This is a genomic window from Paenibacillus sp. J23TS9 (assembly GCF_018403225.1).
Lineage (GTDB): Bacteria > Bacillota > Bacilli > Paenibacillales > Paenibacillaceae > Paenibacillus_AQ.
Window position 1 is genome coordinate 1 of the sequence record NZ_BOSG01000010.1, and the last position, 53,646, is coordinate 53,646.

Annotated in this window: 46 protein-coding genes, 9 tRNA genes, 1 other RNA gene and 2 pseudogenes; 52 read left to right on the forward strand and 6 right to left on the reverse strand. The window is 48.8% G+C overall.

Going from position 1 to position 53,646, the window contains the following annotated elements:
- Positions 1–170 precede the first annotated feature (170 nt).
- The 27 genes from KJS65_RS28820 to trxB all read left to right on the forward strand — a co-directional run bounded on the left by KJS65_RS28820 (position 171) and on the right by trxB (position 20,026).
- Positions 171–262: transfer RNA gene (locus KJS65_RS28820), tRNA-Ser, on the forward strand.
- Positions 263–294: 32 nt separating this feature from the next.
- Positions 295–371: transfer RNA gene (locus KJS65_RS28825), tRNA-Met, on the forward strand.
- A 10-nt stretch (positions 372–381) separates the two neighbouring features.
- Positions 382–457 (forward strand) — tRNA-Val (locus tag KJS65_RS28830).
- 6 nt (positions 458–463) lie between these two features.
- Positions 464–539, forward strand: a tRNA-Thr gene (locus tag KJS65_RS28835).
- A 12-nt stretch (positions 540–551) separates the two neighbouring features.
- Positions 552–628 (forward strand) — tRNA-Asp (locus tag KJS65_RS28840).
- Between the two features lie 70 nt (positions 629–698).
- A tRNA-Phe gene (locus KJS65_RS28845) sits at positions 699–771 on the forward strand.
- A gap of 8 nt (positions 772–779) precedes the next feature.
- A tRNA-Tyr gene (locus KJS65_RS28850) sits at positions 780–861 on the forward strand.
- A 10-nt stretch (positions 862–871) separates the two neighbouring features.
- Positions 872–944: transfer RNA gene (locus tag KJS65_RS28855), tRNA-Lys, on the forward strand.
- Positions 945–1,109: 165 nt separating this feature from the next.
- The gene (locus KJS65_RS28860) at positions 1,110–2,270 is read left to right on the forward strand and encodes a PucR family transcriptional regulator (RefSeq protein ID WP_213653212.1); all 1,161 of its coding nucleotides are present in this window, start codon (positions 1,110–1,112) and stop codon (positions 2,268–2,270) included.
- Between the two features lie 104 nt (positions 2,271–2,374).
- Positions 2,375–3,499: an ABC transporter ATP-binding protein gene (locus KJS65_RS28865; protein WP_213653213.1), complete on the forward strand. Its 1,125-nt coding sequence runs from the start codon at positions 2,375–2,377 to the stop codon at positions 3,497–3,499.
- A gap of 201 nt (positions 3,500–3,700) precedes the next feature.
- Positions 3,701–4,639, forward strand: a complete 939-nt coding sequence (gene hprK, locus KJS65_RS28870; protein ID WP_136607637.1) for an HPr(Ser) kinase/phosphatase — start codon at positions 3,701–3,703, stop codon at positions 4,637–4,639.
- Between the two features lie 12 nt (positions 4,640–4,651).
- Complete coding sequence (lgt, locus tag KJS65_RS28875; RefSeq protein WP_213653214.1) at positions 4,652–5,692, forward strand: prolipoprotein diacylglyceryl transferase; 1,041 nt, start codon at positions 4,652–4,654, stop codon at positions 5,690–5,692.
- 7 nt (positions 5,693–5,699) lie between these two features.
- Positions 5,700–6,341 (forward strand): pyrophosphatase PpaX, encoded by a 642-nt coding sequence (ppaX, locus tag KJS65_RS28880; protein ID WP_213653215.1) that lies wholly within the window; start codon positions 5,700–5,702, stop codon positions 6,339–6,341.
- A 2-nt stretch (positions 6,342–6,343) separates the two neighbouring features.
- Positions 6,344–6,859 (forward strand): acyltransferase, encoded by a 516-nt coding sequence (locus KJS65_RS28885; protein WP_374706230.1) that lies wholly within the window; start codon positions 6,344–6,346, stop codon positions 6,857–6,859.
- Positions 6,860–6,933: 74 nt separating this feature from the next.
- Positions 6,934–8,118 carry an acyltransferase gene (locus KJS65_RS28890; protein WP_213653216.1) on the forward strand — a complete coding sequence of 395 codons (1,185 nt, stop codon included), beginning with the start codon at positions 6,934–6,936 and terminating at the stop codon, positions 8,116–8,118.
- A gap of 287 nt (positions 8,119–8,405) precedes the next feature.
- Positions 8,406–9,572 carry an ATP phosphoribosyltransferase regulatory subunit gene (locus tag KJS65_RS28895; protein ID WP_213653217.1) on the forward strand — a complete coding sequence of 389 codons (1,167 nt, stop codon included), beginning with the start codon at positions 8,406–8,408 and terminating at the stop codon, positions 9,570–9,572.
- A gap of 87 nt (positions 9,573–9,659) precedes the next feature.
- The gene (gene hisG, locus KJS65_RS28900; protein ID WP_213653218.1) at positions 9,660–10,292 is read left to right on the forward strand and encodes an ATP phosphoribosyltransferase; all 633 of its coding nucleotides are present in this window, start codon (positions 9,660–9,662) and stop codon (positions 10,290–10,292) included.
- Between the two features lie 59 nt (positions 10,293–10,351).
- On the forward strand, positions 10,352–11,659 hold the full coding sequence (gene hisD / locus KJS65_RS28905) for a histidinol dehydrogenase (RefSeq protein WP_213653219.1): 1,308 nt from the start codon (positions 10,352–10,354) through the stop codon (positions 11,657–11,659).
- A complete protein-coding gene (gene hisB / locus KJS65_RS28910; protein ID WP_213653220.1) occupies positions 11,649–12,257 on the forward strand; it encodes an imidazoleglycerol-phosphate dehydratase HisB in 609 nt (202 codons plus the stop codon). The genes hisD and hisB overlap by 11 nt, the downstream gene beginning before the upstream one ends.
- Positions 12,258–12,887, forward strand: coding sequence for an imidazole glycerol phosphate synthase subunit HisH (hisH, locus tag KJS65_RS28915; RefSeq protein ID WP_213653221.1), 630 nt, complete (start codon positions 12,258–12,260; stop codon positions 12,885–12,887).
- A gap of 83 nt (positions 12,888–12,970) precedes the next feature.
- Positions 12,971–13,702, forward strand: coding sequence for a 1-(5-phosphoribosyl)-5-[(5-phosphoribosylamino)methylideneamino]imidazole-4-carboxamide isomerase (gene hisA, locus KJS65_RS28920; RefSeq protein ID WP_213653222.1), 732 nt, complete (start codon positions 12,971–12,973; stop codon positions 13,700–13,702).
- A 99-nt stretch (positions 13,703–13,801) separates the two neighbouring features.
- The gene (gene hisF, locus KJS65_RS28925) at positions 13,802–14,560 is read left to right on the forward strand and encodes an imidazole glycerol phosphate synthase subunit HisF (RefSeq protein ID WP_213653223.1); all 759 of its coding nucleotides are present in this window, start codon (positions 13,802–13,804) and stop codon (positions 14,558–14,560) included.
- Positions 14,557–15,255 carry a bifunctional phosphoribosyl-AMP cyclohydrolase/phosphoribosyl-ATP diphosphatase HisIE gene (gene hisIE, locus KJS65_RS28930; protein WP_213653224.1) on the forward strand — a complete coding sequence of 233 codons (699 nt, stop codon included), beginning with the start codon at positions 14,557–14,559 and terminating at the stop codon, positions 15,253–15,255. Before hisF ends, hisIE begins: the two co-directional genes overlap by 4 nt.
- Before the next feature lie 14 nt (positions 15,256–15,269).
- Positions 15,270–16,094 carry a histidinol-phosphatase HisJ gene (gene hisJ / locus KJS65_RS28935; RefSeq protein ID WP_213653225.1) on the forward strand — a complete coding sequence of 275 codons (825 nt, stop codon included), beginning with the start codon at positions 15,270–15,272 and terminating at the stop codon, positions 16,092–16,094.
- A gap of 25 nt (positions 16,095–16,119) precedes the next feature.
- Entirely contained in the window at positions 16,120–17,067 is a 948-nt protein-coding gene (locus KJS65_RS28940) for a ribose-phosphate diphosphokinase (protein WP_213653226.1), read from the forward strand.
- Positions 17,068–17,292: 225 nt separating this feature from the next.
- Entirely contained in the window at positions 17,293–19,041 is a 1,749-nt protein-coding gene (locus KJS65_RS28945; protein ID WP_213653227.1) for a tetratricopeptide repeat protein, read from the forward strand.
- 37 nt (positions 19,042–19,078) lie between these two features.
- The gene (trxB, locus tag KJS65_RS28950) at positions 19,079–20,026 is read left to right on the forward strand and encodes a thioredoxin-disulfide reductase (RefSeq protein ID WP_213653228.1); all 948 of its coding nucleotides are present in this window, start codon (positions 19,079–19,081) and stop codon (positions 20,024–20,026) included.
- Positions 20,027–20,405: 379 nt separating this feature from the next.
- Here trxB and KJS65_RS28955 read toward each other — a convergent pair whose 3' ends face one another.
- From KJS65_RS28955 to KJS65_RS28970, 4 genes are read right to left on the reverse strand one after another with little or no spacing between them, the layout of a single operon-like run.
- Positions 20,406–21,008, reverse strand: coding sequence for a response regulator transcription factor (locus tag KJS65_RS28955; protein WP_213653229.1), 603 nt, complete (start codon positions 21,006–21,008; stop codon positions 20,406–20,408).
- A complete protein-coding gene (locus KJS65_RS28960) occupies positions 21,005–22,147 on the reverse strand; it encodes a sensor histidine kinase (protein ID WP_483874585.1) in 1,143 nt (380 codons plus the stop codon). The genes KJS65_RS28955 and KJS65_RS28960 overlap by 4 nt, the downstream gene beginning before the upstream one ends.
- Positions 22,148–22,150: 3 nt before the next feature.
- A complete protein-coding gene (locus tag KJS65_RS28965) occupies positions 22,151–22,888 on the reverse strand; it encodes an ABC transporter permease (protein WP_213653231.1) in 738 nt (245 codons plus the stop codon).
- Positions 22,888–23,823, reverse strand: a complete 936-nt coding sequence (locus KJS65_RS28970; RefSeq protein ID WP_213653232.1) for an ABC transporter ATP-binding protein — start codon at positions 23,821–23,823, stop codon at positions 22,888–22,890. The genes KJS65_RS28965 and KJS65_RS28970 overlap by 1 nt, the downstream gene beginning before the upstream one ends.
- Before the next feature lie 305 nt (positions 23,824–24,128).
- Between KJS65_RS28970 and KJS65_RS28975 the strand changes: the two genes are divergently transcribed.
- The 14 genes and pseudogenes from KJS65_RS28975 (at position 24,129) to KJS65_RS29040 (ending at position 39,185) form a co-directional block, all read left to right on the forward strand.
- On the forward strand, positions 24,129–25,079 hold the full coding sequence (locus KJS65_RS28975) for an ROK family glucokinase (protein ID WP_213653233.1): 951 nt from the start codon (positions 24,129–24,131) through the stop codon (positions 25,077–25,079).
- A gap of 128 nt (positions 25,080–25,207) precedes the next feature.
- Positions 25,208–26,107 carry an RNase adapter RapZ gene (gene rapZ / locus KJS65_RS28980; protein WP_136607659.1) on the forward strand — a complete coding sequence of 300 codons (900 nt, stop codon included), beginning with the start codon at positions 25,208–25,210 and terminating at the stop codon, positions 26,105–26,107.
- Positions 26,108–26,121: 14 nt separating this feature from the next.
- Entirely contained in the window at positions 26,122–27,108 is a 987-nt protein-coding gene (locus tag KJS65_RS28985; RefSeq protein WP_213653247.1) for a gluconeogenesis factor YvcK family protein, read from the forward strand.
- A gap of 7 nt (positions 27,109–27,115) precedes the next feature.
- On the forward strand, positions 27,116–28,045 hold the full coding sequence (whiA, locus tag KJS65_RS28990) for a DNA-binding protein WhiA (RefSeq protein ID WP_136607660.1): 930 nt from the start codon (positions 27,116–27,118) through the stop codon (positions 28,043–28,045).
- A gap of 97 nt (positions 28,046–28,142) precedes the next feature.
- Positions 28,143–28,412 (forward strand): HPr family phosphocarrier protein, encoded by a 270-nt coding sequence (locus KJS65_RS28995; RefSeq protein ID WP_127604616.1) that lies wholly within the window; start codon positions 28,143–28,145, stop codon positions 28,410–28,412.
- Between the two features lie 233 nt (positions 28,413–28,645).
- Entirely contained in the window at positions 28,646–30,160 is a 1,515-nt protein-coding gene (locus KJS65_RS29000) for a methyl-accepting chemotaxis protein (protein WP_213653234.1), read from the forward strand.
- A 164-nt stretch (positions 30,161–30,324) separates the two neighbouring features.
- Positions 30,325–31,077 carry an SIMPL domain-containing protein gene (locus KJS65_RS29005; protein ID WP_213653235.1) on the forward strand — a complete coding sequence of 251 codons (753 nt, stop codon included), beginning with the start codon at positions 30,325–30,327 and terminating at the stop codon, positions 31,075–31,077.
- Between the two features lie 396 nt (positions 31,078–31,473).
- Complete coding sequence (locus KJS65_RS29010; protein WP_213653236.1) at positions 31,474–32,448, forward strand: ABC transporter ATP-binding protein; 975 nt, start codon at positions 31,474–31,476, stop codon at positions 32,446–32,448.
- Positions 32,445–33,296, forward strand: coding sequence for an ABC transporter permease (locus KJS65_RS29015; RefSeq protein ID WP_136607663.1), 852 nt, complete (start codon positions 32,445–32,447; stop codon positions 33,294–33,296). Before KJS65_RS29010 ends, KJS65_RS29015 begins: the two co-directional genes overlap by 4 nt.
- Positions 33,293–34,099 (forward strand): ABC transporter permease, encoded by an 807-nt coding sequence (locus tag KJS65_RS29020; protein WP_280531368.1) that lies wholly within the window; start codon positions 33,293–33,295, stop codon positions 34,097–34,099. The genes KJS65_RS29015 and KJS65_RS29020 overlap by 4 nt, the downstream gene beginning before the upstream one ends.
- A gap of 102 nt (positions 34,100–34,201) precedes the next feature.
- The gene (locus KJS65_RS29025) at positions 34,202–35,254 is read left to right on the forward strand and encodes a polyamine ABC transporter substrate-binding protein (RefSeq protein ID WP_213653237.1); all 1,053 of its coding nucleotides are present in this window, start codon (positions 34,202–34,204) and stop codon (positions 35,252–35,254) included.
- A gap of 159 nt (positions 35,255–35,413) precedes the next feature.
- Positions 35,414–36,193 (forward strand): annotated as a pseudogene (locus KJS65_RS30030) (DUF2087 domain-containing protein); the annotation flags it as partial.
- Positions 36,194–36,761: 568 nt separating this feature from the next.
- Entirely contained in the window at positions 36,762–37,868 is a 1,107-nt protein-coding gene (locus tag KJS65_RS29035; protein WP_213653239.1) for a PdaC/SigV domain-containing protein, read from the forward strand.
- Between the two features lie 204 nt (positions 37,869–38,072).
- Positions 38,073–39,185: a DUF3298 and DUF4163 domain-containing protein gene (locus KJS65_RS29040; protein ID WP_213653240.1), complete on the forward strand. Its 1,113-nt coding sequence runs from the start codon at positions 38,073–38,075 to the stop codon at positions 39,183–39,185.
- Positions 39,186–39,348: 163 nt separating this feature from the next.
- Here the strand turns inward: KJS65_RS29040 and clpP are convergent, their stop codons facing one another.
- Together clpP and KJS65_RS29050 are read right to left on the reverse strand one after the other, a co-directional pair.
- Complete coding sequence (clpP, locus tag KJS65_RS29045; RefSeq protein ID WP_136607669.1) at positions 39,349–39,945, reverse strand: ATP-dependent Clp endopeptidase proteolytic subunit ClpP; 597 nt, start codon at positions 39,943–39,945, stop codon at positions 39,349–39,351.
- A gap of 186 nt (positions 39,946–40,131) precedes the next feature.
- A tRNA-Arg gene (locus tag KJS65_RS29050) sits at positions 40,132–40,206 on the reverse strand.
- 324 nt (positions 40,207–40,530) lie between these two features.
- Between KJS65_RS29050 and KJS65_RS29055 the strand changes: the two genes are divergently transcribed.
- From KJS65_RS29055 to KJS65_RS30035, 11 genes and pseudogenes are all read left to right on the forward strand, one after another.
- A complete protein-coding gene (locus tag KJS65_RS29055) occupies positions 40,531–41,583 on the forward strand; it encodes a sugar-binding transcriptional regulator (RefSeq protein ID WP_213653241.1) in 1,053 nt (350 codons plus the stop codon).
- Between the two features lie 118 nt (positions 41,584–41,701).
- Positions 41,702–42,712, forward strand: a complete 1,011-nt coding sequence (gene gap, locus KJS65_RS29060) for a type I glyceraldehyde-3-phosphate dehydrogenase (protein WP_136607671.1) — start codon at positions 41,702–41,704, stop codon at positions 42,710–42,712.
- A gap of 289 nt (positions 42,713–43,001) precedes the next feature.
- Positions 43,002–44,183, forward strand: a complete 1,182-nt coding sequence (locus KJS65_RS29065) for a phosphoglycerate kinase (RefSeq protein WP_136607672.1) — start codon at positions 43,002–43,004, stop codon at positions 44,181–44,183.
- A 45-nt stretch (positions 44,184–44,228) separates the two neighbouring features.
- Positions 44,229–44,981 carry a triose-phosphate isomerase gene (gene tpiA / locus KJS65_RS29070; RefSeq protein WP_213653242.1) on the forward strand — a complete coding sequence of 251 codons (753 nt, stop codon included), beginning with the start codon at positions 44,229–44,231 and terminating at the stop codon, positions 44,979–44,981.
- Position 44,982: 1 nt separating this feature from the next.
- Entirely contained in the window at positions 44,983–46,527 is a 1,545-nt protein-coding gene (gene gpmI, locus KJS65_RS29075; RefSeq protein ID WP_213653243.1) for a 2,3-bisphosphoglycerate-independent phosphoglycerate mutase, read from the forward strand.
- A 66-nt stretch (positions 46,528–46,593) separates the two neighbouring features.
- A complete protein-coding gene (gene eno, locus KJS65_RS29080) occupies positions 46,594–47,880 on the forward strand; it encodes a phosphopyruvate hydratase (RefSeq protein ID WP_213653244.1) in 1,287 nt (428 codons plus the stop codon).
- Between the two features lie 215 nt (positions 47,881–48,095).
- A complete protein-coding gene (gene secG, locus KJS65_RS29085) occupies positions 48,096–48,329 on the forward strand; it encodes a preprotein translocase subunit SecG (RefSeq protein ID WP_136607676.1) in 234 nt (77 codons plus the stop codon).
- A 243-nt stretch (positions 48,330–48,572) separates the two neighbouring features.
- The gene (rnr, locus tag KJS65_RS29090) at positions 48,573–51,266 is read left to right on the forward strand and encodes a ribonuclease R (protein WP_213653245.1); all 2,694 of its coding nucleotides are present in this window, start codon (positions 48,573–48,575) and stop codon (positions 51,264–51,266) included.
- A gap of 188 nt (positions 51,267–51,454) precedes the next feature.
- On the forward strand, positions 51,455–51,937 hold the full coding sequence (smpB, locus tag KJS65_RS29095; protein WP_160501109.1) for an SsrA-binding protein SmpB: 483 nt from the start codon (positions 51,455–51,457) through the stop codon (positions 51,935–51,937).
- A gap of 239 nt (positions 51,938–52,176) precedes the next feature.
- Positions 52,177–52,543, forward strand: a transfer-messenger RNA (tmRNA) gene (gene ssrA / locus KJS65_RS29100).
- A 226-nt stretch (positions 52,544–52,769) separates the two neighbouring features.
- Positions 52,770–53,013: pseudogene (locus KJS65_RS30035) on the forward strand (ABC transporter ATP-binding protein); the annotation flags it as partial.
- Positions 53,014–53,646: the final 633 nt, after the last annotated feature.

Genomic DNA, 53,646 nt, shown 5'->3' on the forward strand with positions numbered 1-53,646 from the left:
TTATCCTAAAAAGTTTTCCGTAGGGAAACTTACTTCGGAAGCGTTACGCTTTGCAACGGAGTAAGGGCTACGGAGACCATTTCTAAACACGCAAATTCGTTTCGTATCTAGTTTTCAGGTGATCAAAACACTTGAATATGATATCTTTATGTATATACAGCGATATGCTTGGAGAGATACCCAAGTGGCTATAAGGGGACCCTCTGCTAAGGGGTTAGACTGCGTAAGCGGTGCGAGGGTTCGAATCCCTCTCTCTCCGCCATCTGTATACCATATAAGATATATAATATTTATGGCGGTGTAGCTCAGCTGGCTAGAGCGTACGGTTCATACCCGTGAGGTCGGGGGTTCGATCCCCTCCGCCGCTACCATACATATTTTGGAGGCTTAGCTCAGCTGGGAGAGCATCTGCCTTACAAGCAGAGGGTCGGGGGTTCGAACCCCTCAGCCTCCACCATCATATGCCGGTGTAGCTCAATTGGTAGAGCAACTGACTTGTAATCAGTAGGTTGGGGGTTCAAGTCCTCTCGCCGGCACCACCTGAATATTGCGGAACCGTGGTGTAGAGGCCTAACATGCCTGCCTGTCACGCAGGAGACCGCGGGTTCGAATCCCGTCGGTTCCGCCATTTATTCTAAAATGCATTTCCACAAGAAAAAGTGGGAAGAGTAACATCGACCACTTTATTTTTTTTGTAAGGCTCGGTAGCTCAGTCGGTAGAGCAGAGGACTGAAAATCCTCGTGTCGGCGGTTCGATTCCGTCCCGAGCCACCTTATATGGAGGCTTAGTGAAGTGGCTAAACACGGCAGACTGTAAATCTGCTCTCTACGAGTTCGGTGGTTCGAATCCATCAGCCTCCATCCGTTTTATGAGCCATTAGCTCAGTTGGTAGAGCACCTGACTTTTAATCAGGGTGTCGAAGGTTCGAGTCCTTCATGGCTCATCCAAAAGACCATTAACCTTACGGTTGGTGGTCTTTTTGCTATTTATATATGCTTTTTTAGATGAGGGAATGAATGCTGGATTAAATCATTTTAACGATTTTCGGAATTTGGTGCGTAATATGATAAAATAGGAAACAAAAACGGCAAAGTGGTGGATGTCATCGATGGTGGAGATGGAGACATTACGTAACAAGTTGGAACAGATTGTGGGAACACCCTTACGCATCAAGCAGTTGACCAAACAGCAATCTGAAAGCGTATATAATCGAACCGAGCGTCAAGAGCCGCCCAAAACTTTAAGCAACAGCGGCGGAATTGCTGAACACAAGCCGATACTGAAAAATTCAGTTGTTGTAGAGGATATGATCTGGTATCCCTTGTACTCCAAAAGCGGACACATATACGTGCTGGAGGCCCCCGTCCGGGAGCTAAGCGGGGAAGTGATGCAGCTGATCGAACTTTTGGTAGCGCAGGTCAGACCAGATGCTGATGAGCCTGGACCCGTACACGGCGATGAGGAACGCGAAAGCCTCCGTTTTAGTTCATGGATTGTAGAGCAATTGGACCAAGAACGTGGAGATAGTGAAATTCCAGACGACCTTGAGCTGAAACGTCGTTTGACAGGTGAAATGATACCTTTTCTGCTTACCTGTGAGAGCGTGCATGCGGCAGATGTAAACCGCAGCCAGCTTAAGAAGCTGCTGAAAAGCTATTTTGACGGAGAAGTTATACTTGTGCCTCTACGCAGCCATGAATGGCTGATTTTAGCCAAAAAGGAACTGGTCATCGGAGCAGGGGAAGATAAGGAAGAGGAAAACTCCGATTCTGAAACGGACATGCTGTCAGCCTTTTCGCTGGGGTTATATGAACTGATCGCTAACGAGTGGGTCGGAACCTTCCATTTATCGGTGGGGACTCCCTTTTCACCGGCCAAGTGGCTGGTTTCCATGGTAGCCCTCCTTAAAGAAACCATTTTTCTGGGACGTACCTTCCATGTTGCTGAGCATGTTCATTTTCCGTGGGAACTTTTACTGGAGAGGTTGATCTACAGCATCCCGGTGGATCAACGTAGGCTGTTTTTGGAGCAGGCTGGTGATCATGGAGTGTTATTTTCCGATAATGAAACCCTGTCTACACTTGAAACCTTCTTCCAGCTTGACTGCAACGTGAGCGAGACGGCAAAACGCTTATATATTCACCGTAACACTCTTTTATACCGGCTGGATAAGATCAAACAGGAGACCGGACTGGATGTCAGAAGCTTTGGAGACGCGGTTTTAGTGAAGCTGACGATGTTATTGTATAAAGTAACGAAAAGAAAATAGGTTTTTTGTGCAGTTTGTGTATAGCCAGTCTGCGAGATGTTGGGTAATATAGTATTATAAAAATGTATTCGATTTCATAACATATACTTAAGGGGGCAAATCTCATGGCAGGTGTACGTTTAGAGCATATTTTCAAAAAATATCCGGGTTCCGACAAAGCAACAGTTATTGATATCAGCCTTGATATTCAAGACAAGGAGTTTCTGGTACTGGTAGGTCCTTCCGGTTGCGGTAAATCTACAACTCTTCGTATGATCGCCGGTTTGGAAGAGATTTCCGAAGGCAAACTTTATATCGGTGACCGCGTTGTAAACGACGTTGCTCCTAAAGACCGCGATATCGCGATGGTATTCCAATCTTACGCTTTGTATCCCCACATGAACGTATATCAAAACATGGCATTTGGTCTGAAACTTCGTAAAGTGAAGAAAGACGAAATTGACAAACGTGTACGTGAAGCTGCGAAAATTCTCGATATCGAGCATTTGCTTGAGCGTAAACCAAAAGCACTTTCCGGTGGTCAGCGTCAACGTGTTGCCTTAGGCCGCGCTATCGTGCGTGATCCGCAAGTCTTCCTGATGGACGAACCGCTTTCCAACTTGGATGCTAAACTTCGCGGTCAAATGCGCGCTGAAATCACGAAACTGGTTAAGCGTCTTGAAACCACTTGCATCTACGTAACACATGACCAAACAGAAGCCATGACCATGGGTGATCGTATCGTTGTAATGCAAGACGGTATCATTCAACAGGCTGCTTCTCCAGAGGAGCTGTACAACAGCCCTACGAACCTGTTTGTTGCTGGTTTTATCGGTTCCCCGACGATGAACTTCATCACAGGAACCCTGAGCGAATCCAATGGTGCTGTACGTTTCCGTTCCCAAGGACTTGACGTTGAAGTACCAGGCGGTAAAGCACAAACACTGAAGAGCAAAGGTCTGATTGGTAAAGAAGTTATCATGGGCGTGCGTCCTGAAGATATCCACGAAGAGCCAGTATTCATGGAAGCTTCTCCGAACACCATCTTCACTTCCCACGTAGATGTTACAGAGAACCTTGGCCATGAAATGCTCCTCTACCTGAGCGGCATTGGCAATGACACTGTAATCGCTCGTGTAGACGGACGTTCTAATACTCGTGAAGGCGTTAGTGTTCGCCTCGCCGTTGATATGAACAAAATTCATATCTTCGACAAAGAGTCTGAACTGAATGTATTGTTGACGGACTAATACAGGCGGTATGCCTGAAAACCAAAGCCGCCCCTTAAGGGCGGCTTTTTTATTGGGTGTTAAAGGATTCAGGGGTTCACTTTGCGGAGATTGCATTCATTGGAAATTTCATTTACGATGAGTACATTGGATTCGTTAGAATCGTCTCGGACAGCAATAAGGCTGGATTCTGAGCCAATCGGACAGAAAGGGAGACATGGCATGGCTAAAAAGGTTAGAGTAGCAGAATTGGTACAGCAATTTCAGCTGGAAGTAATATCCGGAGAACAAGGCTTGAAACGTATTATTACAACCGATGATTTGAATCGACCGGGTCTTGAGATGGCCGGTTATTTTGATTATCATCCCCAAGAAAGGGTGCAGCTGCTAGGAAGAACGGAGCTGGCCTTTTTTAGCATGCTTACGGCGGAGGAACGCAAAGAGCGCATGGAGCGTCTATGCAGTGAGGTTACTCCCTGCATCGTTGTGACACGCGGTTTGGAAGTTCCAGAGGAGCTTGTGAAGATCAGCCAGGAAAAACAGCTGCCTGTGCTGCGAAGCAGTATGGCTACAACGATTTTACTCAGCCGTATTACAGGATTTCTGGAAAGAAGATTAGCACCGACAACGACTATTCATGGTGTGTTATGTGATGTGTATGGAGTCGGAATGCTTATTACCGGAAGCAGTGGCATTGGTAAGAGCGAAACTGCACTGGAGCTTGTTAAACGGGGACACCGACTTATTGCCGATGATGCGGTTGAAATCCGTCAAACGTCGGACAGTCAGCTGCATGGCACAGCTCCCGAGCTGATCCGTCACCTGCTGGAGATCCGCGGTGTTGGCATTATCAATGTTATGACACTGTTTGGCGCGGGAGCCATCCGTAACAATAAACGGATAACCCTTGTCGTCAGGCTGGAGGCTTGGCAGCAGGATAAGCAATATGATCGCCTAGGTTTGGATGAAGAGACAACAAGAATTATTGATACGGATATTCCGCTGGTTACGATTCCGGTTCGTCCAGGACGGAACCTTGCAGTCATTATTGAAGTGGCTGCCATGAACTATCGGTTGAAGCAAATGGGCCTTAATGCGGCTCTGCAGTTTACCAACAAGTTGACGGCTACCATTGCGGAAGACATGGAAGATATGGATTAGGAGAGTGAAAAAATGGCCACATTGCTTCTCAATCCGATCGCATTTTCGATTGGATCCCTGTCCGTGCACTGGTACGGCCTCATATTGGGGTTCGGTGCACTGGCAGGACTCATGGTGGCAATTCGTGAAGGCAAGCGATTCGGTATCAATCCCGAGTTCTTCATGGATATGCTTCTGCTCGGGGTGCCTTCAGCCATTATCGGCGCGCGTATCTATTTTGTAGCATTCAAGTGGGACGATTATAAAGATCATCTGGTAGATGTATTTAAAATATGGAACGGCGGGATCGCCATTTATGGCGCATTGATCGGTGCCATTATATGTGCCGTCATCTACTTCCGTTATAGAGGCTACAATTTCTGGAGAATTGCGGATATATGTGCTCCTGGTCTTTTGACTGGGCAAATGATCGGACGCTGGGGCAACTATGTGAACCAGGAAGCTTATGGTGGACCTGTCGCAGAGTCTTTCCTTCGGGACAAGCTTCATCTTCCGAATTTCATTGTGGATCAAATGAATGTCCAAGGTGTTTTTCACCATCCGACATTTCTATATGAATCATTATGGAGCCTCGTGGGCATTATTATTTTGTTCATTCTCCGCCGTCAGCGGTTCTTACGTTCAGCGGAGCTGTTTCTGTCTTACTTTATCTGGTATTCGATTGGACGGTTCTTTATTGAGGGACTCCGTACGGACTCTCTGGCCTTTATCGGCCCGAACTGGCTCGCATCGCTGATGAATGGACTGTGGAAACCGATGGAATGGATGGGATTCGAGCATGGTGAACTTGATTCAGCCTATGGTAATGTACGGATCTCCCAGCTGCTTGCAATCTTAATTATCATCATAGCTATTGTTATGATCATCGTACGCCGCGTAACGGGGAAAGCGGAGGCTCGTTATTTGGATCCGATATATTCCACCAAGACGAGTCCAGACAATGTTCCTGAATCTGACGCTGTACTGGAAGAAAAACCTGCAGTACAGGAAGTAACCCGCACAGAGCCTTTACCTACTCAGGAAACAGAGGATGCGGAGGACAAAAAGGAGTAAATTCAGCATGATTGATACCATATTATTTGATTTGGACGGAACGATCATAGACACCAATGAACTGATTATCACCTCATTTATGCATGTACTGGAGAAACATCAACTGGCGTCATTGACACGGGAACAAATTATTCCGAAAATGGGCGCGACGCTGGAGCAACAGCTGCAGCAATTTTCCGGATTGGGGGATATCACCACACTAATGACGTCATACCGCAGCTATAATGATGTCCATCATGATGACATGGTGAAGCTGTTCCCTCAAGTGGAGGAAGTTGTGCAGCAGCTGCATGCAAGAGGGATTCGCCTCGGTGTGGTAACAACGAAGAACAAACCCGGCACGATCCGGGTATTGGACATGTTCGGCCTTCAAAAATATATGGGAGCTGTCATTACGCTTAATGATGTAGAACATCCCAAGCCCCACGCGGAACCGATACTAAAAGCTGTTGAACTGCTTGGAGCAGATCCTTCCCGGACGTTAATGGTGGGGGACAGCCCTATGGATATTCAGTCGGCGAAAGCCGCCGGTGTCCGGTCTGCGGGAGTGGCTTGGTCATTGAAAGGCGAAAAAGCGCTGCTGGAACATAAACCGGATTACATGCTGCATGATATGAATGATGTATATACGCTGTTAGAACAGGAGTAAGCATGGTGAGAAAAGTGACACGGCATCCGGTGGAAGGGCCAAACGCGCTTTGGCAGATCTACAAGACCGTCAGCCCCTGGAAAGGGGTTAAAAACTTCATTTGTATCCAGGTGGCGCGGTACTGCCCGGTTCTTCCGCTAAAAAACTGGATATACCGTCATCTGATTGGCATGAAGGTCGGTGAGCATACAGCCTTTGGCCTGATGGTGATGGTCGATGTGTTCTTTCCGGAAAAGATTACGATTGGGAATAATTCAATCATTGGATATAATACGACCATTCTGGCGCATGAGTATTTAATTCATGAATACCGGCTTGGTGAGGTCATCATCGGAGATCATGTACTGATTGGCGCAAACACCACCATATTGCCGGGTGTAACGATCGGTGATGGAGCTGTCGTTGCTGCAGGGGCCGTCGTGCATAAAAATGTGGCTGCAGGAGCTTTTGTTGGAGGCAACCCGCTCAGAGAACTAAGTAAGAATAAAGAAGATTCTACGGAAGAAATGGATAACTAGCAAAGTACCTTTTCATCAATGAAAATTGAATAGTTTAACTACTAGAGGATCATATCCAGGAGCGCTCAGACATCATGAGAAAAAAAGAAAGAATATATGAACTCGACGTTTTCCGTTCATTTGCCATTATGGCCGTACTTACGATTCACGCAACTTCACAGACATTGGTCGAGACGAAGGGAACATCGCTGTATATTCCATTTCTGTTTTTGAATACATTCAGCAGCTTTGCGGTGCCTGTCTTTATATTTTTAAGTGGCTTTGTTCTATTCTACAATTATATAGACCGTCCCCTGAATCGAGGGCTCATTAAATCCTTTTATGGTAAAAGGCTGCTCTATATTCTAGTTCCTTATATGGTGTTTACCGTGTTCTATTTTATATTTCAGCTATACAGGCGTGATCAGTTGGATATGCCCTTTACACAAATGCTGCATGAATTCGGACAGGACTTGGCCAAGGGCACAGCATATACCCATCTTTATTATGTCATTATCATGCTGCAGTTATATTTGATTTTCCCCTTGTTGTTGGGATGGTTTAAAAAGCAGCCCGGCATCCGGCCGTGGATTTTTCCTATTGGTTTGATTCTGGAGTGGTTGTATATCTATATCAATAAATACGGTTTTCATTTACCCAGCCAAAGCTACGCCGGTCAGCATTTGCATTTAGGTCTACCGAAAGGCAGCATTATCATTACCTATCTGTCCTATTTATTTTTAGGGGCTGGAATAGGCATGTATTATGATCAGTTTAAAAAATGGATCGAGGTATCTCTCAAGGGATTCAAGTCAGGAAAGGGACCCATTTGGGTTTTTATCTGGATCCTGTGGATTGCAATCGGAGTACTGCATACTGCCGTTTGGTATCGATACAATACGGTAGGAAGCAGCCTGAATACAATGGATTATGAGCTTCTAAGAAACGTGCATGCTTTGTTGTCATGTATCGTTCTTTGGCATATATCCTATGCGATCTATTATTATGGCCCACGCTTCGCGCGGCTTGCTTTGACCTCAATGGGCGCATGCTCTTTCGGCATATTTTTATTGCATCCGTTTCTATTGTATTGGTATCGGTATTTTATCAACGGAGGCTCTACCTTGAAATATGCTATAACGATCGCAGGGGGCTGGGTGGTAGCCCTCGGTCTGTCTTGGATTGTGGTGTACCTCGCTTTTAAGTATGTAAAAGGATCATGGTTGTTCTTTGGGTCAAACCCATTCCAATCTAAAAAGAAAAAAGCCGCCGAGAATTAACATTTCCGGTGGGTTAAAAAAATATGTATGGTTGAATGATTTATAAAACTTCCGTTTTTCATCGGGCGCCGCTTATGATCCACAATGTTGGAATTCATGGGCGGTGTTTTTTAAAATAAACTAAGCTTATCTTCATTGACGGGCACTTCAAGAGCATGTTAAAATATCAAAATATACTTTACTTTATTAGCAAGGTACCACTTTAATAAAATAAAGCATCTCGGAAATTTTAAATGAGTTTATAACAAAAAAACAACTTACTAAACATAAATGAGGTGAGATTGGACGTGTCGAAACCAAAAGGTTTTGAAAAACCGGTCGGTGTCCGGGACTATGTGCCGTATGCCGTCGACAAGCTGCGCGCGATTGAGCGCAATGTACTCGATTGTATGAGCCGCTGGGGCTATCGTCAGATTATGACACCTACGATGGAATTTTACGAAACGGTGGGCGTAGCCAGCTCTACGTCAGACCAAAAGCTGTTCAAGCTGCTGAATAACCGCGGCACCACATTGGTGCTCCGTTCGGATATGACTGCACCGATTGCGCGGGTGGTATCTTCGCTGCTCAAAGAGGAGCCGCTGCCGATCCGTCTTTCGTACCACGCTAACGTATTCCGGGCCTTTGAAGAGGAAGCCGGGCGGGAAGCTGAGTTTTTTCAGACGGGTGTTGAACTGGTTGGCGATGATTCGCCGGAGGCTGACGCCGAGGTGGTGGCGCTTGCCATCGAATCACTGAAAGCGGCAGGGGTTGCTTCTTTTAAAATTGCGATGGGTCATGTCGGATTTCTGAACGGATTGTTTGAGGAAGCGTTATCTGGCCGTGGCAATGAGCAGCAGGCTTTGAAAAAACATCTGCTGGACCGTGACTATGTCGGATTCCGCAAAGCGATCGGAGATCTTGCCGTTAACGACGAGCAGCGGGAAGTACTTGAAGGTATTTTACGGCTACGGGGTAACAAGGAAATTTGCGATCAGGCTTCGGAGCTGAGCAGTCACCCGCTGGCACAAGCTTCGATCAGCCATCTGTGCAAGGTTTGGGAAGTACTTGAGGCGTATGGAGTTTCTGAGCATGTCCTGATTGATCTGACTATGATCGGTGACTTCTCTTATTATACAGGGATGACGTTTGAAGGTTATGCAGCTGAGCTTGGTTTTCCGGTATGCAGCGGCGGAAGGTATAATAATCTGCTGCGTCAGTTTGGCCGGGATGTGCCAGCTACAGGCTTTGCACTAAAAACAAACCGGATTCTTGACGGTGTTAAAGGGGCTGTGGATGAAGAAAAGCATCCCGTCCTGATCAGATATACTTCAGCACAGCGCCGGGAAGGACTTGCGCGGGCAGCTGAGCTAAGAGAACAGGGCAGAGCAGTGGTAACGCTGCTCATTCAACAGGAGAGCGAGAGCCTGAATAAGCCCGATGGAATGTATGACCGAGTAGAGACATTCTCCTAAGGGAGTTCGAGCAGAATCATAGATTTCCTCTAAGCATTAGGGATCAGCATGAACTGAAGACTATAAGAAAAATAAGGAGGGAGTACGTTGACGGAGACATTGAAGGTAGCTATGCCGAAGGGACGGATCTACAAAAAGGCAGCGAATTTATTTCGTGCTGCCGGACTGCCGATTCCGATAGAGGTGGATGAGACACGCAAGCTGGTGATTGCATTACCTGAGCTCGATATGGAGTTTATATTGGCTAAACCCGTGGACGTACCAACTTATGTGGAATACGGGGCAGCAGATATCGGAATTGTCGGCAAAGATGTGCTGATGGAGGAAAACAGGGACGTATACGAGCTGCTCGATCTGGGAATCGCCAAATGCCGAATGTCGGTAATCGGACTTCCGAACTGGCAGCCGGGGATTCAGCAGCGGGTGGCAACCAAATATCCGAATGTGGCATCCCAGTATTTTCGTGAGCAGGGTCAGCAGGTGGAGGTAATCAAGCTGAATGGCTCCATTGAATTGGCACCGTTGATCGGTCTCGCCGACCGCATCGTTGATATGGTGGAAACCGGACAAACGCTGAAGGAAAACGGACTTGTCGAGATGAATCAGATATTTGAGATTACAAGCCGTCTGATTGCCAACCGGGTGAGCTACCGGATGAAGAACGGACAAATTCAATCGCTGTGCGACCGTCTTCAGAAAGCTCTTGCCACCGAGGTGTAAGTCATAGACCAGGCCTATGTCGAACGGAAGACAGATGGAGAGAGCGAGGAGAGAAGCGAATGAAAGTTGTATCTTTACAGGACTTTGATCTGCAGAGAGAAGTGGATTATGGGACTCCGGAGCAAAATGCAGTGGTTAAACAGATAGTAAGTGACATCAGAGCTGAAGGAGATGCAGCTCTGCTTCGTTACACCAAGGAGTTGGACCGTACCGAGCTCTCCGCCGGCATGCTGCGGGTCACGAAAGCCGAGCTGGATGCAGCTTATGACCAAGTGGAGGAATCTTTTATCCAGGCCATCTCGGCTGCAGCTCATAACATCCGTGCTTTTCATATGCGGGAGAAGCGGAATTCATGGATGGATATGCAGCCGGACGGAAGCATTCTGGGCCAGATTATCCGGCCGCTGAAGCGCGTGGGTGTTTATGTTCCCGGTGGCAAGGCTGCATATCCCTCCTCCGTACTAATGAACGTCATCCCGGCTCAAGTGGCGGGTGTACCCGAGATCGTCATGGTTACACCGCCTTCAACCGGCGGAGCGGAAGGGATTAATCCCTATATTCTGGTTGCGGCTGCAGAAGCGGGCGTGCATGAAATATATCGTGTCGGGGGTGCGCAAGCCATTGCTGCACTGGCCTATGGTACGGAAACGATCGCTCCGGTTGATAAAATTTGCGGACCTGGCAACATTTATGTAGCACTTGCCAAACGCGAAGTTTATGGCGCGGTCGACATTGACAGCATCGCTGGACCGAGTGAAATCGTCGTTCTAGCGGATGAGACGGCTGACCCTGAATTTGTCGCTGCAGACCTGCTCTCGCAGGCAGAGCATGACGAAATGGCATCAGCCATTCTGGTCACCCCATCCCGTGAGCTAGCAGAACAAGTATCTTCCGAGGTTCAGCGCCAGCTGGAGCTTCTGCCTAGACGCGAGATTGCTTCTGCTTCCGTTAAGAACTACGGAGCTATTATTGTTACGGAATCGCTGCTTGAGGGAATCTCGGTAGTCAACCGTTTGGCACCGGAGCATCTGGAATTGATGGTCGCCGATCCGATGTCACATGTGGGCCTGATCGAGAATGCAGGCGCAATTTTCCTTGGCGCATACAGTTCGGAGCCTGTAGGAGATTATTTTGCCGGACCGAACCACATTATCCCAACGAATGGCACAGCAAGATTCTCATCGCCGGTGGATGTGGATGATTTTATTAAGAAATCAAGCATGATTTACTATAGTAAGGAAGCCCTGATGAAGAACGGAGCGGCTATTATGGAGCTGGCACGAGGTGAAGGGCTGGAGGCGCATGCACGGGCAATCGAGGTCCGGCTTAAACGGGAAGGGAAGGCAGGAGAAGAAAATGGAATTTAATCAGGAGAACAATACACGAAGTGCAAGTATCAGCCGCAAAACGAATGAGACCGATATCAAGCTGGCCTTTTCCGTAGATGGAACCGGCGTTTCGGATCTGGAGACGGATGTACCGTTTCTGAACCATATGCTTGATCTGTTCACGAAGCATGGACAATTTGATTTGAAGGTGCAGGCTCACGGAGATATTGAGATCGATGATCATCATACGGTTGAAGATATCGGCATTTGCCTTGGTCAGACGCTGCGGGAAGCTCTTGGGGACAAAAAAGGCATCAAGCGCTATGCGAGCGTCTTCGTACCGATGGATGAAGCTCTGGCTCAGGTTGTGATCGATATCAGCAACCGGCCGCATTTTGAATATCGTGCACAGTACCCATCGGCTCAGGTAGGCAGCTTCTCCACGGAGCTTGTACATGAATTTCTCTGGAAGCTTGCGCTCGAAGCACGGATCACGCTTCATGTCATTGTGCATTACGGACAAAATACGCATCATATGATCGAAGCGGTATTCAAAGCGCTTGGCCGTGCGCTTGACGAAGCGACCTGCATCGATCCGCGGGTGACGGGGGTTCCATCGACGAAGGGAGTGCTGTAAGTGGCGATCGCGATTGTAGATTACGGCATGGGCAATCTGCACAGCGTGAGCAAGGCCGTGGAGCGTCTCGGGGTCGAGGCGCTCGTTACGGGCGACCGTGCGGAGATCATGAAGGCTGACGGCATTATTTTGCCCGGCGTAGGTGCCTTTGGCGATGCCATGGAGCATCTGCGGGAGAGCGGGCTGGGCGATGTCATGAAGGAGGCTGCGGCCGCAAAGAGACCACTGCTTGGCATTTGTCTTGGGATGCAGCTCTTGTTTGGGAGCAGCGAAGAGCATGGACAGCATGATGGGCTTGGCATTTTACCGGGCAAGGTCATCCGTTTTAAGGACGGCGATTATAAGGTGCCACATATGGGCTGGAACCGTTTGGAATTCCTTCAGAAAGACAATCCGCTGTTAACGGGACTTGCGGAAGGGCATGTCTATTTCGTGCATTCTTATCATGTTCTTCCGGAAGTGAAGTATGACCTGATCGCGGTAACGGATTACGGACAACCGATTACGGCGATTGTCGGCCGCGGTTCTGTATATGGCATGCAGTTCCATCCGGAAAAAAGCGGGGAGCTCGGCATGGAGCTGCTTGGGCAATTCTTGAAGCTATGCGGCGAACAGAAGAACAATCAATAATTGAAGCAGTCACAACACTAAATATCAGGCTAGATGCAGTTTGTGGCTTAAGCCATGAAATAGGGAAGCGGGGGAGTCATTCGATGTCATCATTCATCATCTATCCGGCCATTGATATCCGCGGGGGCAAATGTGTCCGGCTGATTCAAGGAGATTATAATCAGGAAACAGTTTATAACGACAGCCCTCTGGCGGCTGCCAAAGCATGGGAAGATCAAGGCGGTTCTTATATCCATCTGGTGGATCTGGACGGTGCCAAAGCCGGACATCCAGTGAATGACGAGGTGATTGGGGCTATTGCCTCCGGTGTCAACGTTCCGGTTCAGGTTGGAGGCGGGCTGCGGACCGTTGACGATGTCAAGCGTCTGCTTTCCCTTGGTGTGAATCGCGTCATCATTGGTACAGCAGCTATTGAGGACCGTGCGTTTACAGAAGAGGTGCTCGGCACCTACGGTGACAAAGTGGCAATTGGCATTGATGCCAGAAACGGATATGTGGCGACACGCGGTTGGCTGGAAACCTCCGAGGTAAAGGCTGAGGAGCTTGCCAAAGAGCTGGCTTCCAAGGGTGCAGAAACCTTTATCTTCACGGATATTTCCCGGGATGGCATGATGCAGGGCCCTAATGTGGATGCAATCGTGGCTTTGGCTAAAAGCAGCGGACGAACCGTCATTGCCTCCGGAGGCGTTAGTGTGATGGATGATCTGGTTAGGTTGAACCAGTATCGTCAAGAAGGCGTTGGCGGTGCCATCGTCGGCAAGGCTTTATATACGGGCAGTATTGACCTGGCTGAGGCAGTAAGAACGCTGAAATAAATGATTCTAAAATAAGATCAATATTACAATGCGAGTGTCCCAAAGCGATCGTAAGCGGAACGGACAAATTAAAAGGCTTTTGGAGCAGGAGGAAATGCCATGCTGGCAAAACGCATCATCCCATGTCTGGACGTAAAGGACGGCCGGGTGGTTAAAGGAGTCAATTTCGAGAATTTGCGTGATGCGGGAGATCCGGTCGAACTGGCGGCACTATACGACCGGGAGGGCGCTGACGAGCTGGTGTTTCTGGATATTTCAGCTTCTGTCGAGGGCCGGCAAACGATGGTGGAGGTTGTACGGAAAACAGCCGGTGAAATCGCTATTCCGTTTACGGTTGGCGGAGGAATCTCTCAGGTCGATGATATGAAAAGAATTCTACGCGCCGGTGCCGATAAAATCGGCATCAACACGGCGGCGGTGCTTAATCCGCAGCTGATTGCAGATGGAGCACGCCGTTTCGGCTCGCAGTGCATTGTTGTGGCCGTGGATGCCAAATATAACGAAGCATGGGGCGAATGGGAAGTTTATACACATGGCGGACGCAAGGCATCCGGGATTCATGCGCTCGAATGGGTGCGGAAGGCGGAAGCATTAGGAGCCGGTGAGATTTTACTGACAAGTATGGATGCCGATGGCACCAAAGACGGCTTCGATATTTCGCTGACATCAGCAGTAGCGGATGCAATCCGGATTCCGGTGATCGCTTCGGGCGGAGCGGGAACAAAGGATGACTTTGTCGAAGTATTTACGGAGGGAAAAGCGGATGCGGGGCTTGCAGCCACCATCTTTCACTATAAGGAAATTTCCATACAGGAACTGAAGCTGGACTTAAAGCAAAAAGGGGTTGAAATCAGATGAATGAACAAACGAAGCTAGAATCACTGGAGCAGGCGCAGGAGAAAATCGCCTTTGACGGGGAAGGACTTGTCCCTACAATTGTTCAGGATGCAGCCAGCAAGGAAGTACTGATGATGGCTTATATGAACAAGGAATCCCTTAAGCGCTCGATTGAAACCGGCGAAACCTGGTTCTGGAGCAGATCACGTCAAGAACTGTGGCATAAAGGGGCTACCTCTGGCAACACGCAAAAGATCGTCTCTGCACACTATGATTGCGATGGCGATACTCTACTGTTTCTGGTGAAGCCTGCAGGACCGGCCTGCCATACTGGCGAGCAGACCTGCTTTTATCGCGGAATTACTTCCCCGGCACTGGCAGAAAAAGGGGCTGGAGAGGATACTGGCCTGGAAAGACATCGTTTTGCGGTACTGGAAGAGCTCGAGCAGGTCATTGCCCAGCGCGAAAAGGAACGTCCGGAAGGCGCCTATACCACCTATCTGTTTGATAAAGGCGTTGACAAAATCCTGAAAAAGGTCGGGGAAGAGACGGCTGAAACGATTATTGCCGCCAAGAACAAGGACAATGCCGAGCTGCGACTTGAGGTTAGTGACCTAATCTATCACCTGCTCGTTCTGCTGCAGGAGCGCAAGCTTCCGCTGGATGAGGTTATGGCTGAGCTGGACCGACGCCATGAGCGTCCCCGCAGGGATTAGGAGGCGAGCCAAGTATGCTGATTGATTATCACACGCATCATGTCCGCTGCGGTCATGCGGTTGGAGAGCTTGAAGAGTATGTACGCCGCGGCATAGAGATCGGACTGGGCCAAATTGGCTTGTCTGATCATATGCCGCTGCTTCACGTTGACCCTTCCCGCTACTATCCGGAAATGGCCATGCCGATGGATGAGCTTCCACGCTATGTGGAGGAATGTCTGAAGTTAAAAGAGAAATATAAGGGACAGATTGATATACGATTAGGCCTCGAAGGGGATTATATAGAGGGATGGGAAGAAGCGATAGAGCGGATCGTAAAAGCCTATCCTTGGGATTATGTCATTGGCTCCGTCCACTTCCTTGGAGAATGGGACATTACAGATCACCGGCAGACCCAGGGCTGGGAGGGCCGCGATAAACTCGAGGTCTATCAAACCTATTACGATGCCATTCAAAAAGCGGCTGCGACCGGTTTCTATGATATCATGGGCCATCTGGACGTCATTAAAAGGTTCGGATATCATCCGGGCGTGGAAGCTATGGATGAAGTAGAGGCTCTGGAAAATGCCGCCCTCAACGCCGTAGCCAGAAGCGGTGTTGCGATGGAGCTGAATGCTTCCGGACTGTCCAAGCCATGCGCAGAGATGTTCCCATCGGAACGGATGCTGCGAGAGGCATATCGGCTGGGCATTCCCCTTACGGTCGGATCGGATGCGCATGATCCAAAGAAACTCGGTGGAAACCTGGACCGTGCGCGGGCAGCATTGTGGGAAGTTGGATTCCGCGAACTGGCGGTGTTTGAGAAGCGTCAGAGAACAATGATGCCTCTGGAAGTCTAAATTAAACGGGTATCAGGAGGAGCATATGCAGCATAAGGTGCGTATTTTTTCCGGGTCATCCAATCCCTTGCTGGCTGAGAGCATGTGCGAGAAGCTGGGAGCGGAGCTGGGCAATATTACGTTATCCCGCTTTAAGAGCGGTGAGATTTACGTAAATTATGAAGAGAGCATCCGCAACTGTGATGTGTTCATCGTACAATCCCTTTCACATCCGATTAATGAGATGTTTGTTGAGCTGCTGGTCATGATTGATGCGGCGAAGCGCGCCTCGGCACGTACGATCAACATTGTCGTTCCATACTATGGATACGCCAGGCAGGAGCGGAAATCAGCACCACGTGAGCCGATCTCCGCCAAAATGGTAGCTGATGTCCTGACGACTGCCGGAGCCAACCGGGTTATTACGATTGACCTGCATGCGCCGGCGATCCAGGGTTTTTTCAATATCCCTGTTGATCATCTGACAGCGCTGGACTTGATCAGCCATTACTTGAAGTCCTTAAACCTGGCGAGTCCTGTCATCGTGTCCCCTGATGCAGGACGGGCCAAGACAGCCGAAAAGCTGGCTAATCATTTGGATTCTCCGTTTGCTATCATGTTCAAGAAGCGTCCCGCCCATAACGAATCGGTGATAACACATGTTATTGGGGATGTGGAGGGAAAGACACCGATCATTATCGAGGATATTATCGATACCGGGTCAACGATCGTCAATGTGGTGGAGAGCCTTAAAGAGCGCGGCGCAGCGAAGGCAATCATCTGTGCGACTCACGGGCTGTTCTCAGGAAATGCGCTTGAGCGCTTGAGCCACTCCCATATCAGGGAGATCGTGGTTACTGACTCGATAGCGGTTCAGGAGGGACAGCATGACCGGCTCAAAGTGTTATCTGTGGCCCCAATGCTGTCCGCAGCTGTAAGAATTATCATGGAGGGCGGATCGCTTGCCACCATGTTTAAAGACGCTGGAGTATAGTGCTCCGGCGTCTTTTTTTATGATATTGAATCTACAGACATGAACTTATAGTCCGTAAATAATAGGTTGATGGACAGTATTTATATAATAGATATTGCCTTAGATGCACAATAAAAGTTATGGTATACTATTCTGGATAGAAAAATGATTCATTTTATATAGATGAAACTATGGTTTCGCTTTGATAGAATGTTATATGCAACTTAAGGGAGGTGCCTTGCTTACATGGAGGAAAATCATTTGCAGGCTGAGGACCTACAACATAAAGTAATACCCATTCATATGGATGCCAATTTCTTTTTTGAACGTGCCGTCCGGTCACTGGACCGCCTTCATTATGATAAGGCATTGAAATATTTTCGCAAAGCTGTTGAATATGAACCGGAGAATCCGGTGAATCATTGCAATATGGCGGGTATATTATCAGAGATGGGCGATTATGAAGGTTCAAACGCCGTCCTTGCCGATATTTTGGAGCATGTCGATGCTTCTATGACGGAATGCTATTTCTATATGGCCAATAATTATGCCAATATGGAGAATTTTGAAGAAGCCGAACAGGTGCTGATCAAGTACTTGGAAGAGGATCCCGCAGGCCAGTTTCTGGACGAGGCCGAGGAAATGATGGAGCTGTTCCAATACGAGCTGGAGCGTCCGGTCAAGCTGAACCGGATTCGCAGCCGCGAAGGCATGGTGGAACACGAAGATGCACGGGCGCTGATGGAAGAGGGAAAGTTCTCACAGGCAGCCGAACTGCTGGAACAGATCGTGGAGGAGCATCCGGATTTTCTGGCAGCACGCAATAATCTGGCGCTGGCTTACTATTATATGGGATTGTTCCATAAAGCCAAGACTACGATCGGTGAGGTGCTGGAGCTAGAACAAGGCAATATTCACGGTCTGTGCAATCTGGCGATATTTTACCAGCATGAAGGGGATACTACTTCTTTGAATCCTCTGCTGGAGCTGCTTGAAATCACGGTTCCCTTCCACCAAGAGCATGTATTTAAGCTGGCTACCACAATGGGCATTCTGGGTAGACATGAGTCAGCCTACGGGCATTTCCGCCGGCTTCTGAAGGATGAGGAAGTGAACGGGGATCCAAGCCTTTATCATTATACCGCCGTGGCTGCTTTCAACAGCGGGCGCTACAAAGAAGCAGAGCGGTACTGGCGTCAGGTGAAAAAACTGGATCCCGCATCGGATATTCCCCGCTTTTATCTTGCACAGCTGGAGGAACTTGATTGGTCAGGCACGCAGCGGGTAGAGCTGAGCTACCACTACCATCTGCCGTTCGAGGAGCAGCTGAAACGTTGGGAGCAGGATGAAACCGAGCTTTGCGAGGAGATTAAGACCAATCCGCTGATTCGCTCTTCGTTTTCCTGGGCGCTTCGTTATGGCGACAAAGGAACCAAGCTGCAGGTTATTCGTGCGCTTGGCTGGCTTGCCGACGAAGAGGTGAAGGAGACGCTGGAAGCTTTCCTGAAAGAACCGGATGAGCCGGCAGAGTTGAAGGATGAAGCCCTGCGTGTTTTACAGGAGATGGGGGTAGGCGGCTCTGCTCAAGCCATTTTAGAGGTGAGTGCTTCTTCTGCTTCGATTATTGCAGAAACGCAGGCGGCCTATGAATATCATGGCGACGACTCCGTTCAGGCAGTTGTAGATCAAGCGCTAAAGCATATGGACGCGAAGGCGGACCGCGAGCAGAAGAATCATCTGCAAAATTTATGGGCCCAGTTCCTGGGCAAGCTGCATCCCGATACGCCGATGATCCGTCAGACAGAGGGATGGTCTGCGGCATTGGAGTACCTAACGGCCAAGCAGCACGGCAGCTCTTTGACTTATCAGGAAGTGGCACAGCGCTACGGGGTTTCAGTCTCAACGGTAAGCCGTTATGTGAAACGTATCGACAGTGTATGTTCGCTCAAGGATGAAAAGGATGATATTTTCCGTCCTTTTACAGAAAACATATAATTTTATAAAAGATGACCTGCTTAAGGAGGCTAATGATATGTACAAATCAATCGTAATCGGAACGGGTCCTGCAGGACTTACGGCAGCCATTTATCTGGCTCGGGCGAATATGCAGCCGCTTGTAATTGAAGGCATGCAGCCCGGCGGACAGCTGACCACGACCACGGATATTGAGAACTTTCCTGGTTTTCCCGATGGTATTATGGGTCCTGAACTGATGGATAATATGCGCAAGCAGGCTGAGCGCTTCGGCGCAGAGTTCAAAACCGGCTGGGTGGACAAGGTGGATTTCTCCAAACGCCCATTTAAGCTGACTGTGGAAGGTATGGGCGAGATTGAAGCTGAGTCTGTGATTATTTCGACCGGTGCTTCTGCGAAATATCTTGGAATTCCAGGGGAGCAGGAGAATATTGGACGCGGCGTCAGCACTTGTGCAACCTGCGACGGTTTTTTCTTCCGCGGTAAGAAGATTGTTGTCATCGGTGGCGGCGACTCGGCTATGGAGGAAGCAAACTTCCTTACCCGTTTTGGTTCCAGCGTAACGTTGGTGCACCGCAGAGAAGAGCTGAGAGCTTCGAAAATTATGCAGGAGCGTGCACGCGGCAATGAAAAGATTATCTGGGCGCTGAACAGAGCTCCACTTGAAGTGGTAGCTGGTGAGAACGGTGTGAAGGGTCTGAAGGTATATAATAACGAAAGCAGACAGGAAGAACTGATCGAGGCAGACGGTGTCTTCGTAGCGATCGGGCATACGCCTAATACCAAATTCCTGGACAGCCAGATTACGACGGATGAGGTTGGCTACATTCTCGTGAAGCCGGGAACAACGGAAACCAATATTCCGGGCGTATTCGCTTGCGGCGACGTGCAGGATTTGCGCTATCGCCAAGCCATTTCCGCAGCTGGCACAGGCTGCATGGCTGCGATGGACTGTGAGAAGTTCCTGGAAGGCAGCATGGTGCATGACTGGAGCGAAACGCTGTAAGTACTAATTTAATACAAAAGGGTGTCCCATTAGGCCATTGTATGGCTGAGGGGGCACCCTTTATTTTTTTCGTTAATGCACTTACAGAGAGTAGGAGTAGCGAAGGGGACGAATCATTCTGCAGCAGCAAGCATTCGTCTCTGCCCTCCGAACATAGTTAGATCCCAGAAGAAATGAAAGAAGCTGTCGCCTGGTTGAAAACCAGGAGCAGCTTCTTAGACGCCTCACCGAAGAATAAGGTGAGTAAAGAGTGGCCTTTGCAAGGAGAAGGAGCGGAGGTTTGGGGATAGCCGATCCTTTGAGAGCCAGTTTTCACCTTAGACCAATTCAATCCTAGAACTGGCGAACAACAGAGCGGATAGACCGAAACCGCAGCGCTTTATAGCCAGCCGTTCTCTTCCGCCATGCTGATCGCCTCAATCCGGTTTTTGACCTCGAGCTTGTTCAGGATTTCAGAGATATAATTGCGGACAGTTCCGTGCGAGAGATGGAGGGAGCGTGCGATTTCATTGGCAGTTTTGCCGGCGGCAATCAGCTGTAGAATCTCACATTCTCTCGGGGTGAGCGGATTCTTTTGAGAGACGGAGTCAAAGATCAGCTCAGGTGATATGGCGCGGTGTCCCTGCATGACACGGCGGATCGACTCGGCGAGCCGATCACTTGGCTCGTCCTTCAGCAAATAGCCGCTGATGCCTGCCTTAACGGCCCTCTCAAAGTATCCCGGACGCGCAAAGGTCGTCAGAATGATGACGCGGCATGGTGATGATTCCGTTTTGAGCAGCTCCGCCACCTCGATGCCTGTTTGTACAGGCATCTCGATGTCCAGCAGACACACATCAGGCTTCAGCTTCAAGATCAGGGAAAGCGCCTCCGCCCCGTCGCCGGCTTGGCCTACCACCTGCAGATCATCCTCCAGGTCAAGAAGAGAGGCAAGAGCACCGCGCAAAAGACGCTGGTCCTCGGCAATCACAATTTGGATCATGCGGTTTCACACTCCTTGCCGGGTTCATTTTTTATGACGATTGGAATGCGGATTTGGACTACCATTCCGTTAGATGAAGAGAGCTCTACTGAACCGTCAATCAGGGACAGCCGCTCCTTCATGCCTGTTAGGCCATTACCATCTTTCGGTTCTCCTTCAGAACCGGAATTCCAGCCTATGCCGTTATCGCTGATGGCGAGCCGGATCTCACTCGATGTTTGCTCAATAGCAATCGTACAAGCATCCGCCCGGCTGTGTTTCACGATGTTGGTGACGGCTTCCTTCAAACACATGCTGAGAATGTTTTGCGTCAGTCCTGAAATGCCTTCTACCCGAAAGTCACCCTCAGCCTTATGCTGTATGCCTGCACTCTCCAGCATTCGCTCAGAAGCCCTGAGCTCCTCCATAACTGTCAATGTCCGCATCCCGGTCACTAGCTCCCGTACCTGCCGCAGGGCGGCTCTGGAGGTCTGTTCGATCTCCCGTGCCTCCATCAGCGCTTTCTCCGGGTCGCGGTCGATCAGCCGTGTAACGAGCTGGCTTTTCAAGGTGATCAGTGACAAAGTGTGTCCTAATGTGTCATGCAAGTCCCTCGAAATGCGCATCCGCTCCTCACGCTTTATCAGCTCCTCAATCCGTTCATTCGCCTGCTTCAGATCGCGTTGGAGCTGCTGCTGCTTGAACATGGACCGCATCCCGAAGGGAGACATCATCATGACCACTAAAAAGGGCAGAACGATATACAGGTCCTGCCTTACCATACGGGGGATATTGATAAAGACGGGCAGGATCAGCATGACATAAAAGACAGCCAGCGCAATGGAAAACCGCCGCTGTTCTTTGTAATAGGCAATAAAGCTGGCCGTGTAGAATCCGAGGAATAAATTGTATGGGCTGTATGCGATACAGAGAATAAAGGCAAGGAGCATCTGAAGACCCAGCCAGTAAGTGAATGACTTTTTGGCGAAAAAAAGCTGGCGGTAGGTTAACAGGAAGATGGCGATCATCAAATAGCCCACCACCATCCGTAAACCCTGCTCCTGGCTGATATAGAAAATTGGCATGGATATATATATTAGCCAAACATAAGGGAAAACTCCCAGTTCACTTGGGAAAAATCTTAATCGTGAACGATACAAGGATTACACCGCTTCCTGTTTTTTTCGAATATATATGGATAGTACCATAAACAGGAATAAATATCCGGCCAGAATCAACATTGGTTTCAGATCAGGAGCATTCCCTGCGGCAATGGACCATACACCAGCGCCATAATTGTAGGATGGAAGCCACTTGCCAATGGTTTGAAGCACGGAGGGAAAGCTGTCGATCGGCATCCACATGCCGCCAAGAACGGCCATCAGCATGTATGCAATATTGCTCACACCGCTTGCAGTATCCACTCTTTTCATGGTTCCGAACAGGGTACCCAGAGCAAGAAACGGGATGGAGGCAACCAGAATCCACAATCCGCTGCCAATCCATTGGCCGATAGACATATGGACTCCGTTGATAAGGAAGCCTGCGATAAAAATAACGATGACCGAAAAAGCATGCATGACGGTTTGGCCAAACATTTTGGATATAAAATAGATACTCCCCGGCAGCGGGGTGATCCGCATATAGACGGCCCAACCCAGACTTTGCTCCTGAACCATACGGATGCCGACGGTCATGATCGCCGATCCCATGACGCTGAAGGTGGTCATTGACATCATATAATGTGCCTGCCATGCTTCCACGTTATCAATGCCGGTATTCACGATTTTGGTGAAGATAAAATAAAATACGATAGGCATCAACAGGGACCAAAATACATAATAAGGATTACGGATGATCCGCAGCATTTCTACCCTGCACTGCATAAGCAGCATTTTCATTACGATACCGCCTCCTTGTCGTGATCCGCGCTAACCATGATTTCAAATGCATCATCGAGCCGGCCCTGCCCGGTGCGGATATCCCTCGCGGGTATATTGTATCTGAAGATTGCAGCCAGAACGGTATCCGTATTATCTGCCGTAACGACCCATCTTCCTTCCTGCTCCTTGCAATCGCGTACACCGGGAACGGAACGCATGCGATGAAGCATCTCATCCACAGCGTATGAGTCTTCTCCGGTCATGTCTGCGATGAAAGACACGGAGCGGCTGGTCAGTCTCGACACTATCTCGTCAGGCGTGCCGTCGGCTGCAATTTTTCCTTTATTAAAAAGAAGAATCCGGTCCGCGGTATCCTCAGCCTCCTGCAAATAGTGGGTGGAAAAAAGAATGGTTTTGCCCCGATCGGCCAATTCGTCAGCCTGCTGCCAAAACGCCTTGCGCGCAGGAGCATCGAGACCAACTGTGGGTTCATCGAAGAATAGGAGATCCGGATTTCCTGCAAGAGCGAGTGCAAATCCGAGTCTGCGCTTCTGTCCTCCAGACAGCTTATCCGCGCGTTTATTCAGCTCCTCCGGCGTAAAGCCGGCCAGATGCACCATTTCGGACAGCTTCAGGGGACTCGGATAGTAACTCCGGATCAGGCTCATGACCTCATGCACCTTAAGTCCATCAATGACGCTAACCTCCTGCAGCATGGCGCCAATGCGTCTTTTGACCTGGGCATGCTTAGGGGATTGGCCGAATATTCTGACACTGCCAAGACTAGGCTCCCGTAGTCCTAGCATCATGGAGAGCACGGTTGTTTTACCTGCTCCGTTGGGACCAAGAACTGCGGTGACCGAGCCCCGCGGAATAACGAATGAAACATCATCCACGGCCGTTTTTCCTGAGAATATTTTTGATACATGCTGAAGCTCTGCTATATTTTCCATAATAACCTCCGCCTGGATAGGTTCTGTGACTGCTGAATACCTGATACTTCCATTCTAATCACAGGGAGCGGGTGCGGTTAGTGTATGCTGTCATGAAAAGCATATGACAGTTGTCATTTTATGCGAGGGGAAAATAGGGCGAGCGAACTGTTTCACGAAATCTCCACAAAGCAGTTTCAGCCCGCAGCACGGGCATTGATGGCGGTTTGTGACGGTTCTCACATCTCTTGACCGATAGAATAGCTTCAATTATAGTTGGTACAGTAGGAGCAAACTATTATTGAAGAAAAAAGGTGGCTTGTAACATGTCTGAGCAAATCTACGTTGGTGTCGATTTAGGGGGAACCTCGATCAAGGTCGGCATCTGCAATCAAGCAGGACAGCTTATTCAAACGTATGAAGGACCCACTGAAACGGAAAAAGGCGTTGATGTTGTCGTCAATAATATCGAGAAATATGTTCGACATATTGTTGACCAGTCCCCATACAGCTGGGATCAGCTGGCCGGTGTGGGAGCGGGAGTTGCCGGCTTCACCAATGTCCGTGAGGGAATCATTATTTTCGCACCAAACGTAGGTTTCCGTGATGTGCCGATTCGCGCTATTCTGGAGGAGAAGATCGGCAAGCCTATTAAAATAGACAATGACGCTAACGTTGCTGCACTGGGTGAGGCTTGGAGCGGCGCGGGACGCGGAATCGACAACTGTGTGTGCTATACACTGGGTACGGGTGTAGGCGGCGGAATCATTATGAACGGTAAAATTTATCAGGGCTTTTCTGGCCTTGCAGGAGAGCTGGGACATATCTCGGTTGTTCCTGATCTAGAAGCGATCCAATGCGGCTGCGGTAAAATGGGCTGCCTCGAGACCGTATCCTCGGCTACAGGGATTATTCGTATGGCGAAGGATGCTGTTGAGCGCGGTGACCGCACTTCTCTGGCGCTGGAGTCGAATATCGCAGCGAAGGAAGTTTTCGATGCTGCAAAAGCAGGGGATGAGGTTGCTCAGCGCATCGTGAAGCGTGCAGCGTTCTATCTGGGCAAATCCATGGCAGCTGTAGCGGCTGCGCTCAATCCGGAAGTGTTCATTATCGGCGGCGGCGTATCGAAAGCAGGGGATATCCTGTTTGACGAGGTGCGCGAAGTGTTCGCCAAACTGACACCAGAGCCACTGCAGAAGGGCGTTTCGATCCTGCCTGCACAGCTTGGAAACGATGCCGGTGTTGTCGGCGCTGCCGGACTCCTGCTTCGTTCCTAGGACAGCTGTAGCGGCTGTTTAAACGGAGAAACGGATGTACAGCGGGCGGCTTTGAATAAATAAGAATTTGAAGTATTTGCGGCCCGTTCTTTCGCTTTCTGAATACCAAACCAAGGGAGGGAAAGCTGATGCAAGACGGTGACAATACTGCGTCGGCCATGGCCACCCTGATTATTATTACAGGCATGTCAGGGGCTGGAAAGACGCTAGCAGTACGAAGCCTGGAGGATCTCGGTTTTTTTTGTGTAGATAACCTGCCTCCGGTGCTGATTCCAAAATTCGCAGAACTGATTGAACAGTCGAAGGGTAAAATCGCGAAGGTGGCGCTGGTAATTGATCTGCGCGGACGCGAATTTTTTACGGCATTATCGGAATCCTTAAATTATATCAAGGACCATTTTACGATACATTGTGAAATTCTGTTTCTGGAAGCTACCGACTCGGTGCTGGTGCAGCGCTACAAGGAAAGCCGGCGTCGTCATCCGCTTGCTCCTGAGGGCATGCCGCTTGACGGCATCCGCCTCGAGCGCAAAATGCTGGAGGAGCTGAAAAGCTCCGCAACCGTTGTGCTGGATACCAGCAGCATGAAGCCGGGACAGCTGAAGGATAAAATCATCTCGAGGTTCTCCCAACTGGAGAGCAACACGCTATCCATCAATATTACTTCGTTCGGTTTTAAGTACGGAATTCCGATTGACGCCGACCTTGTATTTGATGTCCGTTTTCTGCCGAATCCCCATTATGTGGAGAATTTGCGGCCGCGGACCGGACAGGACAGCGAAGTATACGACTATGTCATGAAGTGGCCTGAAACCCAATCATTCCTGACCAAACTGCTGGATATGCTGCATTTTCTCATTCCACAGTACCGGAAGGAAGGCAAGAGTCAAGTGATTATCGGCATTGGATGCACAGGCGGGAAGCACCGCTCGGTAGCCATCGCTGAATATCTGGGCAAAATGCTGGGGGCCAGTGAAACAGAATCAGTTTCGGTCAGCCACCGGGATTCTGAACGTGATCGGCATTAATGAGAGTGGAAGTGATGAGAGTGGCTGAGCAAAAAAGAGAGCGTCCGCGGATTGTTGTCATGGGCGGAGGCACAGGCTTGTCGGTCATGCTGCGCGGCTTAAAGGAAATGCCGCTGGACATCACGGCGATCGTAACCGTGGCCGATGACGGAGGCAGCTCAGGCATACTGCGGAGTGAACTGCAGATGCCGCCTCCGGGCGATATCCGCAACGTTCTGACAGCATTGGCCGATGTTGAACCACTGATGTCAGAAATGCTGAGATACCGCTTCAGCAGCGGCTCAGGCCTTGCGGGACACAGTCTGGGTAACTTGATCCTGGCGGCGATAACCGACATTAGCGGTGACTTTGTCACGGCTGTGCGGGAGCTGAGCCGGGTATTCGCAGTCCGGGGCCGTGTGCTGCCTGCTGCTGGCGAAGCCGTTGTGCTTTCTGCGGAAATGGAGGACGGCTCTATTGTGACCGGCGAATCCAAAATCCCCGAAGCAGGCGGACGGATCAAGCGTGTTTTTCTGGAGCCGTCCGAGGTGGAGCCACTGCCTGAGGCTGTTGCCGCCATTGAAGAAGCCGATGCGATCTTGATCGGTCCAGGAAGCTTGTATACCAGTATTCTGCCGAATCTGCTGGTACCAAAGCTGGCTGAAGCCGTGATGGCTTCAGAAGCGATCAAAATATTTGTCTGCAACGTCATGACCCAGCCGGGAGAAACGGACGGATATACCGTCAGTGATCATCTCCAGGCTATTTATGATCATATCGGCAAGCACTTATTTGACTATGTCATCGTGAACAGCGGGGATATTCCTCCGCAGGTTCAGGATAAGTACGCAGAAAAGGGCGCCAAGCCGGTCGAGCTCGACTATGATGAGGTAACCAACCTGGGATACAAGATCATTGCCGACACACTGGTGCTTTTCCGGACTTATCTGCGGCATGATGCCGACAAACTGAGTCATCATATTTACCAGCTGGTTCAAGACTGGATTTCAAGAAAGAGGTGAGAGTCCCGTGTCGTTTGCGGCGCTGACTAAAAAAGAACTGACCATGATCGAAGCTGACAATTGCTGCGAACAGGCCGAATTGTCGGCACTGATCCGCATGAACGGGGCGGTCCAGCTTTCGAACAAGAAGGTCATTTTGGATATATCCACCGAGAATGCAGCGATTGCCAGACGGATCTATACGCTGATCAAAAAATATTTTCAGGCCCATACAGAGCTGCTCGTTCGTAAGAAAATGCGTTTGAAAAAAAATAATGTGTACATCGTCCGTATTCCGGCCCGTGTTCAGGAAATACTGAAAGAGCTGAAGATTGTCTCTGAGGGTTTTTTGTTCCGGGCAGACATCGATCCTGATCTGGTCAAGAAAAACTGCTGTAAGCGCGCATACCTGCGCGGAGCGTTTATGGCCGGAGGCTCGGTGAATAATCCTGAAGGATCTTCCTACCATATGGAGATCTCCTCCATGTATGAGGAGCATTGCCAGGCCCTGGTGGATCTGGCGAACGAATTCCAGCTTAACGCCCGGTTAATCGAGCGAAAGAAGGGGTTCATTCTATACATCAAGGAAGGCGAGAAAATTATCGAATTCCTGAGTCTGATCGGAGCGCATCAAGCGCTGTTCAAGTTTGAGGATGTGCGTATTATGCGTGACATGCGCAATTCGGTAAACCGGATTGTGAACTGCGAAACCGCCAATCTGAACAAGACTATTGGAGCTGCCGTCCGGCAAATCGATAATATCAAGCTGCTGCAGAAGGAAATGGGGCTGCATAACCTGCCCGACAAGCTGCGCGAGGTTGCTGAAATCCGCTTGGCTCACCCGGACATGAACCTCAAGGAGGTAGGCGAGCTCCTCAAAGGATCGGTCAGCAAATCCGGTGTTAACCACCGTTTGCGTAAGATCGACGAGCTGGCTGAGAAGATTCGGAACGGCTAGTTTTTTTCTTCTAGTGTCGTTCATGTTATAATGTTATAATGTTACCAAATATGGTATGAGAGCTATGCAGATTTCTTAAATAGGGGGTAAGGTTTCCATGACAAAACATCCCGTAGTTGTCCGCTTAAAAACGGGTCTTCATGCCAGACCGGCAGCGTTGTTCGTCCAAGAAGCGAATAAGTACTCGTCTGAAATTTTCGTGGAAAAAGATGATAAAAAAGTAAATGCCAAGAGTATCATGGGAATTATGAGCCTTGCAATCAGTTCGGGTACGGAAGTAATCATCAGTGCCGAGGGAGCGGACGCAGATCAGGCTGTAACCGCTTTAGTCAGTTTGGTGGGTAAGGAAGAACTCGAGAACCAATAATACGGTTTGATTCATACTCTGCCGGGGGTCATCCTCACGGCCATTTTCAAAGGCAGCCCTTTCTTCAAGTAGAAGAGAAGGCTGTTTTGCTATGTCTGGAAAACCTCTTTTTTATAAAAAGACCTCTTACCAAAAGTAACCATTTAACCGATATCATACTATAGCTGCCCACTACGAAGGCGGCACGCTCTTATTTTGCGATGGAGAAAATATAAAAAAGGAGTAGTAACGGTATGGGGAAATGGAGCAGTAAGAGAAACTCATCTACTGGGAGAGAAGGAACAGGTTCAGAAAGAATGCTGACGCTTGAAGAAAAGGACATGGGCGGGAGAAACAAAATTTTATTGGCCGCCATCATCATCACAACATTTTTTGCGGCTACCACGGTGGAACCGGATCATTTATTTAGCATAGCCAATTTTTGCTTTTTAATTAATATCATTGCTTTAGTTTCATACGTTTACTTACATATTCGCAAAAAATATATCCGCTATATATCATATATCAGCGTTTTCAGCATGGCTCTGAATATTGGGATCCAGTCCTTTGTTCAGCCTACGATGGCAAGCTTTTTCGCGGTCTACTATTTGATTGTGCTCGCCATCATTACGCTGCAGATCATCATCACCTCCATTACGCTGGTGTATTCACTGATCATTACGCTTTATCTGGCTTTCGGAAATACCGGGATTCCAATGACGCTGAAGGATAAGCAGCAGGCATTACTGATGGTGGTGCTTGTATCCATCATGGTTTTCCTCCTCTTGCTTGTCACGAATACACTGATGAAAAACATGAAAAAGGCACGCGAACAGAGTGAAAGGCTGCTGACCGAGCAGCAGGAGCTGAGGGAACGCCTGTTGAACAGCGTAACGCTTGTCACGGGCAACATTCAGGATATCACCCATGGCGTTGAGGATAATCTGGCCTCCTTTGAGCAGATGAACATCGCATTCCAGGAAATCTCCGGCGGCGCATCGGCACAGGTGGACTCGACGTATGCCATCAACGAGTCTGTAAAACAGATGAACACAATGGTGAAGCAGATGTCGAGCTCGACGGAAACTCTACTGGAACAAACAGATGATACGAGCCAGCTGTCGGAATCGGGCAAGGATAAGGTGGAGCTGCTGAATCAGGCCATTATGGACTTTAAGCTGCAGATTGATGCGATGTCTACAGATATCCAAAGCTTGACCGAGCGGGTAAACCGCACATCGCAATTCAGCCAGACCATACAGGAAATCGCCAATCAAACGAATTTGTTATCTCTGAATGCCAGTATTGAAGCCGCCAGAGCGGGCGAGCATGGACAAGGATTCGCTGTCGTGGCCAAGGAGATTCGCAAGCTGGCAGAAGTAGCTTCAAGCTCAGCAGAGCAGATCTCTTCTGAAATGAGCGGGTTCTCCGGCCTGATGAATGACACAATTAACCGTATGGGACAGGTTGCAGAAGGGATGCAGAAGAGCAGCACGTTAACTCAGGAAACCTCTGAGGCTTTTAATTCGATTAAAAAGTCTATTGCAGGGCTTCTGGAAATTTCGGACGGTTATCTTGCTCATATCCGTAAGATTGCATCGTTTTCCGGTTCCATTGATGATTCGACATCACATCTGGCATCGGTCAATGAGCAGACATCGGCTACGCTTCAGGAACTGTTGGCAACATTGCAGTCCTTGCTCAGCAATAATGAAAACAGTCTGCAAGGCATCAAAAATGCTCAAAGCAATTTGCAGGCCATTACCTAAACCATATTTGGGCAGAAAATATTTCGTATATCTGCAACATTTACCATTCCTCTGCGTCTAGTAGACAAATCAGGTGAAAGTGAAAAAGATAGGTTAGATCCTGCTGACTTTTGCACTTGCGCCTCTTTGGGAAAACTGTTCGATAACTAGAGGAGGGCATAAAAATGAACAAATGGATGAAGCCTGTGGGCTCCGTATTGATCGCGGGAGCTTTGTTAGTCGGAGGAGCGGGCGTAAGCGGAATGGGATTAACTTCCACGGCATATGCGGATCAGGATGTGCAGCGCAATATTGTTAACGTCGTCGGCAAAGGTGAGATTTCCGTGAAGCCGGATATCGCCTACCTGTCCATCGGAGTGGACACACAGGCAGATACAGCGCAAAGCGCGCAAAAGGCCAACGCCGAGAAAATTCAAAAGATTACAGATACCTTGAAAAACACATGGAAAATCGCTGACAAGGACATTCAAAGCGTATCCTTCTATGTGCAGCCGAATTACACTTACAATGATAAAGACGGCCAAAAGGTGAAGGGCTATACAGCTCATCACACGCTTCAGGTCTCCTATCGGGATCTATCCAAAATCGGTAAACTGCTTGACGATGCATCGAACGCAGGAGCGAACAACATCGACAACGTAAGCTTCTCGGTTGAAAATCGCGATCAATATGAAGAGCAGGTCATCCAAAAAGCCATGGCGAATGCGGACCTGAAAGCTGGAGCCATCGCTAAAGCGGCTAAACGCCAGCTTGGATTGGTGCTGGTAGTCAGTCAGGGAGACGTAAGCAACCCAGTGATTTATACGGCAGCTAAAATGGAAGCTATGTCCGCTGCGGACTCGAATAATTCCACGGCAGTGGCGCCTGGTGAAGTGAAAGTGTCGACACAGCTGAGCGTTCAGTATGAATTGAAGTAAGGATCGCAGCTCCATAAGAACCGCCCTTTCCTCTTGAGCATAAACGGCTCATCAGGTCGGGCGGTTTTCTTTTTTTGATACATATGCAGCTTTTTCCTGTCGAATCCTATAGAAAAGAGTTGTACCGAGGGAGAAAAAACGGTATAGTGAATATGCGAATTTTTGTACTTACAAGGGTTACTTCCAGGGAATGATATATGTGTATCTTCTTATAAATGAATAATTTCAAGCCTGGTAAGCCATACCCATGAATATGGCTTTTTTTCTTAAATGCACACCAAACGGCGGTCTGTCTTCTGTGAATTTTAAGTCGATAGACGCTTTTCTTAATGTAAGGGGAAGTTTTTTTCTGAAAATTTGGATTCTAGGAATCCTGAAGTACATGATAGGGGGTTGATGCATATGATTGACCTTGTCCAGATTGAGAAGCATTTCGAGGGACAAGTGGTCGTGCATCCGTTGTCACTGAACATCGAAGAGGGAGAATTCCTGACTCTGCTCGGTCCAAGCGGCTGTGGTAAGACGACTATACTTCGCATGATTGCCGGTTTTGAGACGCCAACTCACGGTGACGTCGTATTGGCAGGCCAGAAAGTGACGGATCTTCCGCCAAATCAGCGGGATTTGAACCTCGTGTTCCAGCACTACGCGCTGTTTCCGCATATGACGGTCGAGGAGAACATTGCTTTCGGACTGAAAATGAAAAAGATGCCAAAGCCAGAGCAAAAGAAGCGGATTGAAGAAGCGGTGGCTATGACGCAGCTTACGGCACTTACTTCGCGTTATCCGCATCAGCTTTCAGGCGGACAGCAGCAGCGTGTGGCTATTGCCCGCGCGATTGCGAATAAACCGAAGGTGCTTTTGCTGGATGAGCCGCTTGGCGCGCTGGATCTGCAGCTCCGCAAAAATCTGCAGTCCGAGCTCAAGCATCTGCAGCGTTCACTGGGAATTACCTTTGTATATGTGACGCATGACCAGGAGGAAGCCATGATGCTGTCCGACCGGATCGTCATTTTGAATAACGGAAAGGTTGAGCAGGTAGGTACGCCGAGAGAAATCTATGCAACGCCAAAAACCTTATTTGCTGCAACCTTTGTGGGTGAGAATAATATTTTCTCTTCTGCCCAAGGGCTTTTTGCCGTTCGTCCGGAGAAGCTTCGCCCGGTGCGTGAATTGGAGCAAGCCCGCGTGACGGGAGTTATCCAGGATGTCCTGTATCTTGGCAACGTGCATAAGCTGACGGTCCATCTCGATTCTGAGCCGATGACCGTTACGATTGCGCTCGACTTTACGGATGAAAGACCGTGGCAAATCGGTGAGAAGATCGGGGTGAACTGGAGTCCGAAGGACGAGGTGGTCATCGGGGCATGAGAAAATCGAAATTTTTGATGATACCCGTGCTGCTGTGGATGGCTCTTTTCCTTCTCATTCCAATGATCATTGTCGTGGTGATCTCTTTTATGAATCGCGACACACTGGGCAATGTTGTCTTTGGATTCAGCCTGACCGGCTACAAGACTTTTTTTGACTCGCTATATCTCGGCATCTACTGGGACACGCTTGTTCTGTCCGTGGTAACAACTGTGATTTGTCTGCTGGTCAGCTACCCGCTGGCTTATTATATTGCTAATGCCGCCCCGAAAATCCAGACTTGGGGCCTTGTACTGATTACGATTCCATTCTGGATCAACTTCCTGATCCGTACCTATGCGTGGGTGCTTCTGCTGCGGACGCAGGGCATCGTGAATTCGCTGCTGCTGCATTTTGGATGGATTCAGGATCCGGTGCAAATGCTGTATACCAAAGGAGCCGTACTGCTTGGCATGGTGTACAACTTCATTCCGTTTATGGTGCTGCCGATTTATGTGGCACTTGAGCAGATGGACAAGCGGCTGCTGGATGCGGCCAGCGACCTCGGCGCTACGCGCTGGAAGGCGTTCCGCCATATTACGCTGCCGCAGAGCAAATCCGGCATCATGACCGGCTGTGTGCTGGTATATGTGTCTACGACGGGGATGTTTGTGGTTACAGATATTCTGGGCGGTGCAAAATCCATGATGATCAGTAACATTATCCAGTCACAGTACCTGGGAGCGCGCAACTGGCCGTTCGGGTCTGCGCTATCCGTCATTTTCGTTATAACGTCACTGATCCTGATTTTGCTGTTTAACCGGGCGATGCAGTCCAAGGCTGATCGTGTAAAGGAGGGGAGCGCGTGAAGAAGAAAAATCATCCCCTCTTGGGAATACATTCTCTGCTGATGATGATCTTTATCTATGTGCCCATCCTGCTCATCATCGTATACTCGTTCAACAACACGAGACTGAGCGGGGACTGGAAGGGCTTTACGTTTGAATGGTATACCTCGCTGCTGAAGGACCGGCATGTCATGGAGGCACTCACCAACAGCTTGACGGTAGCGGTGATTTCCACGATTGCTGCCACGCTGCTGGGGACACTCGCCGCGCTCTCGCTCCGGAATTTAAGCAGGAGATGGAAGGGCGGCATGAACGGCCTGATGTACCTACCTGTCGTCATTCCGGATATTATTATGGGCTTGTCCCTGCTGGTGCTGTTTAACCAAATGCATATTCCGCTGGGTAAAGCGACCGTCATTATCGCCCATATCACATTCAGCATGTCTTATGTCTATGTGGTGGTGACCGCACGTCTGGCCGGTATGGGACGGCAGCTCGAAGAGGCTGCTTCAGATCTGGGTGCCACCGGCTGGAAGACGTTCAGGTACGTGACGCTGCCGCAGATTTCACCGGGGATCATCTCGGGGGCGCTGATTGCTTTTACGATGTCCCTGGATGATTTCATGGTCAGCTTCTTCGTGGCGGGCCCGAGCTCGACCACGCTGCCGATCTATATTTACGGACAGGTGAAGCGTGGAATCTCGCCGGAAATCAATGCACTATGTACGCTGCTGATCTTGGTGAGTGTGACGCTGATTCTGCTGGCGCAGTTCTTCCTGAACCGGGGCAAAGGGCAGAAGAAGCATAAGACACTCCCGATTTAAAGTATATACGGGCGGATGATTGTTCGGGTTATTAAGGTTTCGAAAGGTAAAATTGCATGATCCAATAAAATGGAGTAACGGAAAGAGAGGAGATATGTAACTGTGAAAAGAAAGAGTATCGCCGGCTTGCTGCTGGCAGGGGCTATTGCTGCATTGTCATTAACATCTTTGGGAGGGTGCTCCTCCAAGGAGACGCTTCATATTTATAGTTGGGCGGATAATTTCGACGAGGATGTACTGAAGGATTTTGAGAGCAAGTACAACGTTGATATCACGTACGATAACTATGCAAACAATGAGGACCTGCTGGCCAAGATCAAGGCAGGCGGAGGCGGTTATGATCTGATTCAGCCTTCCGATTATATGGTGGCTACGATGATCAAGAACCAGCTGCTGGAGCCGCTGGATATGAAAAACGTTCCGAATTTCGCCAACGTTCAGGAATCTTTGAAGGATCCGGTCTATGATCCAGGCAATAAATATTCGATCGTGTACATGTCCGGCGTGACCGGGATTGCTTATAACAAGAAGTATGTGAAGGACAAGATCGACAGCTGGGAAGACCTATGGAATCCTGCTTATAAAGGCAAGGTGCTGCTGCTGGATGACAACCGCGAGGTGATTGGCATGGCGCTGAAAAAGCAAGGCCATTCTAACAGCTCCACGAATGAAGGCGAAATCAAATCCGCTGTGGATGATCTGAAAAAGCTGCTGCCAAACGTGCTTGCTTTTGATACAGATACCATTAAGCAAAAAATGATTCAGGAAGAAGGCTGGATCGGAACGGTATGGTCCGGTGATGCTGCCTTTATTGTGAAGGACAATCCAGATATTGAATATGTGGTACCCAAAGAAGGTTCTACGATTTTCTCTGACAACTATGCGATTCCAAAAGGCGCCAAAAACAAGGAGCTGGCTGAAAAGTTCATCAACTACATGCTGGATCCGCAGGTGAGCGCGAAGAACTACGAAACTGTCGGTTACAGCGATCCGAACGCCAAGGCGATGCAATATCACAGTGAAGCATACCGTAACAACCATATGATTAATCTGACTGAAGATGAGATGAAGCGTACCGAATGGCTCGGTGACGTTGGCGCGACGCTTCAGGTATACGACCGTTACTGGACTGAACTCAAGAGCGGACGGGAGTAAATGACCGGAATGCTGTAACAACGTTTATAGAAGTGAGCAAAACCCCTTTCCTTCATGGAGAGGGGTTTTTTGTGTATTTAAATTGCTGCAGTTGAAAAATAATAGACAATAATATAAAATGTCTAATATATAATAAATATTGTTAGGGGTTGTTTGCTAATGGATACTGTTTCCGAAGATCTGCTGCATGCCGATATTCATGATCTTAAACGCGGTTATGTGGAGGATTCCGGTGTGGATACGTATACATGCCTGATTTGCGGGTACCAAACAGAAAAAGGAATTGTCTACCCGGAGAACGGGATTTTATATGAAGCCGAAAAGTCAATGCGTCGCCATATACAGGATGAGCATGATTCCATGCTTGATTACCTGCTGAGCCTCGACAAGAAGCTGACTGGATTGACGGATCTGCAGCGTACGCTTATCGGATTTTTCAACCAGGGATTAAGTGATCAAGACATTATTGCTGAGATTGACGGAGGGAGCACGTCCACCATCCGTAATCACCGCTTTATGCTGCGGGAGAAGATGAAGCAGGCGAAGCTGTTCCTGGCTGTTATGGAACTGATGGAGGAAGGCGGGAAAAGCCCCGGCCGCCAGCCATCGGCTGCATCGTCTAAATCTGCGCAATCCAAGCTGCCAGGCAAGCTGGGCGAGCGTCTTTCGATCACTAATGAAGAGAATGGGCAGATTTTAAGCAAATATTTTGCGGAAGGGCTGTATGGACCACTTACATCTTTTCCTAAACAGGAAAAGCGCAGAGTTGCTGTTCTGCGACATATGGCCGGAGATTTCGAGCAGGGGCGCACATATTCCGAAAAAGAGGTCAACCAAGTCATTGAAGCACGCTACGCAGACTATGTGACGATGAGAAGGTTTTTGATCGAATACGGCTTTATGGACCGTTTGCCGGACGGCAGCGAGTATTGGGTTAAGCAGCCCGAAGAGAAAGGAAAGGTGAAGAAAGACATGAAAAATCAGAGAAGAAAAGAATTGGTAGATGAATATATGAGCACGCCGCGACCTATGGGGGTTATCCAAATCCGCAACCTGGAAAATGGAAAGATATATGTGACAAGCAGCACGAATTTGCCGGGGGCAATTAACGGCCAGAAAGCGAGACTTCATTCCGACTACCATGTCAGCCAAGCGTTGCAAAAAGACTGGAAGGAGCTTGGGGAAAAAGCTTTTGCTTTTGAAATTCTTGAGGAGCTGCAGCCTGACCCACAGGCAGCCAATGATCTGAAGCAGCAAAAGATTTATACGGATAAAGTGGCCAAGATGGAGAAGGAATGGCTTGAGAAGCTCCAACCTTATGATGATAAGGGCTATAACAAACGTCCACGGGCAAATAAATTGTAAAAGGACTAAAAAAGGCTCCCTCATCTGTCATTTTCTTGTTACTTATCTCTCTTTCGCATCGCTTAGGATATACATACCTGCAAGTTTGGGTAATAATCCCTAGCGCATATTTATTGGATTGGAATGGGAGAGAACCGGGAAAATGAATAAATGGATGAAATGGAGTTCCATCATGATGTCAGCAAGTCTGCTGATTGGCGAAGCAAACGCTGTTCAGGCCGCAAAAGCTCCGGCTTCTGTAAAAGCGCCTGCTCTCACAAAGGCTGTACAGATGGTGCAGGTACAGCTCATATTTAATGATAATAAGCTGCAGCAGAAGGGATTGTTGGTAAACGGGCGGACCATGGTTCCGATTACGGTACTTAGGGATGTCATGAGTCTTCCCATTTCCTACGATAACAGCACGTATACGTATAATGTAGGTTCAGGAACCAGCCAGCTGAATTTGGATACATCCGAATACGGCGTTCTGACGAGTGTGAATCATTTTTATATGGGAAGCATCAGTACCGATTACAACGCCGTGAATATTGAAGGAAGGCTTTATGTACCTTTCAAGCTATTGAATGATGTGCTTAATTACAAGGGAGAGTATGATGAGGTAACTCATACGCTGAAACTGGAGAAAAGGGATACCAACGCCATCCAAGTGATGACGGGAACTTTGTCGCAGAAGACCAAAGATCTCGAGACGATGATTCAATATCCTCAGATTACCGGCCTGGCTGATATACAGGTACTGCAGCAGATCAATGAAGAATTCAAGAGAAAAGCGGATGCTTTTGCAGCGGAGGGATTAGAAAGATCTTCACACCGCGATCCTGAACTTGTTCCTTTTCCCTATACCTATAATACGAATTATATGGTGATGTACAATCAAAATGGCATTCTCAGCGTGCTGACTGATCAATCTACGTATACCGGAGGCGAGGATCCTGTTCAGCGAGAAGCAATGACCTTCTCCCTTAAGGATGGTCGCCCCTTAAGCTTGAGTGATCTGCTTCCCCAAGGCAGCGGTGCGGAGGAGAAGCTGTATCAGATTCTGGCGGAGCGCATGAAGAAGGATGGCAACACTATGAGTCTTGAAAATAACCGGAGTTCTCTCCAATTCTACGTATCCGGTGCCGGTCTGAACTTTTACTTCGGAAATACCGGTCCTGAATCCTTTACTAAAGGAATTCGGACGTATACGGTAGGTTTCCGCGAGCTGCTATCAGCAGATGCGGATCCTTTTGCAGCGTTCAAGTAAATCGTTTAGTACCGGACTTATCCAGGCATATGGAAAAATGATGAACAGAATTATACTTTTTTTCGCTTGTATACGACAATACTGTAACCGCGTTTGTCATCAAATGAGGCGAGTCCCTTTGTATAATAAGGGAGTGGATAAATTCTGTAATCATTCATATGACTAGCATATGTAGCAATCTTTGGAGAGAGGGGACTAAAAGCAATGAATAAAACAATGAAATGGAGCGCGGCTGTACTTGCTGCCGGCGTGCTTTTTGGTGGAGCGAATATGACAGGGGGGGCAATGGTACATGCAGCGGCCGTTAAACCGGTAGTAAAGCAGGGCGTGCAGCCGTCCGTTGTCCTCAAATATAACGGTACAACTTTAAAAGAGCAGGGGAAAATCGTGAACGGCATTACAATGATTCCGGTGACGGTTCTGCGTGATTCGCTGGGTCTGCCGCTGAATTATAACCCGGGTACGAAAACCTATAGCGTTGGAAGCGGAACAACCAAGCTGAATCTTGAATTGTCCGAGTATGGCGTAGCCTCGAATCTGAACAGCTATTATATTTATAGCTATGGCGATAACGACATCGATATCTATGAATCCAAAAATATCGGCGGTCATCTGTACGTACCATTTAAGGTACTGAACGATTTTATGGGCTTTAAGGGCGTATGGAATCCTTCCCTAAAGTCGCTTGACATCAGCAAGCAGGAGATGAACAACATCAGTGTTTCCAGTGAGACGCTGACCAAGAGCAATAAAAATGCCAGCATCGTGATTCATTATCCGAAAGTGAGTGGACTCCCTGAGGATGTGCAATCCAAGATCAACAAAGCCTTTAAGGATGATGCCGAAGCCTTCGCTGCAGATAGCGAAGAGCAGGCGAGCCACAGGGATGGTAAGATCGAGCATATGTACGACTTTGTCCAGAGCTTCGTTGTTACCTACAACCGCGAAGGCATCCTCAGCGTGGTTACCGATAAGTATGGATATTCGGGAGGGGCTCATGGCGGCACATACCGCGACGGCAAGACTTTCTCTCTGAAGGACGGCAAGCAGCTGGAGCTGGGCGATGTGCTTAAGGCCGCACCGGATTACAAGCAGAAGCTCGACAAGCTGCTGAAGCAGAAAACGATAAAGGTTACCTTTGACGGCAAGGGAGCAGGCCTCTCGGATCAGCCGAGCTTCTATGTCAAAGAGGGCGGACTTGCTATCTACTATCAACAGTACGAGATTGCGCCTTATGCGGCAGGTCTTCCGACGTATACGTTCAGTTTCGGCGAACTGCTTCCGAAGGGTACCGACCCATTCGCGGATTACAAATAAGTATTGTTCATTATGAAAATAAAGAAGGTGTCGCAGGTTTTAAGCCTGAGGCACCTTCTTTTGTTGCATTCAGAAAATACCATAGAATGTAAGGATGGAACATGATAAAAAGAGAGCCGCCTCCTTAGGTTCAGGAAGCAGCTCTCTTTTAATGCCTAAAAGCTTAGACGCCTTGCACCGGAGGATGCTCCAGTACTTTATCGATCAGGCCGTATTCAGCGGCATCTTTTGCACTCATGAAGTAGTCGCGGTCCGTATCCTTCTCGATCCGTTCCAGCGGCTGACCCGTACGATCAGCGAGGATGCGGTTCAATGTATCACGCATTTTCAGGATGCGGCGGGCGCGGATCTCGATATCCGTTGCCTGACCCTGAGCGCCGCCGAGCGGCTGGTGAATCATGATTTCACTGTTTGGCAGACCGAAACGTTTGCCTTTGGCACCCGCATTCAAGAGGAATGCGCCCATGGAAGCAGCGAGGCCTACGCAGATGGTAGATACATCCGGCTTAATGTACTGCATTGTATCAAAAATCGCCATACCGGCTGTGATGGAGCCGCCCGGGCTGTTGATGTAAAGGTGAATATCCTTTTCAGGGTCTTCGGCAGCCAGGAACAGAAGCTGGGCAATAATCGAATTGGCAACCACGTCGTTGACATCGGAACCCAGGAAAATAATGCGGTCTTTCAAGAGTCTGGAATAAATGTCGTACGCGCGTTCGCCGCGGTTGCTTTGTTCAACGACCATAGGTACATAACTCACGTGGAAAACCTCCCTATTCACATAGATCAAGTATAATCATTCTATACATACTGTTACCGTATTAACCACATGATAAACAATTTCAAACAAAAAGTCAAAGATAGTCAAACTCAGGGTAAAAAAAATAGCCGATGATTGGCTTTTGTCCTGTTGGTTAAACATATGGTAGAAGTTTGGTAAAAATAATGGCGCGCCCGCGAGGAATTGAACCTCGATCTCAGGCTCCGGAGGCCTACGTCATATCCATTGGACCACGGGCGCGTAATGTAATTTCTGTAGAATGAGTGTCGGTAAATCATGTCACCACACGTCCTATACAGCAAAAATTATTATATGATATATGGCTGAAGATTGCAAGAGATCTTTTGGTGAATAGGGACAAGTACGTGTTATTGGCGGTGATGCAGGCCTTTTGCCCGTACACCTGTATAAGAGGAAAGAAGAATGTGAAGGATAGACGTTAGACTACTTGCAACTGACCTGAAAATTGAGTAGAATGTAAGTGGGACTTAAAACGTTAACCCGGGACATTTTAAGGCCAAGGAGTCAGAGTGAAGGAAGTTGAAGTTGCAGGAGTGGAAAGCAATGCGGAAAATAATAGAGATACAAAAGCAGCTTCTGCCTGATCTCATGGACATCCTCAAGACAAGGTACACCATTCTTCATCAGATCATGCTTTCGGAGCTGATAGGCCGGCGTACGCTGGCAGCATCGCTTCATATGACGGAGCGGGTTTTGCGGGCAGAGACAGATTTGTTGAAAGCCCAAGGACTCATTGAAATTGAAAGCTCCGGCATGAAAGTCAGCGAAGCGGGACGAAGCCTGCTGGAACAGATGGGACCGATGGCCAAGGAGCTGTTCGGACTGAACGAGCTCGGTGAGAAAATCCGTCATGCCTACGGCCTGCAGAAGGTTGTGGTCGTGCCGGGGGACTGTGAAAACTCACCGCTGACCAAACGCGATCTCGGACGTGCAGGAGCCAAGGCTCTGCTAGGAGTTATGAATCAAGAAGACACCGTGGCAGTCACCGGTGGTTCCACGCTGGCAGCTGTTGCGGAGGAGCTCAATCCTCAAGTGTCTGTCCCTATGAAGAACAGCTGGTTTGTACCGGCGAGAGGCGGCCTTGGAGAGAGTATGGAATTCCAGGCGAACACCATTGCCTCTACCATGGCGAAGCGTGTAGGCGCACAGTACCGGCTGCTTCATGTACCGGATCTGCTGAGCGATGACGCGTATCAATCGCTTGTACAGGACAGGAATATCCAGGAAATTGTACAGGTGATCCGGCAGTGCCGTATTATTATGCACGGCATTGGGGACGCAATGGAAATGACCCGGCGCAGAAGGCTGGATTTATCTACGGTGCAGGATATTCAGAAGGAAGGCGCGGTGGCCGAATCTTTTGGCTACTACTTTAACGAACAGGGTGAAGTTGTTCATCGGATGCTCACGCTTGGCCTCCGGCTCGAGGATATTATGAGAACGGAGATCGTGATTGGGATCGCTGGCGGGAGAGACAAGGCGGATGCCATTCACTCCGTGCTGAAGTTCGGACACGAGAACATACTCGTTACGGATGAGGCAGCAGCAATCGAAATTTGCAGACGAATTGATGAACAATTACCTGAAAGTCATTAAAACAACAGAGTTATCAATACAGGTGTAATGCCTGTTTTGAATAAATACTGGATTTTGCGACCGTATTAACGGCTTTTGCAGAATCCTCAAAAAAAAGAAATTCTAGGAGGACTATTCAATGAGTGTAAAAGTAGGCATTAACGGTTTCGGACGTATCGGACGACTCGCTTTCCGCCGCATTCAAAATGTGGAAGGCATCGAAGTTGTGGCAATCAACGACTTGACTGATGCTAAAATGTTGGCTCATTTGCTTAAATATGATACAACGCAAGGCAAATTCGGTGGCGATGTTGAAGTTCATGACGGCTTCTTCAAAGTAAACGGCAAAGAAGTTAAGGTTCTTGCGAACCGTAACCCTGAAGAGCTTCCTTGGGGAGATCTCGGCGTTGATATCGTTCTGGAATGTACCGGATTCTTCACTACTAAAGAAGCAGCTGAAAAGCACCTGAAAGGCGGAGCTAAGAAAGTTGTAATCTCTGCTCCAGCTACAGGCGACATGAAAACGATCGTTTACAACGTTAACCATGAAACTCTGGACGGAACTGAAACAGTAATCTCCGGCGCTTCTTGCACAACGAACTGCCTCGCACCAATGGCTAAAACATTGAACGACAAGTTCGGTATCATTGAAGGCCTGATGACTACAATCCATGCTTACACTGGCGACCAAAACACTTTGGATGCTCCACATCCAAAAGGCGACTTCCGCCGCGCTCGTGCAGCTGCTGAAAACATCATTCCTAACACAACAGGTGCTGCTAAAGCCATCGGTCTGGTTATCCCTGATCTTCAAGGCAAACTTGACGGTGCAGCTCAGCGTGTTCCGGTTCCAACTGGTTCCCTGACTGAACTCGTAACTGTTCTGGACAAAAAAGTAACAGCTGACGAAGTTAACGCAGCTATGAAAGCAGCTTCCGATCCAGAAACTTACGGCTACACTGAAGACGAAATCGTATCTTCCGATATCAAAGGTATCACTTTCGGTTCCCTCTTCGACGCTACACAAACAAAAGTGCTGACTGTTGGCGACAAACAACTCGTTAAAACAGTAGCTTGGTATGACAACGAAATGTCTTACACAGCTCAATTGGTTCGCACATTGGAATACTTCGCTAAACTGGCTAAGTAATAACGACGCCGTTTAACGAACATATGGAGCGGAAACAGAACTTTTTGTTTCCGCTCTTTATAAATACATGGTTTTTTTGTTGCATAGAGAAATGATTTGGATAGAGAAACTGGAGAGTTTGGATAGATAGAATCTAAGAGGATTGTAAAAATCCCGATACTTATTATAGATTGAACTAAAGGCTTTGCGGGCAGATAGGTGTTCGGGGCATGACTTCTCTTTAGTTCATTCTATAACTGTTACCCCTGATTCCTGATACAAACAAATAATGGGTACGGAGGAACGAACAATGAATAAAAAGTCTGTACGTGATGTGGAAGTAAACGGAAAACGCGTTTTTGTACGCGTGGATTTCAATGTGCCTTTGGAAGACGGCAAAATTACTGACGATACACGGATCCGCGAAACACTGCCAACGATCAAGTATTTGATCGAAAACGGTGCTAAAGTCATTTTGGCGAGCCATATGGGCCGTCCAAAAGGGCAATTTGTGGACTCCATGCGCTTGACACCTGCTGCAGAGCGTCTGTCCGAGCTGCTCGGCAAACCGGTCGCAAAAGCGGACGAAGCTGTGGGCGAGGCCGTAAAAGCCGAGATTGCGAAAATGCAAAACGGCGACGTGCTTTTGCTTGAAAACGTGCGTTTCTATCCTGGTGAAGAAAAGAATGATCCAGAGCTTGCCAAGCAATTTGCAGAGCTTGCCGATCTGTTCGTTAACGACGCATTTGGCGCCGCTCACCGCGCACATGCTTCGACAGAAGGCATCGCTCATTTCCTGCCGGCTGTATCCGGTCTTTTGATGGAGAAGGAATTGTCTGTACTGGGCAAAGCGCTCTTGAATCCGGAACGTCCTTTCACAGCCATTATCGGCGGATCGAAAGTTAAAGATAAAATCGATGTTATCGACAACCTGCTGAACATTGCAGATAACGTTCTGATCGGCGGCGGACTGTCCTATACCTTCATGAAGGCTCAAGGATATGAAATTGGCTTGTCTTTGTGCGATAATGATAAACTGGATGTAGCGCTCGGATTTATCCAAAAAGCGAAGGACCTCGGCAAGAATTTCTTGCTTCCGGTGGATATCGTTATTGCGGACGACTTCAAAGCGGATGCCAACGTTGAGATTGTAGAAGTAGGCAACATCCCTGAGAAATGGGAAGGCGTGGACATCGGACCGAAAACCCGCGCTAAATATGCCGAAGTGATCAAAAACTCCAAGCTGGTCGTATGGAACGGACCGATGGGCGTATTCGAAATCGACCCATTCTCCAACGGCACGCGTGAAGTGGCTGAAGCTTGTGCGACAACAGAAGGCTACACCATCATCGGCGGTGGTGACTCTGCGGCAGCAACGGAAAAATTCCATTTGGCTGACAAAATGAATCACATCTCCACAGGCGGTGGCGCTTCGCTGGAGTTCATGGAAGGCAAGGCGCTTCCTGGTGTCGTAGCCCTGAACGATAAATAATCCGGGTGGTACAGCTTGTAAGGACTTAAGAAGGAGTTGAAACATGTGAGAACACCAATCATTGCAGGCAACTGGAAAATGTTTAAGACAGTGAAGGAAGCCAAAGCATTCATCGAAGAAGTAAAAGGCAAAGCGGAAGTCGACGGCGTGGAAAGCGTGATTTGTGCGCCATTCACCAATCTTCCAGCTTTGGTCGAAGCAGTTAAGGGAACTTCCCTTAAAATCGGTGCCCAAAACCTGCATTTCGAAGACAACGGCGCGTTTACCGGTGAAATCAGCGGCGAAATGCTGAAGGATCTGGGCGTGGACTATGTTATCATCGGACACTCCGAACGCCGTGCTTATTTTGCGGAAACGGACGAGACCGTCAACAAGAAAATGCATGCAGCATTCCGTCATGGACTGACTCCAATCGTATGTGTGGGTGAAAAGCTCGAAGAGCGTGAAGCCGGCCAAACGAAGGATGTTTGCAGAGTGCAAACGGAAGCAGCTTTTAAGGGCCTGTCCGCAGATCAGGCAGCTGAAACAGTCATTGCTTACGAACCGATCTGGGCCATTGGAACGGGTAAATCTTCAACGGCACAGGACGCGAATGAAGTTATTTCTTACATCCGCGAACTGGTGAAAGGATTGTATGGAGAAGGAGTAGCAAACAAGGTACGCATTCAATACGGCGGCAGCGTGAAGCCTGAGAATGTAGCTGAGTACATGGGCCAAAGCGACATCGATGGCGCTCTTGTCGGCGGTGCCAGCTTGCAGCCTGCCTCTTACATCCACCTTGTCCAGGGGGCGAAGTAAGATGACCGCACCTAGACCGGTAGCACTGATTATTATGGACGGATTCGGACTTCGCGGCACAGAGGAAGGCAACGCCGTTGCTCAAGCCAAGAAGCCCAATTATGACCGTTTGAGAGCAAAATATCCGCATACCACGCTGACGGCTTGCGGTGAAGCCGTAGGCTTGCCTGCGGGCCAAATGGGCAACTCTGAAGTGGGCCATTTGAACATTGGAGCAGGACGCGTTGTGTATCAGGATTTGACCCGGATTTCGAAATCGATCCGCGAGGGTGAGTTCTTCGGAAACCCGACGTTGGTTGAGGCAGTACGTGCTGCCAAAAACAACGGCAAGAAGCTGCATCTGTACGGCCTTCTCTCGGATGGCGGCGTACACAGCCACATTGAGCATTTGTTCGCTATGCTCGATCTCGCCAAGAAAGAAGAACTGGATGAAGTATATATCCACGCCTTCCTTGACGGGCGCGATGTGGCTCCGGATTCCGGCAAGAAGTTCGTTGAAGAGCTTCAGGCCAAAATCAAAGAAGTAGGCATCGGCAAGATTGCGGCCGTACAAGGCCGCTATTATGCAATGGACCGTGACAAGCGCTGGGAGCGTGTAGAGAAGTCTTACCGTGCAATCGTGTACGGAGATGGACCTAAATACACCGATCCTCTGGAAGCTGTTACGGAATCCTACAACAAATCGGTATTCGATGAGTTTGTAGAGCCTACGGTCATTGTGGATGAGAACGGCCAGCCGGTATCTCTTGTGGAAAGCGGCGACTCTGTCGTGTTCCTCAATTTCCGTCCGGACCGTGCCATTCAGCTGTCCCAGGTATTCACGAACAAGGACTTCCGCGGCTTTGACCGAGGACCGAAATTCCCTGAGAACCTTCATTTTGTATGTCTGACGCTGTTCAGCGAGACGGTGGAAGGGTTTGTAGCTTACGAGCCGAAAAACCTGGACAATACGCTTGGTGAAGTGCTTGTGCAGAACAACAAAAAACAGCTTCGTATTGCGGAGACGGAAAAGTACCCGCATGTTACCTTCTTCTTCAGCGGTGGACGCGATGTTGAGCTTCCGGGCGAAACACGCATCCTGATTAATTCGCCGAAGGTTGCAACCTATGATCTGCAGCCTGAGATGAGCGCTTACGAAGTGGCAGATGCCTGCGTGAAGGAAATTGAGGCTGAAAAGCATGATGCGATCATCCTGAACTTTGCGAACCCTGATATGGTTGGACACTCCGGCATGCTGGAGCCGACAATCAAGGCCGTTGAAGTGACAGATGAATGCATGGGTAAAGTTGTGGATGCCGTCATTGCCAAAGGCGGGGTAGCGATTATTATCGCGGACCACGGTAACGCCGATATGGTATTTGATGAAAATGGACGTCCGTTTACAGCACATACAACCAACCCGGTACCGTTTATTTTGACAGCTGATAACGTGACACTGCGTGAGGAAGGTATCCTGGCCGACGTGGCTCCTACCATTCTTGATCTGATGCAGCTGCCGAAGCCGGCCGAAATGACCGGAGAATCGATGATTGCAAGCCGTAAATAAGCGGTATAATGATATAGATGAGATTTAACCTGGACTAAATATGAACGACAAAGGAGAACAAGTACTATGACTATTATTTCTGACGTGTACGCACGCGAAGTCCTCGACTCCCGCGGCAACCCGACTGTTGAAGTTGAAGTTTATCTGGAATCCGGCGCTATGGGCCGTGCAATCGTTCCATCCGGCGCATCTACAGGCGCTCACGAGGCTGTTGAGCTTCGCGATGGCGACAATTCCCGTTACCTCGGTAAAGGCGTTCTGACTGCTGTTAATAACGTAAATGAAATTATCGCTCCTGAAGTTATCGGTATGGACGCTCTTGACCAGCTCGGCATCGACAAAATGATGATCAAACTGGACGGAACTCCAAACAAAGGTAAACTGGGCGCGAACGCTATTCTGGCTGTTTCTATGGCTACTGCACGCGCAGCAGCTGACGCTTTGGACCTGCCGCTGTATGTATACCTCGGCGGATTCAACGCTAAACAACTGCCTGTACCTATGATGAACATCGTTAACGGCGGCGCTCATGCCGACAATAACGTAGACGTGCAAGAATTCATGGTTCTGCCAGTAGGCGCTCCTACTTTCAAAGAAGCCCTTCGCACAGGCGCTGAGATCTTCCACAGCTTGAAATCCGTACTTAAGGGTAAAGGCCTCAATACTGCAGTAGGCGACGAAGGCGGCTTTGCTCCTAACTTCACTTCCAACGAAGACGCATTGTCTTCCATTATGGAAGCTATTGAAAAAGCTGGTTACAAACCAGGCGTTGACGTATTCCTCGGCATGGACGTAGCTTCGACCGAGTTCTACAAAGACGGCAAATACCATCTCGAAGGCGAAGGCAAATCCTTCACTTCCGAAGAATTCGTTGATCTGCTCGCTTCTTGGGTCGACAAATATCCGATCATCACGATCGAAGACGGATGCTCCGAAGATGACTGGGAAGGTTGGAAGCTTCTTACCCAGAAGCTTGGCAGCAAAATCCAACTCGTTGGTGACGACTTGTTCGTTACAAACACAGAGCGCCTAGGCAAAGGTATCGATGAAGGTATCGGTAACTCGATCCTGATCAAAGTGAACCAAATCGGTACACTGACTGAAACCTTTGATGCTATCGAAATGGCGAAACGCGCTGGCTACACAGCTGTTATCTCCCACCGTTCCGGTGAGTCCGAGGACAGCACCATCGCTGACATCGCTGTTGCAACCAATGCAGGCCAAATCAAAACGGGTGCACCTTCCCGTACCGACCGTATTGCGAAGTACAACCAATTGCTCCGCATTGAGGACGAACTGGCTGATCTGGCTCAATACAACGGCCTGAAATCCTTCTACAACCTGAAAAGATAATTGCAGCCCTAATGCAGTAATAAAAGCTGTTCCGGCTTCATACCGGAACAGCTTTTTTGTTCTTTTTTCTGCCAAAGGGAGGGGGAAGTCCTTGTTTTAGGAAATGGGCTATGATACAATAAAAATGCTGTTTATGGACGATGAATTTGCATTTATTAGAGGGTTTTGAAAAAATCCCATATAAGTTGATGTTTAGCTATTAGGAGGTGGAACGAATGGATATCTTATTGAAGGTGCTGCTTGTGGTTTTCTCTGTTGCTTTGATCGCAATTGTTCTTTTGCAGAAAGGGAAAAGCGCAGGTCTGGCCGGTGCCATCTCCGGTGGCGCAGAACATCTTTTCGGAAAAACGAAAGCACGCGGCATGGATTTGGTCTTGCAGCGCGTCACGGTGGTTGTCGCAGCCTGCTTCTTTATTCTGGCCATTCTTACGGCTGTCTTTGCGAAATAATATAGCTGATTTGAGAAAACCTTCGCTCTTGCAATGAAGATGAGCGGGGGTTTTTTTGATATATTGGAAACGGTATACAACCGCCTCTTTCAGCAGTAATTAGGGTGCTGGCAGGGATGTAAACGATTAAATTCGTGTATACTAGGGTATGTGTATACTAAAGCGGCAAAAAACATTATGAATTAATACATAGATACTTGCGGAAGGATTACTCCTACCTGCGAGTCAACCGAGGAGATAATCATGATAACGGAACAATCAATAATGGATTTGATGCAGGAACCGGATTATAAACCAATGACCTATCAGGAGTTGGAGAAGCATTTTGCAATCGCCGATGCGGTGGAATTCAAGGAATTCCTGAAGCTGCTGAATGCGCTTGAGCAGCAAGGAAAGATCATGATGACGCGCTCGGACCGTTATGGTCTCCCAGAACGTCTGGATTTGCAGCGCGGACGGCTGCAGGTGCATGCCAAGGGCTTTGCATTCCTGATCCCCGAGGATAAGGAGCATCCGGATGTGTATATCGGAGCTCATGACCTCATGGGCGCCATGAACGGCGATACGGTGCTTGCCCGCGTTACAACCCGGGGACCTGCAGGCGGCAAGCTTGAAGGTGAAGTCGTGAAGATCGTTACACGCGCTGTCAGTCAGGTTGTAGGCGTATTTCAAGGGCATGAAGCATACGGTTTTGTACTGCCGGATGATAAGCGGATTGTACGCGACATTTTCATCCCGAAGGAGTCGATCGCAGGTGCGGTAGACGGGGATAAGGTCGTTGCGAAAATCATCAGCTATCCGGAAGGACGTACGGCAGCGGAAGGCGAAATTGTCGAGGTTCTCGGACACAAGGATGATCCAGGCGTGGATATTCTGTCCATTATCCGCAAGCATCAACTCCCAGAGGGCTTCCCTGAGGAAGTCATGGAAGAAGCGGAGAATGCACCGGATTCGATCACCGAAGAGGAGATTGCAAAGCAGGGCCGCCGGGACCTGCGCGGCAAAAAAATCGTCACTATTGATGGCGAGGATGCCAAGGATTTGGATGATGCCGTTAACGTGGAGCGTCTGGAGAATGGTCATTTCCGTCTAGGCGTTCATATTGCTGATGTCGGCTACTATGTGCGCGAGAACTCCGAGCTCGACAAGGAAGCATATAATCGGGGCTGCAGCGTATATCTTGTAGACCGGGTAATTCCGATGCTGCCGCATCGTCTTTCCAACGGAATCTGCAGCTTGAATCCGCAGGTCGATCGTTTGACTCTATCCTGTGAGATGGAATTCGACGAGCATATGAAGGTTGTAAAACATGACGTGTTTACAAGCGTCATCAAGACGAAAGAACGGATGACCTATAATAATGTGCGTAAAATCCTCGAGGATGAAGAACCCGAGCTGATGGAGCGCTACAAGGATCTCGTCGATGATTTCCGGTTGATGAAAGAAATCGCATTAAAACTGCGTTCGAAGCGTATGAACAGAGGCGCGGTTGACTTTGATTTTGTGGAATCCAAGGTTATCGTGGATGAAAACGGTAAGCCGGTTGATATCGTGAAACGCGAGCGCTCGATTGCCGAGCAGATTATCGAGGAGTTCATGCTGGCGGCCAACGAGACCGTAGCCGAACATTTTCACTGGCTGAAGGTGCCGTTCATCTACCGGATTCACGAAAATCCGGATCCCGAGAAGCTGCAGAATTTCATGGCCTTTGCCGAGAATTTCGGCTACCACGTTAAGGGACGGGGCAATGCGATACACCCGCGTGCGCTGCAGAATTTATTGGAGCAAATCAAGGATACCAAGGAACAAACAGTCATCAGCACGATGATGCTGCGTTCGATGAAGCAGGCGAAGTATGATGCGGACATGTCGGGTCACTTTGGTCTGGCAGCTGAGTTCTACTCACATTTCACATCGCCGATCCGCCGTTATCCCGATTTGGTGATACACCGTGTTATTCGCGAGGTCATTGAGAGCAATAACATATTGTCAGAGAAGCGGCAGGAGTATCTGGCATCACGGATGCCGGAGATTGCTCAGCACTCCTCCGAACGTGAGCGCGTAGCTGTTGAAGCGGAGCGCGATACCGACCAGCTGAAGAAAGCGGAGTATATGCTGGACAAGGTCGGCGAGGAATTCGACGGCATGATCAGCAGTGTGACCGGCTTCGGTATGTTCATCGAGCTGCCGAACACGGTTGAGGGTCTGATTCGTCTGGCCGCATTGACTGATGATTATTATAATTTCGATGAAGCATCCATGTCGCTGATTGGCGAGCGGACCTCGAAGATCTATCGCATCGGTGATGAGATTAAAATCCGCGTGGCGCGGGTTAACATGGACGATCACACCATCGACTTTGAGCTGCTGGATATGAAGCCGCGCCGTGAGCGCAATCGCGGCGGCGGGTTTGGCGGTCGGGGCGGTGAACGCAGCGGCGATAAAGGCGGATTTGCACGCGGCGGAGGCCGCGGCAAGAAGGCTGGCTCAGGCGACGGCAAATCCGGACGGCCGGGTAAACGTGAACGCACAGCGACTGGCTCTCCAGCTGGTAGTGCTGCAGGCAGCGCCGGATCGGTGGCGTCCGGCTCGGACAAGCGCGGCAAGCGTGGCGGCGGACGCGGTCCGGCCCCTTCGGACGCAAGCGTGGAAGCGAAACGTCCGATGGCCTTTGGTTTCGGCTCGGGCAAGGGTGGCTACAGCTCGCCTGCACTAGGCGAGAACACCAGCGGCGGACGCCGGAAGAAGACGTCGGGCAGCGGTGTGTTTGTAGGAGAAGGTGCGTCTTCAGGTGAAGGTGGACAGAAACGGCGCAGCGGCGAGCAGGAAGCAGGCAGAGCACCAGGCAATGGTGAAGGCGGCTTCCGCAAGCGCAAGAAGAAAAAAGGTGAAGGTAAAAACAGCACAGCGGCTTTTGTTCGGAAGAAGAAAAAATAATCGTCCGGCTGATGCAGCGAATCATATTTTTGAGTGAAAATGGCTGAGTTTTGGGATTAGGTGGGGCCTTGCTCCACCTTGATTTTGCGGAGGTCAGTTGATACAATGGACTTCTGGTAAGATGCGTCATGAATGATGCAGAAGGACCGGAGGTCTGGCTATTTTGTAATGGGTGAGGAGTGAAGAACATGGGTGGTAAGAAGAGTGACGGGAAGGTACTGGCCCAGAACAAGAAAGCTTCCCATGATTATTTCATCGAGGATACGTACGAAGCAGGCATGGTGCTGACCGGGACGGAGATCAAGTCGATCCGTAATGGTAAGGCGAACATCGGCGACGCTTTCGCCACGATCCGTAATGGGGAAATTCATATTCACAACATGCACATCAGCCCGTTCGAGCAGGGCAACCGGAGCAATCCGACAGATCCGACGCGCACACGTAAGCTGTTGATGCATAAAGAGCAGATTCATAAGCTGCTGGGTCAATCCAAGCAGGACGGTTTCTCTATTGTTCCGCTGAAGATTTACATCCGCAACGGCTATGCCAAGCTCCTGCTGGGCCTGGGCCGCGGTAAGAAGCAGTATGACAAGCGTGAAACGGCTGCCAAGCGTGATGCACAGCGTGACATCCAGCGCGCACTGCGTGAGAAACAGAAAATCGCGCGTTAAAGCACGGTTAAGCGAAAGATCAACCAAGTTTCACCTGTATTTCCTGCAACCTCTGTGTCATTTTGGCCGGATGGTGTGATATAATAAGTATTGTAAGAGGCGCGGTTAACACAACGTCCTTTACATGACTGATGAATTTGCTTCTGATCATCCTTTCTTATGGAGGGAAAGGATGCGGAATAGATTGCTTCTTATGCTGCAGAGCAGCTCATCTAATCCGAAGAAGCCCTTTATAATAAGGGGGCGTTCTTGGATTCGACGGGGATAGTTCGAGCATAGGTTGCGGGTAGTGGGGACGCGTCCACTTCATCAACGCTAAAGCCTATTAAACGGCAAACAACAAAACAACTACGCTTTAGCAGCTTAATAACCTGTTAGCGTGCTCCTACCTAGCATCGCCCATGTGACTAGGCTAGGGGCTAACAAGTAGTGGGATACGCCGCTTCGGTCTCCGCCTGGGGTCGACGGAAGAAGATAATCAGGCTGACCCTTTTGAGATCCGGTAACGGGGAGCTTGATTGGGTGACATCAAAACTGTTACTACACCCGTAGAAGCTTATGTGGCGTTGTCTTCGGACAGGGGTTCGACTCCCCTCGCCTCCATACATAAAACCCGCTCAGTTGAGCGGGTTTTTGCTTTTCAAATGGTTCAATTATAGTGAATACAACCAGCAGTGGAATCCTGCCCTACGCCAGACGAATGCTTTAATAGGACCGAACGAAAAGCATATTCCGGCGAACTGTAAATTTTGCACCTAAAATCCATACTGAAAACTGCCAAGACACAGAAGTATCTTGACATCATATAATATCGTTCGGCATTTCCGGGTGCGACATTGCACAGGTTTCGGGTGGTCAGCTTCAACGTGGGGGAATATGCCGAGCGCTTATGAACAGCCTGAAAAATTATTTTCGGCGATGAGCATAGAGGTGCGCTCAACTCACAAACCTCGTGGGAAATCATGGACCTATTTTCCGATATCAATGTGGAAGGTACCGCGGTTATAATAGTAACTCACGACGCCAAGGTTGCGGCGCGGTCAGAGCGGATTATGTTTATGCGTGAAAATAATATCTATAAATACTAATCCTTAACCAGGTTCCCTTTGATCACGGGACACGTTAGTTTAATCCGCAGCAACAGGCTCATAAAAGATAGTATTGCTGTATGAAGTGGCACCTAGCACTATAAGGGGAATTTCTAATCTTGCGGAATCTTCTGGTGTGATGACTTGTCTCGTTGTCGAGATTGAAAAAGAGAAAACGATCAGCACTATATTAGCGTCAGACGATAAGGGCCATGCGGCTTGTTTGTTATCGGATACTATTTGTTTCATATGAGAAGGGACGATGAGAGGTTGATCTCTTGATATTTTTAATTGGAAAAACTTACAACTTTAAATAGTTGCTCTTATGAGTTATAATATTATTCCGGCCATATAAACGCGATCTTCTAACGGTCGACTAATAAGCAGAGCGGATTTAAAGAAAAAAACTTTTAAAAAAAGCTCTTGCAAAATTTGTTGGAAGATGATAATATATAAGAGTTGCTGCTGAGACAAAATGTTGAAGCGGGAACGAGAAAGAATTTGATCTTTGAAAACTGAACAACGAGTGAGATACAGACCTTGCTTGCAAGGTCGACCGCGAAGCAAATTGGTTCAAGCCTTCTGGCTGAATGATTTGTTGAGCAAAACAATGAGATTATA

Excerpts from the sequence above, each read along its gene's own strand:
- KJS65_RS28860 (WP_213653212.1), top strand. The coding sequence starts at position 1,110 with ATGGTGGAGATGGAGACATTACGTAACAAGTTGGAACAGATTGTGGGA.
- KJS65_RS28865 (WP_213653213.1), top strand. The coding sequence starts at position 2,375 with ATGGCAGGTGTACGTTTAGAGCATATTTTCAAAAAATATCCGGGTTCC.
- hprK (WP_136607637.1), top strand. The coding sequence starts at position 3,701 with ATGGCTAAAAAGGTTAGAGTAGCAGAATTGGTACAGCAATTTCAGCTG.
- lgt (WP_213653214.1), top strand. The coding sequence starts at position 4,652 with ATGGCCACATTGCTTCTCAATCCGATCGCATTTTCGATTGGATCCCTG.
- ppaX (WP_213653215.1), top strand. The coding sequence starts at position 5,700 with ATGATTGATACCATATTATTTGATTTGGACGGAACGATCATAGACACC.
- KJS65_RS28885 (WP_374706230.1), top strand. The coding sequence starts at position 6,344 with ATGGTGAGAAAAGTGACACGGCATCCGGTGGAAGGGCCAAACGCGCTT.
- KJS65_RS28890 (WP_213653216.1), top strand. The coding sequence starts at position 6,934 with ATGAGAAAAAAAGAAAGAATATATGAACTCGACGTTTTCCGTTCATTT.
- hisD (WP_213653219.1), top strand. The coding sequence starts at position 10,352 with ATGAAAGTTGTATCTTTACAGGACTTTGATCTGCAGAGAGAAGTGGAT.
- hisB (WP_213653220.1), top strand. The coding sequence starts at position 11,649 with ATGGAATTTAATCAGGAGAACAATACACGAAGTGCAAGTATCAGCCGC.
- hisA (WP_213653222.1), top strand. The coding sequence starts at position 12,971 with ATGTCATCATTCATCATCTATCCGGCCATTGATATCCGCGGGGGCAAA.
- hisF (WP_213653223.1), top strand. The coding sequence starts at position 13,802 with ATGCTGGCAAAACGCATCATCCCATGTCTGGACGTAAAGGACGGCCGG.
- hisIE (WP_213653224.1), top strand. The coding sequence starts at position 14,557 with ATGAATGAACAAACGAAGCTAGAATCACTGGAGCAGGCGCAGGAGAAA.
- hisJ (WP_213653225.1), top strand. The coding sequence starts at position 15,270 with ATGCTGATTGATTATCACACGCATCATGTCCGCTGCGGTCATGCGGTT.
- KJS65_RS28940 (WP_213653226.1), top strand. The coding sequence starts at position 16,120 with ATGCAGCATAAGGTGCGTATTTTTTCCGGGTCATCCAATCCCTTGCTG.
- KJS65_RS28945 (WP_213653227.1), top strand. The coding sequence starts at position 17,293 with ATGGAGGAAAATCATTTGCAGGCTGAGGACCTACAACATAAAGTAATA.
- trxB (WP_213653228.1), top strand. The coding sequence starts at position 19,079 with ATGTACAAATCAATCGTAATCGGAACGGGTCCTGCAGGACTTACGGCA.
- KJS65_RS28955 (WP_213653229.1), bottom strand. The coding sequence starts at position 21,008 with ATGATCCAAATTGTGATTGCCGAGGACCAGCGTCTTTTGCGCGGTGCT.
- KJS65_RS28965 (WP_213653231.1), bottom strand. The coding sequence starts at position 22,888 with ATGAAAATGCTGCTTATGCAGTGCAGGGTAGAAATGCTGCGGATCATC.
- KJS65_RS28970 (WP_213653232.1), bottom strand. The coding sequence starts at position 23,823 with ATGGAAAATATAGCAGAGCTTCAGCATGTATCAAAAATATTCTCAGGA.
- KJS65_RS28975 (WP_213653233.1), top strand. The coding sequence starts at position 24,129 with ATGTCTGAGCAAATCTACGTTGGTGTCGATTTAGGGGGAACCTCGATC.
- rapZ (WP_136607659.1), top strand. The coding sequence starts at position 25,208 with ATGCAAGACGGTGACAATACTGCGTCGGCCATGGCCACCCTGATTATT.
- KJS65_RS28985 (WP_213653247.1), top strand. The coding sequence starts at position 26,122 with ATGAGAGTGGCTGAGCAAAAAAGAGAGCGTCCGCGGATTGTTGTCATG.
- KJS65_RS28995 (WP_127604616.1), top strand. The coding sequence starts at position 28,143 with ATGACAAAACATCCCGTAGTTGTCCGCTTAAAAACGGGTCTTCATGCC.
- KJS65_RS29000 (WP_213653234.1), top strand. The coding sequence starts at position 28,646 with ATGGGGAAATGGAGCAGTAAGAGAAACTCATCTACTGGGAGAGAAGGA.
- KJS65_RS29005 (WP_213653235.1), top strand. The coding sequence starts at position 30,325 with ATGAACAAATGGATGAAGCCTGTGGGCTCCGTATTGATCGCGGGAGCT.
- KJS65_RS29010 (WP_213653236.1), top strand. The coding sequence starts at position 31,474 with ATGCATATGATTGACCTTGTCCAGATTGAGAAGCATTTCGAGGGACAA.
- KJS65_RS29015 (WP_136607663.1), top strand. The coding sequence starts at position 32,445 with ATGAGAAAATCGAAATTTTTGATGATACCCGTGCTGCTGTGGATGGCT.
- KJS65_RS29035 (WP_213653239.1), top strand. The coding sequence starts at position 36,762 with ATGAATAAATGGATGAAATGGAGTTCCATCATGATGTCAGCAAGTCTG.
- KJS65_RS29040 (WP_213653240.1), top strand. The coding sequence starts at position 38,073 with ATGAATAAAACAATGAAATGGAGCGCGGCTGTACTTGCTGCCGGCGTG.
- KJS65_RS29055 (WP_213653241.1), top strand. The coding sequence starts at position 40,531 with ATGCGGAAAATAATAGAGATACAAAAGCAGCTTCTGCCTGATCTCATG.
- gap (WP_136607671.1), top strand. The coding sequence starts at position 41,702 with ATGAGTGTAAAAGTAGGCATTAACGGTTTCGGACGTATCGGACGACTC.
- KJS65_RS29065 (WP_136607672.1), top strand. The coding sequence starts at position 43,002 with ATGAATAAAAAGTCTGTACGTGATGTGGAAGTAAACGGAAAACGCGTT.
- gpmI (WP_213653243.1), top strand. The coding sequence starts at position 44,983 with ATGACCGCACCTAGACCGGTAGCACTGATTATTATGGACGGATTCGGA.
- eno (WP_213653244.1), top strand. The coding sequence starts at position 46,594 with ATGACTATTATTTCTGACGTGTACGCACGCGAAGTCCTCGACTCCCGC.
- secG (WP_136607676.1), top strand. The coding sequence starts at position 48,096 with ATGGATATCTTATTGAAGGTGCTGCTTGTGGTTTTCTCTGTTGCTTTG.
- rnr (WP_213653245.1), top strand. The coding sequence starts at position 48,573 with ATGATAACGGAACAATCAATAATGGATTTGATGCAGGAACCGGATTAT.
- smpB (WP_160501109.1), top strand. The coding sequence starts at position 51,455 with ATGGGTGGTAAGAAGAGTGACGGGAAGGTACTGGCCCAGAACAAGAAA.